This window comes from Mammaliicoccus sp. FSL K6-3158, assembly GCF_038005105.1.
Taxonomy (GTDB): domain Bacteria; phylum Bacillota; class Bacilli; order Staphylococcales; family Staphylococcaceae; genus Mammaliicoccus; species Mammaliicoccus sciuri.
Genome location: NZ_JBBOSL010000001.1, coordinates 173,014 through 230,684, shown reverse-complemented (window position 1 = coordinate 230,684; position 57,671 = coordinate 173,014). Strand labels below are relative to the sequence as shown.

Here is a 57,671-nt window from a genome sequence, read left to right as displayed (position 1 = left end):
GCAAATGTTGGTTTAACAAAAATTATTGAATACTCTACACCAGTATTAATGTTTTTATATCCTTTAGCGATTACAATTATTTTGCTAACGTTATTCAGTTCATTCTTTAATCATTCAAAAATCATTTATCAATTTACGACATATTTTACAATGATCGCTTCATTTGTTGATGGTATTAAAGCAAGTCCTGAATTCATCGCAAATACAGGTTTTGCACATGCAGTTATCACTTTTGGCGAAAAATTCTTACCATTCTTCACGATTGGAATGGGTTGGGTATTACCAGCCTTTGTCGGATTTATCATCGGCTTCATCGTATATCAATTTAAGAAATCATCATACAAAACAACATAATTCAGACAAAAGCAAGTTACCTCGACTATGAGATAACTTGCTTTTTTTATATAGATATTTATTTGTTATAAGGTTGTCTGCCCATTACGAATTTAAAAATTTGAAATTCTCTTAATAAAATACCAATCCCTAGACAACATCCCACAATAAACAATAATGATATTGGAATAAAGATAAAAGTCTGTTCTTCAAATATACTTGTATATTGGAACATATATTCCAATATAATCGGATGTAATAAATAAACGAAAAATGAATATCTACTAATCAATTCAACAGAACTAAACATAAATTCATCAAACTGTGAGCTAAAGTTAATTATAATTAAAAATGCAAAAGTGATATATAATAAAATACGATAATCCATACTACTAACCATCCAATAATCATGTTCTCCTACAAATACAAAGGCTACGTATGCAGCAATTGTTAAAAATACAATTAAAGCGATGTATTTCGTTACGAAATCTTTAATAGCTTGATAATTATGACCTACGTAAGAACCTAAAAAGTAATAAAACAGCCAACCAATTATGAATGTTTCAGGACTAAATGGATAATACTGACTTATAAATTCTCTGACAGGTTCAACATTTTGGTAACTATACAAATAGATTGTATTAATTATGAACGAAATGATAAGACTCCATTTTGAAAAAAGTATTTTAGCATTTATTCGATAGATGATCCAATTTAACAAGAAGAACTGAATAATGATTACAATAAAGTAGCCATACCAATTACCTTGAATAACATTCTCTGTGTATTGCGTTAAGAATGAATCATTTAATTTAAGTGATTCAGAATAACTATAGAAAGCACCCATAATTAAGTAAGGTAATAATATATATTTTAGACGTGTTCTTAAATAGCCTATTTTTAATTTATCATTATAATTTAGTGTCGTTAATAGTTGAGACAATATAATAAATGAAGGTGTCCCGATAATTAAGATCATTCTGATCCAATATAAGAATTGTAATTGCATATCATCAGGTTCATTTGTGTTTGTAAACTCGGTAAAAACATGTGTTAGTACAATTAATAAACATAAAAATGTTCTTAAATATATAAATTCAATATATCTTCCTTTACTCATGATTAAATCCTTCCCATTTCTTAACAAGCTTGTTAAAAGCGTCATCACTTACCATAACTCTTGGAATGTAAAAATTATCGCTATCTGGAACAACTGCTTTTTCTTCCAATGTAAATCCATACTTGATTGATGTATCATTATCAAGTTGTTTAATTAATTTATCGTTTGCTTGACCGTACGGATATGCGATCGCTTGTTCATTTCCATCTAGTTCATCTTTAATATAGTCCGTACTTTTATCGATATCCTGTTTAATATTTCCTTTTTCAGCAAATGATACAAATTTTGATTTATCTTTTTTCATAGTATGCATATCATGTGTATGCGATGCAAAATCCCATAACCCGCTATTCTTCATTTTGAGTAATTCTTTTTTAGGCGACATACGAATATTATGAAAATCAGGGTCACCTACATGATCCGTTATTACAAAACCAGTTCCTTGGACATCGTATTTTTTCATAACTGGAAAGGCATTTTCATAAATACTTTGATCCATATCATCAAAATTTAACCACACACAATTTTTAGGGAACTTACCTTTTTCTTTGTAATGAATGAATTCATCTAAAGATAAAAATTGAGCATTTTTTTCTTTTAACCACTTTATATGAGCTTCAAATTGCTTATCTGTAACACTATAAATTTTTAATTCTTTACTATTCGAGAATGCTGACAATAATTTATCTATCCATGTGTCTTCTCTCACTCGGTGATAGTTTAATGCAAGACATCCATTTTTCTCGCCGCCAAGTGTTTTTTGTTTCTTAGCAAGTACTGATTGATCACTAGAAATGAACATGAATAATATCAAAGCTATCATCATCGACCACTTAAGACTTAACTTAATAATACTCATGTGGTACAGCTCTCTTTCTTCTAACATTGAATCGAAACGTAATCATCAAATATACAGAAATGATGATTGAACCAATCACAAAATAATTAAACATCGAGACAATATCACCTTTCTCAAGATTCAATATCACTCTTACAATTTGTATAAAATGATTGTCTATCGGTAATAACGATCCTACCATTACAAATAGCACCGTTATGCAATATAGCCATAATATAGATGACGCAACAAACACAATTGACTCTCTGAAAATATTTAAATTTGATTCTACTCTTTTATGTTCCCTCTGTCTGGACTTGTCCATGTAGCAAACGCTCCTTTTTTTCGTTTAAGTGCTTTCGGAAATGCAACAACGACGACAATCGCATTGATTAACCAATAGAAAGTTGGGTACCAACTTAAAAATATGACAAATAAATTGTTTTTTCTTTCATATCTACTATCAATCAATAAAGAAATAGTAAATTGAATAATGTTAATAAACGTCAGTAAGAATGCTGATATTAAAAAGATATTTAATTGATAATTATAGAAGTAGTAATCCAAGAAGTTTAATCGCAGTATTGTGTAACATAAGATAACAACTATGCCATATACCCATATTACAGAAAGGATTTGTTCAATAAATAACAACCATAATGAAATATTTCTTACTTCTAACATGTTCTTAAAATCTCTTAAAATCACTTCATGTCCACCTTGGGACCATCTTACCCTTTGTTTCCATAACCCCTTAAATGTTTCAGGAACAAGCATCCAACATAATGCTCTCGGTTCATATTTTATTTTGTATCCCGATAAATGGAACTTCCATGACACTGCAATATCTTCAGTAATCATGTCCGTATCCCAATATTGATTCTTTTCTAATGCTTTTTTATTAAATAACGTAAAAACACCAGATATTGTATTAACAAAGCCATTAATCGTTTGTGCTCTCTTTATACTCCCTATCATGCTAGCGTATTCGATTGTTTGAATTTTCCCTAGTAAAGTAGATTTATTTCTAATACGTGGGTTCCCCGTTACTGCACCGATTGTTGGATCATCAATTAGACTTTCCACCATAAAGTACGGTGCATCATCGTCGATAATCGTATCTGCATCCACACACATCAAATATGGGTATTGAGCATATTGAGCTGCAATATTTAACGCATTTGCTTTACCCCTATTTTCTTCTAAATTAATAAACTTAATTTTGTACGCTTGTTTAAGTCTTAATAATTCTGCCTTAGTTTGATCCGAACTCCCATCATTAACAGCAATAATTTCTTTGATTGGATATGAGAGATCATTTAAATTTTTAATCGTCTCTGCAATGGTGCTTTCCTCGTTGTAACAAGCGATAAGAAACGAAATCCCTTCTTGTGGTTGATAGTTGATATGTTTAGCTTTCAACTTTCTTTCGATAAAAATATAGTAAATCAAAGTTCCGATTATCCAAAAAATTGACATAGCTATTGGATAAATAATAAAAAATAATAATAAAAGCTTCATATTTCCTCCTAACGAACGGTAGTTTGTAAAAATAGTATATCATTTCCAGAGAAAAAGGCAATGCGTAATTTATTGTGTTAAATGTAAACGTTTTTACGAGTGATTTTTTGTGCTATTTCCTGTATAGTTATTCATATGTAGCAAAGGAGGCAAATGAAGTGAATAATACATCTGAGAAACTCATTCATATAAGTATGAGAACCTTTTCTGAAATGGGCTATTATGGAACATCACTAAATAATATTGCCAATGAACTAGGAATAAAAAAGGCAAGTTTATATAACTACTTTAAAAGCAAAGATGAATTGTATGAACAATGTATTGAAAATTGTATGTCAGTAGGACTAAGTATTATTGAAGGAATCGATTCTCAGCCTCTGAATGTATATGATGAGCTTTCTTCTTTTTTCTATAATTATATTTACGATTCAGATTACTTAGTAAAATTTTATGTCCAGTTATCATTTGCACCTTCAAACTTTACATCTAATATTGAACATTATAATCATAAGTTATCTACTGCTCTAACGTATAAATTAGAAAAGATTCATGCACATCATAAACTTAAATTAGATAAGAGTGACTTTGTATTATTAGTTAGGATGTTTATTAATGGGTGGCTTTATCGTAGAGCATACACACAATCAGAGAAAACACAAAATGAAGTTAAAAACGAATTCAATCATCACGCAAATTTGCTATTAAGTAAAATTAAATAAAGTAGAACATTATCGTAGTTTACAATTCAACTGATAAAACATTAAAACTCTAGTGCTTGAATGATAAAGACAAAATAACATCTCATTGCTTACTGAATTATTAAGTAGAATGAGATGTTATTTTTTAAAACTATAATTTTTATTTAAAAATAATTTATCAAAGTGAATATAAAGAATAAAAACTTAAATTAATTACAATTTTTGTTAGAAATAAAATAAATTTGGGTAATATACTTATATATACAAAATAGGAAGAGGTATAAGTATGGTCAAGAATCACGGGAGAGACTATTTTGAAGACATTAGTGATGATTTATTATATGTTTCACAAACAATTAGTCAAAAAATATCATCTAATGAATATAACTTATCTGAAGAGCTCGCTATAATAAAAGAAATCTTGGAAAGGTTGGAATCCAAATTATCAGATTAACTCATGAATACTTTTAATAAAAACCATTTCCACATTTCTTGGAAATGGTTTTTATTTTATATATTAGAACTCACCAGATAAATTAGTCTCAAATGAAAAAGTATTTATATAATCTTTGTAATGCATACTGGTGATATATCATATATACTCAAACATATTTATAATCAAAATAAAAAACTTTTATAAAAGGAGCAATACAAATGAAAATTTTAATTTTAGGTGCTACTGGCAGAGTTGGACAAGAAGTATTAACACACGCACTATCAGACGACCATGACGTAACTGTACTCGTTCGTGATAAAAATAAATTAAGCATCGACCATCAATCTGTGAGACTAATCGAAGGAAATGTATTAAATCCAAATGATATTCAAAAAGCAGCTGAATGTAACGACATTATTGTAAGTGCATTAAGTACAGACGGCTCCACTACATTATCAGAAGCTATGCCATTAATTATTGAAACAATGTCACAACAAGGCAGTAAACGTATCATCACAATAGGTACTGCTGGCATATTACAAAGTCGAACTGACAAGAATTTACTACGCTATCAATCTAACGAATCTAAAAGACGCACAACACGTGCAGCAGAAGAACATCATAAAGTTTATACAATCCTTAAAAATTCAGAGCTAGATTGGACAATCATATGCCCAACCTATTTACCAGATGGCGAAAGAATCGGACAATACAGAGTCGAACGAGACTACTTACCAGAGAATGCCGTGAAAATATCTGTCCCAGACACAGCAGACTTCGTTTACGATCAAATATCGTCCGACGAATTTATTCAATCACGCGTTGGAATAGGATATTGAAATAGAATGTAAAATGCCTCCGAATGTTGCTAGTCATGTTCGTCTTGCAATATTCAGAGCTTCTATGTTGCTAGTCATGCTCGTCTTGCAATATTCGAGTCTTCTATGTTGCTAGTCATGTTCGTCTTGCAATATTCGAGTCTTCTATGTTGCTAGTCATGCTCGTCTTGCAATATTCAGAGCTTCTATGTTGCTAGTCATGCTCGTCTTGCAATATTCAGAGCTTCTATGTTGCTAGTCACACCTTTCTTGCACACCTCTACTATCCATTTTTACACAACTGTAAAATTTTTCTAAAATAATTGATAATAATAATCATTTTCATATTGAATTTACATGGGGATTTTTGTATATTATTCGTATCATCCAAGAAAGGAAGTTTTACATGAATAAAAACTTTATCAACTTCAGAACGGGATTAGTAAAGTTACCTGTTATTATCGCAGGTGTATTTTTCTTATCTCATCCAACTGTCACTCATGCTAGCGAGAATAACAATTTAATAGAGGAAAGTCCGAAAGCTAGTCAAACAAATAAACAAGAGACTGAAAATAAAGATACATCAAGTACACTTTCCAATACGTCAAAAGAAGATTATAGCACTACAAAGGCTTCTACAGATACAAATAATATTGTAACAAATAATGTAAATACATCACCTGAAGAAAATAAAGAAACAATTTCTAATAAATTAAAAACTTCAGATAGTAATACTCAAAATACATCACAAAATGATAACTCTAAAAATACAAATAAACCGAATGTACCAACTGGATCTTTCAGATATTTCTCCCCTTCTGTAGAGGACAACGTAAATTATGATAAGACTCAAGATCCCAATTATGACGAAGAAGGTTATTTAAAAGATACGAGAAGGATGCAAGAAAACTATGAAGTCGACAACAGAACTGCATATATAAGAGTAGAAAACGCGAATTATAAAGGTGAAATTGAAAGTCTTAAAGGCGGAGAAGGGTCAGGAGCATACATAGGTAAGAATTATTTCTTAACTGCAGCTCATGTTATTTATGATAACAATTACCCTAGACAATACTTAACAGGCGGTTATTTAATTCCTGGTAAACATGGAAATTGGGAACCATTTGGAAAATATAAAATTAAAGCATTTTATGTACCGGACAAATATATAGCTTCACCTTTAAGAAAATATGATATCGGCATAATTGAAGTCGATCCTGAACCTATAGTTGATGCAGACGGCCATCCTCCACGTGAAGAATTGGATGAATTAAGACCCTTTAACATTAAAGTATATACAGACGATTTAATCGGTAAAAAAGTACAGACACAAGGTTATCCAATTGATAAAAATGTAAATTCTATTAATCAGTGGACTAATCTTGGTACTATTGTACAAAAGCAAAAACAAGGTAATATAGAATATTCTATGGATAATTCAGCTGGTCAATCAGGAAGTCCAGTCTATTTAGAAGATAATAACGATGAAATTATTGCAGTTCATTCTTATGGAACAAGAGGTAATAAATACGGTACTTTAGGAACCCCAATTACGCAAGAAATCTACGACTGGATTCAATCTATACTAAATAGAGTTCCAGATTCAGGTTCAAATGTTTCAAACGATAACTCAGATAACGATAATAATAATAATAATAATAACGATAATGATGTCACTACTTCTGATAAACTTGATGATAACAATTATACTAGTGACTTAGATAAATCTGATAACGATAATGACGTTAATCATTCTGATGCATCTAGTACAAATAATGATTTTGCTATTAATAAATCACTGATTAATAAAAACAAACTTAAAAATTCAACAATTATAAACATAAACAAAGTTTCTAATAATAAAACAGATGAGCTACCTAAATCAGACAATAATTCTGTTAAACCAACGGAACAACCTAAATCAGACGACAACTCTGTTAAACCAACAGAACAACCTAAATCAGACGATAACTCTGTTAAACCAGCAGAGCAACCTAAGTCAGACGATAACTCTGTTAAACCAACAGAACAACCTAAATCAGACGATAACTCTGTTAAACCGGCTGAGCAACCTAAGTCAGACGATAACTCTGTTAAACCGGCTGAACAACCTAAATCAGACGATAACTCTGTTAAACCGGCTGAACAACCTAAATCAGACGATAACTCTGTTAAACCGGCTGAGCAACCTAAAGCACATAACACATCTAAACTAGAAGCTAAGGCTATTCAAATTAAAAATACTGATAAAGCAGTAAATGATACACAAATAACGACATCACAACCTAGCCATGAAGCTAAAGCAGAAACTCAATCAGATGATAAACAAGAAAACAAACAATTACCAAAAACAGGTAAAAATGAAGCAATAAGTACAACATTATTCGGTACACTATTCGCAATGTTAGGAAGTTTATTGTTCTTCAGAAAGCGTAAAACTGATAAATAATAAGATAACCCCTAAGAGATGTTTCATATGAAACATCTCTTAGGGGTCTTTTTATACTTTCATACTTTTAGAAGGAATGATTGCCCAACACACAAGCAATAATATAAATACAATTGCTGGGACTAGAAATCCAATGTGAAATGCCATTATATGATTGTGGATAGATATTGTTGCGACGACTGTTGCAATCAATGCAGAGCCAAAGCTAGATCCAATATTTTCTACAATATTAATCGTAATACCTGCTTGCGGTAATTGGTCGTCTTTTAAATCTGCATAAGTATTTGTCGTAAACGGTAGCAATATCCCGCCAACACTGATACCTCGTAATAAAAGTAGCATACTTAATATGATGATAGATGTATTGCCGTTTACAAATATAAATGGTATAGAAGCAACAATCGATAATATTAAGCTTACAAATATCACTTTCTTAGCACCATATTGATCTGTTAATTTACCAATCATAGGTCTTGCTAATAACATACCGATACCTTGAGGCATTAATGCAATAGCCGCTTCAATCGTGTTAAACCCTTTAAAATTTTGAAAGAACAGCGGGAAAATAATCATCGGTCCCATAATCGCTAAATTGCCTAAAAATAAACCGGTACTTGAAGCTGCATAGTTACGATTTTTGAATAAATTAGTTGGTAATACGGTTTGATAATCCTGAACTCGATTGTATATCAAATAAATCACGATAAGTAATGCACTCGAAGTTAGGACGAGTACAGTTTCAATATTTGTAAATGAAGCTGTTTCAGTAGCGTGTGTAATACCGTAAATTAACGTAATACTGATTAAAGATAAATTGATTATCCCAAACCAATCTAGTCTCTTACCTTTATTAAAAGGTTCATATGACGGTAATCGTTTAATCATAACTGGTGTAATAATGATCATGACAATGATGTTCAAATAAAATATCCATTGCCAAGATATATAATGAATAATAAACCCACCTACTACCGGACCTAATATAGGACCAAGTATCATGGGAATACTTACAATGGCCATAACTCTACCAATTTTATCTTGGCCGGTTATCTTAACAAGCAGTGTAGCCATAAGCGTTGAAATGATACCTGCACTAAATCCTTGAACGAGTCTAAATAGAATAAACCAAAAGATATTTGAGCTTAATCCTGTTAATACTGAAACAATACCAAATGTAATGACAGCACTAATATATACACGTTTACCATCTAAATGGTCCATTAACCAACCAGAAAACGGTACAGCAACTGTCATAGCAAGAATATATCCCGTAACACCCCATTGAATAAAATTAAGTGATGTATCAAAGTATTTCGTTAAATCATCAATAGCAATATTAATCATTGTTGAATCGAGCATGGGCATAATAGCACCTAAAGCAATGGCCCATGCCGCTATCATTGTGCTTTTAGGAATGTGTTCTAATTGTTGAGAAGACATCAATAAACTCCTTTATATTTTGTTTCCACAGAAACATTATAAGAGAGTTTTGTTTCCTAGTCAACATAAATAACATTAAGGAAAATTTTGTTAGGGACAGAATTCTGAATAATGTACCTTAGAACCATTGTTAGAGACAGAATTTAGAATTATGTCCCTTAGAACCACCGTTAGGGACAGAATTCTGAATAATGTCCCTTAGAACCACCGTTAGAGACAGAATTTAGAATTATGTCCCTTAGAACCATTGTTAGAGACAGAATTTAGAATTGTGTCCCTTAGAACCATTGTTAGAGACAGAATTTAGAATTGTGTCCCTTAGAACCACCGTTAGTGACAGAATTCTGAATAATGTCCGTATGAGATGTCAATATCCTTAAATCCAAAAAAGTTGAGACACGGACATCTCAGCTTTTCTTCCTTCTAATCAAGCTTTTTCCTTCTCAATGACTTGATCTAAGTAGTCACTATATTTATCAAAAAATCGATTCAATATTTCAAATTCTTCTTCTGTTATATCATCAAAAAATGGTTTGTCTCTTAATAAAAATTGATCATGTAATGCTAAATGACTACTATATACTCGGTTTCCTTCTGTTGTTAAATCAAAGTATATTTCTTTTTTATTATCATCTTTTTGATATACCGTAATCGCATTTTTCTTAATGAGTTTTTTCGTTAATTTACTAATGGCACCACGTGTCATAAATAAGTCATCTGATATTTTTTTAACATTTGGATTTTCTATATTATGAATAGCTTCTATACAATGAACTTCTGAGGAAGTATATCCAGATAAAGCTTCTTCCATCTTAGGTTTATTTAGCCAGACAATTCTATTTTGTACATGGCCCATTTTTTGCATTAAAGATTTTACTTTATTCATCGCTAAATCCCCTTATATTCAATCTCATATATGATATTTCCCTTTACACATACTTTTCTTCATAGTAACAGAAATGATAAAAAATCAATAGTTCATTCAATTGTACTTATCATAATCCAACCTTTTCAGACTAACTAAAGTATTAAAATAATAGTTTTATATAATTTATCATAATTATTTATTGTTATTTTCTATCATTGACAAACCTTTCAAACCTCCTATAATTGAGAATGATTATCACTATATAAATTATTTGAAAAGGAAGTTGATCTTTTTGGAAATCGTATATAACGAACAGATACAAGAAATACGTCAATATTTTCAAGATTTTTCTGAAGAAGACATAACAACTTTATACCAGAAAGCATACCGTGAAATCACGCGACGTATTGATCAATTATCAAGTTTTGAAGATATTGGTCAAGATGTCATTTATGATGATGAACGCTTAGTACACGAAATTCAAGATTCTATTCGCAATCTCACTTTGAGCTATATTCAATTTGAACGCGATCATCAACAACATGGTCATAGTTATCAAAATATTTTTGAGTTTGTTGAACAAGAAAATATAACGGATGTCTTTTTTGAACAAAGTGTAACTGAAGGACATCCTTTCCACCCTATGACTAAGACGAAATTAGGTTTCTCTATAGATGATGTTATTAAGTTTTCCCCAGAATTTAGACAAACGGTGAACGTCATTCCTCTATTGTGCAATAAAGATTTTATAGATGAAATCAATATCTATCAATCGCCTGCATTAGAGACTTTTAGAAAGAAAGTTGATACATATTGCAAAGAATATGGCATTAAATTTGAAAACTATGCTTTACTGTTTATTCATGAATGGCAATTGAAGCATTTTCTTTTACCACAGTTTGAAACATGTTTCGAACAACAGTTCATGATTCCATTACACGATTTAGCTGTTGAAAGCAGTCCATTATTATCATTTAGAACTTTAGAAGCGCGAGAATTAAATTGCATCGTTAAGACTGCTGTCAATGCACAAGCGACAAGTGCAGTAAGAAATGTGTCTCCCGCTTCTATCCGTAATGGCATAATTCTAAGCGATGTTGTGGAACGCATTTATCGTTCAAATGGTTATGATAATAGCTATATTCAAAAAGATTTAGCAGGCAGTTATTTAAACATCAATCAATCACACGCTAATAAATGTAGCTTTATGTTAAGAAGCCTTATACCTGAACAGAAAACCAGTCACCAATTAGTATGTGCCAGTCTGATTACTGATAGCTTTGTTACGAGAAAACCTATACTCATTGAATGTATTGAAACAATTATGCAAACACAAGACATGTCATTCGATTCTGCAACTCAATTATTCTTAACAGAATATACACATAATTTATTAGAAGCTACTTATAGATTATTGCTTGAAGAAGGTATTAGTTTAGAAGCACATATGCAAAATAGCACTGTCATCATTAAAGATGGCATGCCTATTTCTATTTATATAAGAGACTTTGGTGGCGTGAGATTATATGAAAGAAATATAGATATTGATGATTCAACAGGCTTGATTACTGACTCATTTGAAGATTTGTTATCAGTATTTTCCCATGCAGTCTTATACAATCACCTGTTCCAACTTATACAAGTGTTGGCTACTTATGGTTATGACAGTACAAAAGGTTATCAAATCATTCGAAATATGATAGCTGATCATCACGTAAATAGTGCGCCTGACATCAATATTTTAGAACAACCAACCTTTAAAATTAAATCACTATTAAAAATGAGAATATACGCTGAAGGTTACGATTACCAATATACAAATATCAATAACCCGTTATATATGGAGGCCAAATAAAATGAGTTGGACTAATGAGGTATATCAACATACAGATAAATACGAACAACACTACATCGAGCAATGTATTCAAGACAGCATTCATACAACATTCAAGAAATTATTAACATGCTTACATGAAGAAGTAACACCTCCTATACATCATGTAGAATCCTTTAAAACAATCACAACTTTATATATTAGCGATTCTATATTTGTAACTTATGATAAAGCGAACCATCGCGTACAAATTACAGATGATACAATAACTCGCTTTGTTCAAGATCCACTTGAATTAATAGACTGGCTTAATCATTTTAGTGACGAACATCACGATTACCACAAATTGCATGTTGAAATTGAAAATCACCTCATCAACCAAGCAATTAGTTTTATTCATTGTTCTTATACATCTAAAAGCGACCATCCATTATTACATAGTGAGCAATATGTAATTACTGGGCATAACATTCACCCATGTGCTAAGACAAAGTTAGGATTGTCTTTCAAAGAAGTTATGCAATATTCACCTGAATATAATCATGCATTCAAATTAAACTGGTTATTCGTTAAAAAAGGGTTTCTATATAATAATTTAGAAGCTTCTGAGGTAAAAACTTTAGCAGACTTTAGTGGTTATTTAGGAGAAATACCTGAAGATTATGATTTGATACCTGTACATCCGTTTCAATTCGAACATGTCATACCAAAAGTTTATACGGAAGAGATCAAATCTCAAAATATTATACCGCTTCAACATACTGGTGGACTCGTAAAGAGTACTTCATCATTTAGAACCGTTTGTCCTTTAGATACGATAACACCTATTATCAAACTACCCGTAAATTCACAAATGACGTCAACAATACGTTCTATTAGTAACAACAGTATTATCAATTCTAAAAATATCGGTGAATATTTCAAATTTATTTATAAGAATGACGACCGTCTTAATGAAATCAGCTTACCCGTATTAGAATATGGCGGAATGACTTACATTCATGACGAAGTAGATAAACAGCGTAATTTATCATTCATATTGAGAGAAAATAATACGCAATATATACCTGCTCATGCATCACTTTATACAGCGACATGTTTGTTTGAGCTGAATGAACATCACCAAAAAATCTACGTCGATATGATTGAAACTGCTCGTGCAACAGCAACACCGATTGTTTGGTTTGACCAATATGTCTCATTACTCGTTGAAACTGTGTTAACACTCATGACGAAATACGGTGTTGGTTTAGAAGCTCACCTACAAAATATGTCATTTGAATTTATAAACGGTATGCCTACACGTTTACATGTACGAGACTTTGGCGGATTAAGAATAGATGCTTCTCGCGTGCCTGAATGGTTAGAACTAAGCAATGCTTTAACAAATGCAACGACTGAAAGTATGTATGAGAAAGTACAAAACACATTATTGAGTAATCATCTCAACACACTTGTGCATCATTTCAGTGAAGATTATGCATATGATTCAAACATGTTATGGCTACATATTAACCGTATATTTAAAGCCGTATTTGAAGATTTATTATCACAAGACATTCAACATACAGAGGCAGATATCAAAGCCTTTTACAAAAAGACTATAAACGAGAAAGCATTATTAACGATGCGCGTATCTAATAAAGATCAAGATATTTATATCCAAAAAGCCAACCCACTTCTCATAAGTGATGAAGTTAAAGTTTAATCCTTATCATCGTTTTGTCAGTTCTCAGTTTATAGCTCGAACAATCGATTGGGTAGATATCATCGCATTAAATTGGATAACGTTACAAATGACTGGAAGCGCTGTTTACATTGCATATATAAATTTTGCACGGTTAATGCCACAGTTAGCATTTGCTTTTATAATCGGCAAAATTATCGATACTGTTAGTTCTACGAAACTCATGTACATCATCCATTGTGCAAATATGTTATTCACAGTATGTGTCGTCTATGCTTTTTGGCAAAAATGGAATATCTACATCATACTTTCTATTATTATGGTACGTTCATTTTTCCAAGCAATTGATACGATACAAAGAAATGCACTTATACAAAGTTTTGTAGAACCAGACAAGCTTCATAAAGCGATCAGTTTAAATGCTTTAATTTTAAATATTGCTAGACTAACTGGACCATTTATAGGTGGGATATTATTAGCTCAACTGAATTCTAATATTGTATTATCCCTACCTATTATTGGGAGTTTAATGGTTATATTATTCAACCAAACTTTGCCAGAGGTCCATCATGAGAAGAAGACACGTTATAAAATATGGTCGTACTTAAGACAACAACCTGTTATTGTCATGCTCATGTTATCCAGTGTCTTATCGATGCTTTTTGGATTTTCCTATACGATTATTCTACCTAGCATTGTAGATGAACAATTTGGCAGCCGTACGATGATTTATTCACTCTTTACTGCCATGATTGCTGCTGGATCTATTATAATTTTAGTCATGTTTATGCGCACTAAAAATATGAATACGATGAAAAGTTTGAAACGATGGGCAATGATATTTACGTTAACCCTCATTCTATTAATGTTTATACATGATACATATTTATATGCAGCTGTCTTATTAATAATGGGCTTGGCATCACAGGCATTTAGAACGACCAATCGAATACTCGTCCAACAGCTTGTTGAAGCGAAATATAGAGGATCTGTATTATCCATTTCAATGATGGATAAAGGTTTCATTCCACTTGGTGGTATATTACTAAGCTTTATCTTTGAACAGTTCAATTTACAAATTGTATATATAACAATGGTTGTTGGACTGCTCATCATGGTCATCTGTGTCATGTTTATGATAAATAAGGAGAATCAATATGGAAAGAATTAAAGAAGTGTTAACAGACAGTAATCACGATTATTATATATATGATTTAACCGAATTAAAGAAGCGCATCAATTGGATTAGCTCTGTCACGAAACATGATATTTTCTATGCAGTGAAAGCCAACTCTAATATAAAAATCTTAGAAACACTCGCACCTTTTGTTTCGGGATTTGAAGTCGCTTCTACTGGAGAAATTGAAAAGGTTCGATCTATTTCAAAAGAAATTCCAATCATTTACGGCGGACCTGTAAAGACGAAACAACATCTAGAATACGCTTTAGATGCACATGTGAAATCTATTCAAGTAGAGAGTCTCTTTGAGTTAGATACGTTGCAATCATTACTTCAAGACAAACAACAATCAATCGAAGTTATGATTCGTATTAATTTAAGTAACATTCAATCAACAGCTAAATTAAAAATGGCGGGTGTCCCAACACAATTTGGTATGCCTTACAATGATTTAGATGAAGCCATTCAAATCTGTCACGATACAGATCAAATATTTTTAACAGGTTTCCACTTTCATGCAATGAGCAATAATTTGGACGAAGATGCTCACGTCACATTCATTGAAAGTGCACTTGAATTTACGCATCAATATCAATCACATTTACCGGAAGAATATGCGATTAATGTAGGTGGTGGTATAGGTATCGACTACGATTGTCAAACATGTTTTGATTTTGATTATTTTGCAACACGTATCCATCATCTACCACGCTTAACTTTTGAACTTGGACGTTTTATTACAGGTCCTATAGGTTATTATGCCGCTAATGTTTACGATATTAAATCCATGCATGATCAAACATTCGTCTTATTAAACGGTGGCACAAATCATTTTAGATTTCCAAAAGCGTGGCAACATCATCAACCATTTGAAATTATTCATTCACATACTAGTTCTAACAGAATGAAGTCCATTACCAATGATACCGTCGTATTAGCTGGGAAACTATGTACACCAAATGATGTATTTGGTCTTCCCTATGATATTGAAAGTATACAAACCGGTGACTGGGTTGTATTTAAATTAGCTGGAAGTTACGGATATGACATTAGCCATTTACAATTTTTATCTCATGAATTGCCGCTTATTCAGTATATTTAAAGATACTTTGTTTAATTTGAAAGCATATTCTAAAAATATATTGACAAAAAAAGGTAATATTTTATAATTGAAAATGAAAATCATTATCATAATTCAACTTAAGAAAGAGGTTAAAGAAATGAGAAAGCTTTTATCAGTTATAGTAGTACTTGTTGTAATGCTAGCAGCTTGTGGTAATAAACAAGAGGCATCTTCAAACAAAGATACACATGAAGTGAAACATGCCATGGGAACGACTAAAGTACCTAACAATCCTAAACGTGTTGTTGTATTAACAAACGAAGGTACAGAAGCACTTGTTTCAATGGGCGTTAAACCTGTTGGTGCTGCTAATTCATATGCTGGCGATCCATGGTATAAACATTTAGAGAAGAAATATAAAGACATTGAACCTGTGGGTGGAGAAAGTGAAATCAACTTAGAAAAAATTGCGAAACTTAAACCAGATTTAATTATCGGTAATAAATTCAGACAAGAAGCACAATACAAGAAACTTTCTGAAATTGCACCTACTGTATTCTCTAAAGAACTACGTGGCGACTGGAAAAACAACTTTAAATTATACGCGAAAGCTGTAAATAAAGAAGATAAAGGGAATGAAGTCTTAAAGAATTACGATAATCACGTTAAAAAAGCAAAAGAAGAGATTGGAGATAAAGCAAACTCAGAAGTATCAATGGTTCGCTTTATGCCAGGTGATGTAAGAATTTATCATAAAGATACATTCTCAGGTGTCATCTTAGACGAACTTGGTATTAAACGCCCTAAAGGTCAAGATAAGAACGACTTTGCAGAAAAAGGTGTTACAAAAGAACGTATTAAAGCAATGGATGGAGATTACATCTTCTACTTTACTTTCCAAGAAGATGATAAGAAAGTTTCAGCATTAGAAAAAGAATGGGTAAACGATCCAGCCTTTAAAGAATTAAATGCATCTAAAAAAGGTCATGTTTATAAAGTAGATGATGCTGTTTGGAACACTTCAGGTGGTGTATTATCTGCCAATATGATGATTGATGATTTAAAGGATAAATTGAATGAAAAATAAATATCTTTGGTTATTTCTCCTATTTTCAGGTATTTTTGTCGTGCTATTCATTTTAAGCATGATGCTTGGCTATAAACATTTTACCTTTTCAGATATATGGCAACATTATATCCATGGAGAAACAATTAAAGATCAACGTGTACTGACACAATTAAGACTACCTCGCGCAATTTTGGGCGGGGTTGTCGGTGTTTTAATGGGTATTAGTGGTGTGATGATCCAAACCATTACACGAAACCCCTTCGCAAGTCCTGGCATTATGGGTGTTAATAGTGGTGCTAGTTTAATGGTTGTGATTACGACTGTTGCGTTTGGTATGAACGGTGTATTTCAACAAACCATTATGGCTTTTATTGGTACCGTCATCATTGCAACTTTAATTATATTAGCCACTACATTACCATTTAAGCCATTCAATGCGATGGAATTAACTTTATTCGGAGCAAGTATTAGTGCTTTTTGTATGGCCATCACACAAGGTCTACTCATCTATAACGAATCAGCTATAGAAGAATTAATATATTGGCTAAATGGTTCAGTAGCGAATAAACATATCACTATTTTAATGTACATATGGCCATTTATTATCGTTGGTTTAATCATATCTATTTATATGGCCAAGCCGCTTAATCTTTATATGCTAAGTGATGATGCATTAAAAGGACTCGGTGCTAAAATATTATCCATTAAAGTATTCACGATGATTGCTGTTGTCCTGTTAAGTGGATCTGCCGTTGCATTAGCTGGTCCAATTGCCTTTATAGGACTGATTACACCTCATGTTGCGAAATTGTTATGTAAATCTCATAACCATTTTATTGTCATACCTTTATCAGGTGTTCTAGGTGGTTGTCTTCTATTATTAAGCGACATTTTAAGCAGATATTTATTAATGCCGAGAGAATTGCCAGTCGGTATTACAACAGCTCTTATTGGTGCACCAATATTCATTTATTTAATTCTTAATCGTAAGGAGTTAACAGAATGAAGAAATTTATCATACTTATCATCATGCTCATGTTAACGACTTTACTCACACTCATGTTAGGTGATAGCTTTATCGCACCTCAAAATGTATTAAGTGGCCTATTTAAACTTGGAGATCCTTATACAAACTTAGTCATTAATACTTTAAGACTGCCGAGAGTCTTATTAGCAATTGTAACGGGTGCAGCACTTGGCATTGCAGGATGTGTCTTACAATTTATTACGAAGAATCCATTAGCTTCTCCTGATGTTATAGGTATATCTCAAGGTGCTAATGTTGGCTCGTTAGTATTTCTCATTGTCTTAACAACAAGTACCGAAGCTTTATTATTACCAATTGCTTATCAGCCAATCTTTTCAATGCTTGGTGCGATAATTGTTACGGCATTATTATATTTTTTAGCAATGCGAAAAAGTTACAAACGAGATCGTCTCATACTAATTGGTATAAGCTTTAATATACTTTGCCAAGCAATTGTAATGTTCCTAATATTAACTTCAAATAAACGCAGTGCTCAAGCTCAAATTTGGATTACAGGTTCCGTTCATCAAGCAGAATATCAACAAGTCATGATTGTAGGAAGCATCTTATTTATCATCATGGTCATCCTGACATATTATGCACGTTCATTTGATATTCATTACTTAGGTAGAAATTTATCATTAGCATTAGGCAATCCTTATCAACATATATCTATCATTGCATTAATATCTATGAGTATCCTAATTGGTATATCCATGAGTTATGTAGGCGGTATACAGTTTGTCGGATTAATCGCACCACACATCGCACTGAAACTCGGTGCACATCAATTTAGAAATCGAATATTTTATAGTGCCATAATCGGCGCCATCATACTATTATTAAGTGATTTAATCGGTAGAACACTCTTCTTACCAAAAGAAATCCCAGCAGGAATCTTTACCGCACTCATCGGTTCACCATTCTTTATGTATTTATTAATCAAGAGTAGGAAATGATATGTTTAGTAGTATTAGCGTATTGTACGAAATCGTTAAACACTATCAAAGTAGATAACGATAGAATATTGAAAAAGCAGGGTCATCAAGAAATGGCCCTGCTTTTTGTCGTATTTAGGATGGAGAAATCAATTGAATATTGGGGTTGTATGAGGGTAAGCCACGACTTCGACTATCTCTTGGCTTTATTCAGGACTTAAGCCATGACTTTCGTGATCTCTTGGCTTTATTCAGGTCTTAAGCCATGACTTTCGTGATCTCTTGGCTTTATTCAGTACTTAAGCCACGACTTGGACTATCTCTTGGCTTTATTCAGTACTTAAGCCACGACTTGGACTATCTCTTGGCTTTATTCATCACTTAAGCCACGACTTCGACTATCTCTTGGCTTTATTCAGGACTTAAGCCATGACTTTCGTGATCTCTTGGCTTTATTCAGGTCTTAAGCCATGACTTTCGTGATCTCTTGGCTTTATTCAGTACTTAAGCCACGACTTCGACTATCTCTTGGCTTTATTCAGTACTTAAGCCACGACTTGGACTATCTCTTGGCTTTATTCATCACTTAAGCCACGACTTCGACTATCTCTTGGCTTTATTCATCACTTAAGCCATGACTTCAGCGATCTCTTGGCTTTATTCAGGTCTTAAGCCACGACTTCAGCGATCTCTTGGCTTTATTCAGTACTTAAGCCATGACTTCAGCGATCTCTTGGCTTTATTCATCACTTAAGCCACGACTTCGACTATCTCTTGGCTTTATTCAGACGTTAAGCCATGACTTCAGCGATCTCTTGGCTTTATTCAGGTCTTAAGCCACGACTTCAGCGATCTCTTGGCTTTATTCAGACGTTAAGCCATGACTTCAGCGATCTCTTGGCTTTACTCAGGACTTAAGCCATGACTTCGACTATCTCTTGGCTTTATTCAGTACTTAAGCCACGACTACCGCTTTCTCTTGGCTTTACTAAACCCTCAACTCAAACAATACTCATCTTTCCATGATATCTTTCGCTATATGGATTTGTTTATTTCTTTCTTCAGTCACTAACTTTAAATCATTGTTAGATATGATATTCATCACTTTAATAGCATAATCTGATGATACAATTGCATGTCCTCTCATATGTCCTGTTGCGATTGCTTGTGCGTATACACGTGCTGCAAATTTACTTTGTTCTGTTAGTGACCTTTGTGATAATTTATTCGCTAAAAATCCAGCTTGTCTAAGTTCATAAGCACTCATTTGCCCTTCTTTTCTAAGTTGTAATTTATGTTCTGTTTCTGAAATAATTGTCTGTTTGTCTTCATCATTGCCTATATCTATATCATCAATAAATCTCTTCGCATTTTTAATCGCCCACTCGACAAGTTCTTTCTGTATCAGTTCTTCTAATAATGTCTCTAAAGTTATTCGTTTCTCAATATCATCTTGAATTTTCACTTTATATTTAGAAGGTATTTCAACTTTATGAGCTTTCTTAAGCTCCCTTTCATGTTCATTCCACGCATATTCCTCTAAATCCATAACATGTCCTCATTAGTATGACGATTGCCTAAGCTATCAAAACATTTTTTCGTTAAATTATCTAAATATTTGGAATTTTCGTTCTTCGTAATGATATAATCACCTGAAGGGGTGATGTAATATGACAACAAAAGAGCAAAAGTCTAATAGATTTTTAGACGGAATTGAAACAATCGGTAACAAATTGCCACATCCATTTTTTATATTTTTATACTTAGCTATTTTCGTTATGGTATTATCATTTATTTTTAGTTTGTTTGATGCAACGGTTAAACCTCCTGGTGCGGATAAAGCACTCGATGTAAAAAATTTATTTTCAAATGAAGGTATTGAATACATTTTCACTAACCTTATCACGAACTTCACTGGATTTGCACCTTTAGGTCTCGTTATATCCATGATGATTGGTGTTGGCTTGGCAGAAAAAGTTGGCTTTTTAGAATACATTATTCAAAAAACCATTGTCAATGCGCCACCAGCTTTAATTACATATGCAGTCGTGTTTATTGGGATTATGGGTAATATTGCTTCTGATGCTGCAACGATATTAATTCCTCCATTAGCAGCTATGGTATTCTATAAATTAGGGAGACATCCGGTAGCTGGTTTAGCTGCAGGGTTCGCTGCGGCTGGTGCAGGATTTACAGCTAACTTATTAGTTGTAGGTACAGATGCATTACTTGCTGGTATCAGTACGGAATCTGCAAAGATAATTGATCCTGATATGGTCGTATCTCCAGTAGCAAACTGGTATTTTAATATTATTTCTACAGTATTATTAACCATTGTAGGTGCACAAGTGACGACTAAAATTATAGAACCTCGTTTAGGTGATTATAAAGGTCATATTGAAGATTTAGATGAACATGAAGACTCACCTACTGCCAAAAAAGCTTTCATTTACGCTTTAATTGCAGCTGCAATTTATATACTTATATTTGTTGTTGGTTTATTAATACCAAATAGTCCTTTATTAGGTGAAAAAGGCGACATACTTGAATCTCCATTTTTAGCTGGCATTGTTCCCGTTATACTTGGTTTCTTCCTTGTTGTCGGCACAACGTTTGGTATTGTTGATCAAAAGATTAAAAGCACACACGATGTAGGTAAATTTATGACACAAGCTGTTAATGACATGTCAGGCTATATTGTGCTCATATTTGCTGCATCACAATTTATCAGTTTCTTCCAATGGTCTAATATGGCTACTTGGATTGCTGTAAATGGCGCTGACTTCTTGAAAAGTATTCATTTAACAGGACTACCATTAATCTTGTTATATATCTTATTTACAGCATGTCTCAACTTATTAATCACTTCAGGTTCAGCTAAATGGGCGCTAGAAGCACCCGTGTTTGTACCGATGTTTATGCAACTTGGTATTCATCCAGGTTTTACTCAAGCAGCTTATCGTGTAGCTGATTCATCATTTAATATAGTTACACCTTTGAATCCATATTTTGTCGTCATTATAGCTTTCTTAAATAAGTACGATAAAAAGGCTGGTATAGGTACGCTTATTTCATTAATGATACCTTATACGGTTGCATTTATTATTACTTGGATTATTTTATTAACGATTTTCTATTTAACAGGATTACCTTTAGGTCCTGGCGTAACAAGACATTTGTAAGGAGTGATATTCATGAATTTTGACGAAGATTTTAAACAAAAGTTAATCAATCTTAGACGTAATTTACATGCTTTTCCTGAAGTAGGATTTTTAGAAATTCGAACTGCAAATATCGTTAAGAACTATCTAGATTCTTTTGGATATGACATTCAAAGTGGTCAAGAAGTGATGAATAAAGATTATTTAATGGGGTATCCTACTGAAGTTGAATTTAATTCACATATTGAAAAATTAGATCAACTCGACGAAGAACTGCCACATTTCAGAGATGGATATACAGGAATCGTTGCAACATTAGATACTCAAGTTCCTGGTCCAACATTTGCACTTAGATTTGATATGGACGCTTTACCAATTACAGAAAATAAGGATAGCGATCATTATCCTCAAGCCAATGGATTCCTTTCTACAAACAAAGGCTTTATGCATGCATGTGGACATGATGTTCATACAACTATCGGTATTGGCCTTGCAGAACTTTTAAAAGAACATGAATCTGAACTAAAAGGGAAACTTAAGCTCATTTTCCAACCTGCAGAAGAAGGTGTTCGAGGTGCTAGATCTATGGTAGAACAAGGTGTCGTAGATGATGTCGACTACTTTGTTGGCGCACATATCGGATTAAATGCTCAATCTAATGAAATTATCACATCCGTAAAAGGATTCTTAGCTTCTACTAAATTAGATGTTCAAATAAACGGTGTTTCAAGTCATGCAGGAGCACAACCTCAAGATGGTCGCAATGCCCTACTCGCTGCAGCAACATTCGTTCAACAAGTATATGCAATAGAACGTCATGAAAAAGGTGCATCTCGTGTAAATGTCGGTACACTTCAAGCAGGTAGTGGCAGAAATGTTATTGCAGATGAAGCATTTCTACAATTGGAAGTAAGAGGAGAAAATAACGACGTGAATCAATTTATGATGAAACGTGTAGAAGAAATTAAGGCTGGCGTAGAAGCAATGTTTGGTGTCACAATTACAATGACAAAAGTCGGTGAAGCCATTAGTATTAAGCCATCCGAAGATATGGAACAAACAGTTTATCAATTATTAAAAGAGAAGTTGCCATCATTAAATATTATTCAAGAAGAATCCACACCTAGTGGAAGTGAAGATGCTACTTATTTTATAGACAGAGTGATGAGCCGTAAAAAAGATGCAATCTATATGAATATCGGAAGCAATCATGATTATAACCATCACCATCCAAAATTTGATGTCGTAGAAAATGATATATTTAATGGTATTAACGTATTATACGAAATCGTAAAACACTATCAAAGTAAATAACAATAGAATATTGAAAAAGCATGACCATTAAAAATTGGCCATGCTTTTTTGTCGTATGTAGGATGGAGAGATTAATTGAATGTTGGGTTTGTATGAGGGGAAGGTATAACTTCAACTATCTCTTGGCTTTACTCAGGACTTAAGCCATGACTTTGACTATCTCTTGGCTTTATTCAGGACTTAAGCCATGACTTCGACTATCTCTTGGCTTTATTCAGGACTTAAGCCATGACTTCGACTTTCTCTTGGCTTTACTCAGGACTTAAGCCATGACTTTGACTATCTCTTGGCTTTACTCAGGACTTAAGCCATGACTTTGACTATCTCTTGGCTTTATTCAATACTTAAGCCATGACTTGGACCATCTCTTGGCTTTACTCATTACTTAAGCCATGACTTCGACTATCTCTTCCCCCTATTCACCTTTCCACTGACACTAATCTCATCCTCCAATTATTACCTAGGTAATACGCCTTTTGGTATTGGATTTGTATATTCATTTTTACTACGGAATTGTTTAAATTCTTGTTGTACTTGTGATCTTAAATATGGGTTATCTAATAGTTCTATTGCTGTATGTGCCATTGTCATAGCAGCGTTACTTGTGCCTTGTACTGCTAAGTTTGATAATCCTTGGCTTGTCATTTGCCATGTATGTAATGGTGTTCCGATAGCTGAGGTCGCACATGACACTTGGCCAGTTGGTACTACCCAACTTACATCAGATACATCGGTAGAGCCTGATAATATATGATCTGTCTCTTTATAAGGACTGACTTTATCGTAAATATATTTATCTTCTAATACCCCTTCATCATCTAAAAATCCAAACCCTACTAAACTTGTTAATTTATTTTTTCGTTCATTGTCTGTTAATGAATTAAAAATTTCTTTTGCAAATTGTTCATCATCACGACTCGCTTGATACTCATAAATTTCATTTAATGAGTGATGTAATTGAGCGCCTAATTGTGTATTCGGAATATAATTTGAGCATCCTTTAACAAAGTCGATTTCTACTTCAGTTTCAGTCATTAAAGCAGCACCTTGTGCAATTTTCTTAATACGCTCATAGACATCCTGAACTGTATCAATTGTCTTGGCACGAATCAAATATTGTACTGTTGCTGAGTCTTGTACAACACTTGGAGATGAACTACCTACATCGTGTAATGCATAATGGTATCTCACATCTTCTGTAACATGCTCTCTCAAATAATTGGCACCAACATTCATTAACTCGACAGCATCTAAGGCACTTCTACCAAGATGAGGGCTATTAGCAGCATGTGATGAAATACCTTTATAATGAAAATTCACTAAGTAATTGGCGAGTGATGACAAATTCATCACGCTGTTAGAAGGTGACGGATGCCAACATAATGCAAAATCAACATCATCAAAAGCACCATCTCTAACCATGAATGTCTTACCAGAACCAATTTCTTCACCAGGACAACCATAGTATCTTACTGTACCTTCTAAATGATGCTCTTCAATATAATCTTTAACCATAGCTGCCGCCATTAGTGAACCCGTACCTAATAAGTTATGACCACATCCATGACCAACCTCATTCCCTTCGTCATTTTTCGAAGATGAGTTTGGTGTTTGATATAAACCTGGTAACGCATCATATTCTCCTAAAATTGCAATGACTGGCTTACCTGATCCATAAGAAGCAACAAAAGCCGTCTCAATTTCTGCTACATTACCTTCAACTTTAAAACCCAACTCTTCACATTGCTTCATGAGATATTCTGCAGATTGAAATTCTTTAAACTTTAATTCTGGATGATAAAATAAATATTCACTAATTGCCTTGAACTGGTCTAGATGACTATCTCTATAATCTTTCAAAAACTTTACTCTACTCATAAAACCATCCCCCTTTAAATATAAATTTTACCATAAAGGTGTAATATATTCATTTAGAGGCATTTCCTATTACATATAAAAATACCAGCTACATCATCATAGCTGGCATTATATTATCTTTGTATTTGATTGGCATTTTCAATGGCTGTTACTTTACCATTCTTTGTCGTTATTAATATTGAGAAGGAATTGTTTGGATTATCATCATAAACTAACCCATCGCTATTTTCTATAGTCGGTGTTCCGTGAACGGATTTAAATGCTTCTACTGTTACATTTGTCGGCGTTACGTATATATGTTCTGCTTTATCTTTACTATTATATCTTACGGCTACATTGCCATATTTTTCAGCATGAGATTGCCCAACTTCTATTCGTCCATCTGACTTCCCGAATTTCTTTTCAATGGCATCTCGCGACAACCCAATACCTACTCCATAAAATCCCCTTCTTACATCAGAATTCATAAAATCTTGGCTAAATTGAGTCGTTTGGACATCGATGCTTGGAGGATCGCCTTCTGGTTCCTCAGAATCATCACTTGATTCTTTGTCATTACTTTCTTCACTACTCGGTTCTTTATCAGCTGTTTGTTGATTACTAGAAAATTCAATACGATTATCACCAGCAATAAATTGATACGCGATGAAACCAAATACACCAACGATTAAAAGTAGTAAAACTAATATCATTCCCGAAAATATCTGTTTCAAATTCCTTCCTCCGAACTATAATTTTCATAAAAAAGTTTATAAATGTATTGTAATTCATATCAAAATGACTTTCTATAGTAACCTAAAATAAAAAAAGAATAGATTCCTCTATTCTTTTTAAACTATTTCTAAATATATCTTACACCAAAATTTCTGTTTTATTTTCTACGCATTGTTGGACTGATGCTGCTACTTGATCGACGACTCTTTTTTCTAATGAATTTGGAATGACATAATTTGCATTGAGTTCGTCTTTATGAATCGTTGCTGCTATGGCTTTTGCTGCAGCTATTTTCATTTCAGTTGTGATATGTTGTGTCTTGGCATCTAATACGCCTCTAAATATACCAGGGAATGCTAACAGATTATTAATTTGATTTGGATAGTCTGAACGACCTGTTCCAACGATTGCTGCACCCGCTTCATACGCTTCTTCTGGATAAATTTCTGGTGTTGGATTCGCTAATGCAAAGATAATTGGATCGTTGTTCATAGATTGAACATGTTCTTTTGATAATGCTTTTGGACCTGATACGCCAATAAATACATCTGCATCCTTAATGACATCTTCTAGAGTACCTTGTACATTATCAAAATTTGTATATTCTGCAATATCTCTTTGTGCATCATTCAACCATTCTTCTGATTTATTTAAGATCCCTTCTAGACTAACGAGGGTGATATTTTGACAACCTGCTTCTAACAATAATTTCGCAATCGCAATGCCTGCTGACCCTGCGCCATTTATAATGATTTTGGCATCTTTGTCTGATTTATCTACAACTTTAAGTGCATTAATCAACGCAGCAAGTACGACGATTGCTGTTCCATGTTGATCATCATGAAATACAGGTATATCTAATTCTTCTATTAAACGCTTCTCTATTTCAAAGCAACGAGGTGCTGAAATATCTTCTAAATTGATACCTGAAAAATTAGGTTGTAACGCTTTAATAATTGATATGATTTCTTCAGTATCTTTCGTGTCTAATGAAATTGGAAAAGCATCAACATTCGCAAGTTTTTTAAAGAGAATACTCTTACCTTCCATAACAGGAATGGCTGCTTTCGGACCGATATCACCTAAACCAAGTACGGCTGTTCCGTCTGTAATAACTGCAATCATGTTACCTCTAGCAGTTAAAGTATTTACTTTTGTTTCATCTTCAGCAATTGCTCTACATACTGCAGAAACACCTGGTGTATAGACAACACTTAAATCTTCTTCTGAAGTCACATCTACTTTGCTCGTGATTTCAATTTTACCTGCGCGTTCTTGATGTAAATTTATAGATTCTCCGTATTCATTACTTTCAGTCATTTTTATTTACTCCTTATTTATTTATATTTAGCTTAATAATTTTAATAAAAGTGATGCTAAGATTACGGTAGATACACCACCGATTCTAGTAGCCACTTGTGCAAACGGCATTAATGCCATACGTTTAGATGCTGATAATATCGCAACATCTCCTGTTCCACCTAATCCACTATGACAACCTGTTACGATTGCTGCATCAACGGGATACATCTTCATTAATTTTCCTACGAAATATCCTGATAACATCATGATGAATACAACTGAAGCACATACGATAACGTAGGCTGGTGTCACAATTTTCACAACATCTTCTAATGGAATATAAAGCATACCGAGACCGACCATTAACGGCCAAGTTAAACTTGTTGAAATAAATTTGTATAAATTATGCGCACCGTCTTCCATTTTGTGTGGCATCACTTTAAGACACTTAATTAATGTTGCAAATAAAATCATAATAACCGGTCCTGGGACACCAATGAATTTCTGACCAAGTGTACCAACAATAAAGAATGTACAAGCAATGAGTAACCCTGCACCCATTAATGAGAAATCAATGACTTTCTCTTTTTCTTCAGGAACTTCATTACCATCTTCAGATTTTACTAACTTCCCATTTCCTGAAAGATGCTTTTTCTTTTCTCCTAAACGCATCATAAGTCCTGCACTGACAACTGCGAAGATATTCCCAATAACAGCTGCTGGGATCATTTGAGATACGAATGATTCTGCTGATCCACCTAAAATAGATGAATATGCAATAGATAATGGAAGTATCCCTTCACCAATACCACCACCTATAATTGGAACAACGATATAGAAGAAAGTATGTTGTAAATCATATCCAAACAATAATCCAACTAACATGCCTGCTACGACAGCTAAGACTGTCCCCACTACTAAAGGTACAAACATACGTGTGAAACCTTGAATTAATACTTTACTATTCATGCCTAAAATACTGCCGACTACTAAACAAGAAATATAGAAATACAAGAAATTAGACGTCTTCATCAAATTCGTAACGGCTTCCATTGAAGATGTATTAATCACATTTAAAAATACTAAAATAGAAGGTACAAGCAATGCCAATATAGCTGGTCCACCTATTTCTTTTAATATAGGAATTCTCTGCCCTAAATCACCGAGCAACATTCCTAAAATCATAATGACAGCAAATCCACCAATCATATCTGCTGGTAACGTATTATATATAGATGCTGTTAATATAATTGCAGCTAAGACAATGTATAACGGTAATGGCAATACACCAATTTTAGCTTTCATTAATTTTTCCCATAAGCTTTTTATATTATTTTGGATAGGTAACTCTTTCTCGGTAACCGCTTCCAAATTGGTCTTCGTATTCATTTTTATCCCCCTTAATTGATATAAATTCATTTTATGAAAACGCAACCAAAAATTATAGCTTATGAAATTTTAATTATCTTTTTGTAATTAAAAAAACCAAACGAACCGAATCGTTTGGTTTTTTATTGAGATATATCATGACATATATCCTTGTAAATGTTTTAAGTTGTCTTTGTTTAACTTATAGAAGTAGATCGGTCGGCCAATACCATATGTTAAAGACTCTTCCAGTACTTCAATATCTGTTAAGAATTTTAAATACTTTCTTACAGATACTCTTGAAATATTAACTGCTTTAGAAATATCATCTGTTGAAAATGCATGATCTTCAAAGTCATTCATCTTCTCAATGATGCTTTGTAACGTTTCTTTTGTGACACCTTTTGGTAATTTCAGTTCTGAATCATCTGTAACAACTTGTTTATTCAAGAACTCTGCATCAATATCTGCTTGTTTAATTTGATGATTACCTTTAAAGAAAGTCTGTCCTTGTTTGTATTTAAGTAAAGACTTCTTAAATCTTTCAAATTCAAATGGTTTAATTAAATAATCTACCGCGCCATATCTGAAGGCTGTCTGAATATCTTCAGCATCTGTAGCAGCTGTTATCAGTATCGCATCTACTTGATAACCTTGCTCTCTTACATATTTCAAAAAAGTTAAGCCATTTTCTTCTGGCATGTATATATCTAACAATAATAAATCGATCGTCTTTGACTGAATGACTTCCATTGCTTCTGTTACATTCTGTGCAAAATCAACTAATGCTTCAGAATCTATTTTTTCTATAAATTGACGATTGATTTGCGCAACCATTGGATCATCTTCAACTATAAGTATATTTAACATTTATCTTCGTCCTTTTTCGGATAGTTTATAACAACTGAGAACTGTACATTTCCTGCTTCATGCGCATTAATTGATATTTGACCATCAAGCTTTTCAACACTTTGTTGAACAAGGTGCAAACCATATCCTCTATTCTCTCCTTTAGAAGAAAAGCCTTTTTCAAATATATGTTCATCTAGTTCATGATTGAGTCCTACACCTGAATCTATTACATCTATCATTAACTGATCCTGTTTATAGTTTAAGTGTACGTCAATTGTTTTCTTTTTAAGTGATGATGATACTAATGAGTCTATACTATTATCAATTAAATTACCGATAATTGTAATTACTTCATGTGTAACATGTGAATCTTTCGGTTCTGGTATCGTAGCATGATTAACTATAGAAAGCTTGATTTGTTGTTCGCGTGCCAGACTAAGCTTACCAATTAAGAAACCGGCTAACGCTGCATCTTTAACCTTCGATGTGATATCTCCACTTTCTTGACTACCAAGTTCAACAATTTCGCGTATATACTGTTTTAAATCGTCGTAATGTTCCATCTGCAACATACCAGAAATTACATGCAATCTATTACTAAATTCATGCGATTGAGCTCTTAACGTATCTGCATACGTCCGAACACCTACTAACTGCTCCGATAATTTATGCACTTCCGTCTTATCCCTAAACGTTGATATCGCACCTACTATGTCATGATTCACAATTAACGGTACTCTATTAACCAATATCTTCACACCGTTAATATCTTGTTCTTTATCAAGTTCAGGCTTTCCAAGCTCAACAATCTTAGGTAATTGCGTCGAAGCCATATAATCATTAATTGGCATACCTATAGGATCTCCTTTTAGACCTGCTTTCTTAAAAATATCCATTGCAGACTTATTAACCAAATTAATTTTGCCATCTTTATCAACTGCCACAATCCCTTCATGAACAGACTGTAACATCGTATTCCGTTCACCTAGAATTTTCGCGATATGTGAAGGTTCAAGTCCTAACAAAATACGCTTAATATAAATCGATAATAAATACGCGCCAATAGCACCTACAATTAAACCAATCACAGATCCAATCATAATTTTCTTATTACCATCTGCTAAAGCTTCATACACCGTCTGCATTGGCACACCAACCGATACCGCACCCACTTGTTTACCATCAGCATAAATAGGCGTGAAAGCACGCATCGTTAAACCAAGCGTCCCTTTTGCAATAGACGAACCAGCCTTACCATGTAAGACATCCCCTTCATCGCCACCTTTAAAATGCTTACCAATCAATTTCTCATTCGGGTGAGACTTTCTAATTCCATTCATATCCATCACAACAATAAAACTCACGTCCGTTGTTTTTTGAATCTTAGACGTATAATCTTGAATCTTACGATCATCACTACCCTCAGCCAAAGACTTCTGCACAACCTCAGAACCAGCAATCGCCTTACCAATAACCTCTGCCTTCTCCTTTGTCGTACTATGAATCGTATCCTTAATCGTATTACTGATTAATAAACACGTAATTAATAAAGAAAATAACACCACAATACAAACCACAATAATCACAAGCGTACTCAACTTTAATCTTTGCTTCTTCAAAACATAACCGCCTTTAGTAAACATTACAAATGTCATTAATTATTAAGAATATATCATATTCTTAGTTTTCATATAATAAATCACTGGAAATTATCTAAAGTTGAATTTTTATGGATCGTAATTTTACATTTTATTAACCTTGAGAACAATTTTTGATAAAATATAGACAAATATCATAATTTTTGGAGGTAATATTTTGAAAAAACAAATCGAAGTTGTAGGTGCAATTATCTTTAATGATGATAAGGTACTTTGTGCACAAAGAAATGAAAATATGAGTTTACCTCTTATGTGGGAATTCCCTGGCGGTAAAATAGAAAAAGATGAATCTGAAATAGAAGCTTTAAAACGAGAGATCAGTGAAGAAATGTTATGTGATCTTGAAGTTGGTGATAAAGTTACTTCTACTTCTTATGAATATGACTTTGGAATTGTTAACCTTCATACATATAAATGTAAATTGAAAGAGAAAATGCCTACACTTACTGAACATAAAAGTATTCAATGGCTTGATGTTAAAGATCTTGAAACTTTAGAATGGGCACCGGCCGATATACCTGCTGTCAAAATCATTGTAGATGAGGTATAAATATGAACAATTTATTAGAAGACTTTAATCAGTCGCTACACAAAGGGTTTATAGATCGTACAATTTCACATAAAGGTAATTTCATGCCGAAATTATTGGTTAATAATAATGAAGAAAATGTACTTTCAACTATTATTAATGAACTGCATAAATGTAAGACATTCACGATTTCAGTCGCCTTTATCACAGAAGGTGGATTAGCATGTTTAAAATCTCATCTATATGATTTAGGCAAAAAAGGTGTTCGAGGTAAAATTATTACTTCGAATTATTTAGGGTTCAACACGCCTAAAATGTATAAAGAATTATTAAAGCTTAAAAATGTAGATGTAAAATTAACTGGTGTTAGTGGATTTCACGCTAAAGGTTATGTATTTGACCATGAACATTATTCATCCATGATTGTCGGAAGCTCTAATTTAACTTCTAATGCTTTAAAAGTAAACTACGAACATAATATCTTACTTTCTACGCAAAAGAACGGCGATCTTGTTTATAATGTTAAGGCTCAATTTGATGAACTATGGCATAATAGTACGCCTCTTTCTGATGAATGGATTCAAGATTATGAGAAGACATATAATGCGCGTAATTTAAAAGAAGCATATCGTATTACTGAGCAACAAAATGAAATCCAAAGAAATATTGATGAAGCAGTTAGAATCGAACCTAACATTATGCAAAAAGAAGCTTTACACTCATTAGCTGAACTCAGAAAAGAGCATAAAGATAAAGCACTGATTATTTCAGCTACTGGTACAGGGAAAACAATTCTCTCTGCATTAGATGTGAGAAGTTACAACCCTAATCAATTTCTATTTATTGTTCATAATGAAGGTATTTTAAAAAGAGCTATTCAAGAATTTAAAAAAGTACTGCCATTAGCACAAGATGAGGACTTTGGCTTATTAACAGGGAAACAAAAGAATACTAACGCTAAATATTTATTTGCAACGATTCAAACATTATCAAAAGAAGATGTTTTTAGGCAGTTTGATGAAAAATACTTTGATTATATCGTTTACGATGAAGCGCATCGCTCTGCTGCCTCATCATATCAAAAGGTATTCAATTACTTTACACCTGATTTTGTACTTGGGATGACCGCAACACCTGAAAGAACCGATAATTTAAATATATTTGAAATGTTCGATTACAACATTGCTTATGAAATTAGATTACAAAAAGCGCTGGAAAGTGAAATACTCTGTCCCTTCCATTATTTTGGTGTCACAGACTATGTGCTTAATGGTCAATCTACAGATGATTACAGTAGTTTAGCGGATTTAACTTCTGATGAAAGAGTTAAACATATTCTAGAAAAGACACAATACTATGGTTATTCTGGTGATACGCTTAAAGGACTTATTTTCGTAAGTAGAAAAGATGAAGCATGGGAGCTCGCTAATAAATTAACTGCTCTTAACGTACCTTCACTTGCATTGACTGGTGAAGACAACATGGATAAACGACAAGAAGCAATCGAACAACTAAAATCAGGAGAAATCAATTACATTATTACCGTTAACTTATTTAACGAAGGTATTGATATCGCACCTGTAAATCAGATTGTCATGTTAAGAGAGACAGAATCAAGTATTATCTTTATTCAACAGCTTGGTAGAGGCTTGAGAAAAGCGGAAAACAAAGAATATTTAACGGTTATTGATTTCATAGGTAACTATAAGAAAAACTACCTCATTCCAGTCGCATTATCTGGTGACCAATCACAAAATAAAGATAATTATAGAAGATTTATAGCAGATAATACTGCATTAACAGGTGTTTCTACTATCAACTTTGAAGAAGTAGCTAAGAAACAAATATATGATTCACTGAAACAAGTCAACTTGAGTTCAGCAACTCACATTAAACAGGCTTTTAATGAAGTTGAACAAAGAATTGGTCGAACGCCATTATTAATGGATTTCATTAGACAGAATTCTATAGATCCTAGCGTGATATATTCTAGTGACAGTACTTATAATAACTATCATGAATTCCTAGTCAGATTCAAGAAAATTGAAGACACACTAACTAAAAATGAAAGTCTCAACTTAACGTTCTTGTCTCGAGAAATCGCACCAGGCTTAAAAAATGTTGATTATACAATTTTAGAAGCCATTATTAGAAGACCTCATAAAATATATGAGCTACTACCAATTGCACAACAAATTGATTCAAACGTTACAAACGATGACATTCAGACAACCTTGAAAATTTTAGACCATCGTTTCTTTAGCGTTACAATAAACAAAACATATGGTAACCCTATTATCAACATAATCGATGATGAAGTTAGACTGACCGATACATTTTCAGCAGCATTAGAAAAAACAGAGTTCAAAACATACGTTGATGACATTATTGAATTAGCTAAATACAATAACATGGTACATCACGATAACCAAAACGGTCTACTACTATATAACAAATATACAAGAAAAGACTTCGTTAAATTACTAAACTGGAAATCTGATGAGTCCGGAACAATTAACGGCTATAAATTCGGAAATAATACTTTACCAATTTTCATTACATATCATAAACAAGATGATATCAGTGATAATACAAAGTACGAAGACGAATTCCTAAGCCCTGATGAACTCAAATGGTTTACAAGAAGTAATCGTACATTAAAATCAAAAGAAGTCCAAAAAATCTTAGCACATCAAGAAAATAATATAGACATGTATATCTTTGTAAAGAAAGAAGACGTGGCAGACGGAAAAGAATTTTATTACCTGGGAAAAGCCCACTACATTAAAGATTCAGCAGAACAAACAATCATGCCAAACGCTAAACAACAAAATATCGTCACAATGACATTATCTATGGAATCACCTGTAAAAGACGAAATATATAGATATATCATAGAGGCGTAGGGAAGAGTCTAGGACATCATTGTTCTAGACTTTTCAATTCTCTACAAATATTTCTCCAACACTATTTCATCTCGAATTGGAATCCCGTTTTCTGCAAGTAGTGGGATAGATGGTTTTTGATTTCTTGCTTTTTCTACTGCATTTGGTATGACTTTTTTGATGCTATATCCTCTTTTTTGATAGAACTTCAAAGCATTTAAGTTATCATTTGTCGTTATGACTGAAATTTTTGTTATATCCTTTTCCTCAGATATTTCTTCTAACTTTTTCAACAATTGACTTCCTATTCCTACATTCTCTCTAAAACTATCCAATGAAATAATTTCTATTTGATCATTTCTTATTATATATGTAATCACACCGATTATTTCCGCTTCATCGAACGCAACAAATCCAGGTAAATCTGATAATTGATAAGTTCCTGAAGAGACAACCATTTCATCATCTCCCCAGTTATCAATAAACAAATCGATGAGTACTTGTTTATTGATGTCATTAGTATGAACCACTTTCATTATTAATCACCCGCTTCTTGTACTTTAAACAAATTATATTAAATACTCTTTAATTTGCGCTATGAGCATTAAATTATTACAAAAAAATAACCATTCCCAACTATTAATCAAGTTTACGGCATAATTGATATTATCTTTATATTAATATAAGCAAGTTCGAAAGATAGTGGCTAATCTCTATTTCAAGGGTGATGCCTATGATGTTGGTTTTTGCTCCTTGAAAGTAGTAGAATGACTGATTATGAAATTCTAATGGTTGTCATATCAATCATTGGTTTAATATTAATTAGCAACATTCAAAAAAGTAACCATCTCTAACTTTGGACAGTTAAATGGTTACTTTTTTTATCAACTAACTAGCCACCGTCTTTCGAACGGGCTCATTGGGCAACGTGTTAGTGTACGTCGCCATTTTATAGTTAAATTATACAATAATCCGTAATATTATGTCTATAACAACTAAAATTATGTTACAAATACTGGTAATTTGGTATAATATAACAGAGTAAGTTGGATTGATGGTGGCTAATCTCAGTATAGAGTGAGGTGGTGCTTATGAAAGTATCTACAAAATCTTTAGAAAGGAGACGCCTTTTGTGATTCCAATTGTCGATGCAATTAAGCTGATGATAGATTTCGGTACTTTTATCGTAGTCTTAATTGGCTTAGTCATTACAATTGTGAAATTAAGCAAAAAAAAGTAACCATCTCTAACTTTGACCAGTTAAATGGTTACTTTTTTTAATCAACTATGGTCACCGTCTTTCGAACGGGCTCATCGGGCAACGTGTTAGCGCACGTTGTCCTTTTTCATTTACATAATATCATAATTTGGTATATTTTGTCTATTTTCTATGTTCTTTTAGTTATTAACACCTAACGCTCTTTAAATCGCATAATTGCTAACAATAGGTACGATTGGCGTCAATAGAGGTATTCTGTTTATCATTATTCAACATTAGTAGCATTCATTTTAATTACTGTTATTTTAACATATGATGCCATTATCTTCTTTCGGCAGGTCTTGCAATATTCAGACCTTCAACATTGCTTGTCGCACCTCACTTGCAATATTCAGACCTTCAACATTGCTTGTCACTCCCCACTTGCAATATTCACACCTCCAACATTGCTTGTCACTCCCAACTTGCAATATTCAGACCTTCAACACCCCCCTTCTCTCCATACATTCTTGTTAGACCTTCCTTATATTTCTATTGTATAATTATGGTATTAATTTTCACTCGGAGGTAATTTTCATCTGTGTCTAAAATGTATTTTTATGTAAAAGTTAAACGCTTGGATGAACGTGTTCTGAACTATCAATTGCCTAATGATTTACAGGAAGCGATGCGTATATATCGAAAAGAAAATCCGAAGACTTGGACTAAGATGTTCAAACATGCTTTAATCAACATTCCTTTAGAACCATATAGCGCAAAGAATAATTATCGACCATTAATTGGTGTCGGCTTAATTAAAAATGTATTCTATCTCAATAAACCAAAATCACTGCGAACAAGGGGTCAGTTTCTTACATTTGATAATTGGACAAAGAAAGGTTGGAAACACTTTTGGAGAAGCTCTGCTTTTTTAAGACACGATCATAAATTGAAGTCTAAGATTAATATCATGTATCAATACTACCAATGGAAAAAATGGCATAAAAAATAAGCTAACTATATTCGCAGTATAGTTAGCTTACACCTATTAAGGTTCGTTTGGTATTCACAATCCACCTGTGAGCCTTTACTTTTTAACCATCAGTCCTCTAACCGGAGCCTGATGGTTATTTATATTGCTCCTAAATTTTAATACATTTTTCTGAACTTATACAAGTAAAGTTACACTATATATATTACCACACTATCTCTCATCATTTTATCGACTGTTCTAAGCTATTCGGTAAAACATTTCCTTGCTGTTCTATATTTAATTCTTCTTTGAGTTGTTTATTGTATTGCTGCTTTAGGGTTGATTCGTATTTATGTGACCATTGTTTTAGACTGACGTAATACAGAACGCCCACTACTATAACAAGTGCTACGACCATTGGCCAGAACAACGGTGAAACGATATTCTCCTGTGAGGCTAATCCTATTGGCGAGAATAATATGAATGTGAATATCATTGACCCAAATAAGACTACTGTCACTGGAATGGTGTATTTCCATGGTGTCATATCCACTTTAGGATTTGGTTTGAATTGATATGGTGTACTTAATGGCTTGATTGCTCCAATAACAATCATTAAAAGGACTTCAACGACAAACAATAATCCTTGTATGTAAATAAAATTTATCGTCATCTCATAATGGAAAAACATTGGCAAGCCCCATATGAGTAAATAGTAAACAATGACATGTGATATGATCACAATTTTAGGTCCGATAGCTGGAATTCTTTTAGAAAATATCCCTACCAGTACAATTGCGATGATAGGTATATTGAAAAATCCTGTAAACTGACGAATGATTGTCCATAAGCCTTGTGGTGCATTCATTAACATTGGTGAAATAAAGAATGTGATAAGCGCCAAGATTACGCCAAACCATTGACTCACTCTGATCATTTGTCTATCAGTCGCTTCTTTATTGATGAGTACTTTATAAATATCATAAACAAACAATGTTGATGCACTATTGAGCAACGCATTAAAGCTTGAGAATACGGCACCTAATAGTACAGCTAGAAAGAAACCATTTAAAAATGTTGGAAAGACGTCTTTTGTTAAAGTTGGATAAGCTAAATCCATATTCTTTAATCCTGAACCGTATAAATGATATGCGATAACGCCTGGTATCATCATTAAGAATGGTACAAGAATTTTAAGAAATCCTGTAAATAACGCACCTTTTTGACCTTCTGCTAAACTTTTCGCACCGAGTGTTCTTTGAATCACATATTGATTCGTACCCCAGTAGAATAAATTAGCAAAAATCATACCTGTAAAAATCGAACCAAAGGGCACATCATCTTGTTGTGAACCGATTGAATTAAGCTTTTCTGGATGTTCTGTAGCGATCGTCTTCATGCCCGCTAACATACTGCCATCGCCAAGTGCAATAAATCCAAGTATCGGTACTAGTACCCCGACAATCAACAATCCGATACCATTTAATGTATCTGAAATGGCAATTGCTTTTAATCCACCAAGAACTGCATACAGCATTCCGATAATACCAATCACCCAAACGATAATCCAGATGGATTGTTCATACGTAATGTCAAACATATTCGGTATATCAAAAATTTGTATCACAGCTAAAGAGCCTGAATACAGTACTGAAGGAATGGTAATGAAACCATAACCCACCATAAATAACACGACAATTAATAATCTCGTTTGATGGTCGAAACGTGTATTTATAAATTCAGGAAGCGTCGTAAAGGCGCCTCCTAAATATTTGGGTAATAGAATAGTCGCTAATACAATGACTGAAAATCCAGCTGTTACTTCCCATCCCATACTTGATAAGTTATTCTGATAACCTTGTCCGTTTAATCCTATTAATTGCTCGGCAGATAAATTAGTAAGAATTAAGGCACCTGCGATAAATCCGCCGGTTAACCCTCTGCCACCTAAGAAAAATCCGCCAGAACTATTTACTGTATTTTTCGTCTTATAGTAAGAATACCAAGCGACAATACCGATAAAGAATGCACATGAAACAAGTGTAAAAGCTACATACATATTGATGACCACCTCTTCAGAAGAATAACAGCTTTAACTGTTTTAATCGTTCTTAATTATGTTGCTTAGCATAACTTAATCCAATTTTTTCTCGTAATGTTCCTTCGCTATAATCTTCTTGCACTAACCCTCTATCTTGTAATATTGGAACCACTTTATCTACAAATAATTGGAATTGTGTAGGATTGAGTGGTGCCATAATATTAAAGCCATCTGCGGCACCTTTCGTAAACCATTCCTCCATTCTATCTGCAACATCTTCAGGAGTCCCAACGATAATATGATGCCCTCTTGCACCAGCTACATGTTTCATAACATCTTCAAGTGTAGAATGATGTTTCTTAGCTGTTTCTTTAATCAAATCAACACGACTTTGAATATTGTTTCCTTGATCGATTTCAATATCCTCAAACGGTGTATTTAATTCATATCCACTTAAATCTGTATCCCCTAAATAAGAAGATAATAATTCTAATCCCATTTCTTTAGGAATCAAATCTTGTAATTCGTTATAATTTTTTTCTGCCGCTTCTCTCGTTTCACCAATAAACGGAAATATTCCTGGCATAATCACAACGTCTTGGTGATTGCCTCTTTTTTCTTTAACTTTACTTTTTAAATTTTCAGCAAAGCGAACTGCTGCATCCACATCATTTTGAGCGGTAAACACGACTTCTGCATACTTAGCAGCAAAATCAATACCTTTCTTAGAAGAACCTGCTTGCACAAGTAAAGGGTGACCTTGAGGCGGTTGTTCAATATTTAACGGACCTTTCACGCTATAAAATCGTCCTTTATAATCAATCGTCTTAGGTTGATAATTAGGCAATAATCTACCCTCATCATGTAACTTTTCAGGATTCACATCTTCCCATGAATGCCATAACTGTTTAGAAACTTCTACAAATTCATCCGCTTGCTCATACCTTAAATCATGATCCACATTATTTGTTCCATTAAAATTTGATGCAGTCGCATTAATTCCAGAAGTAACAATGTTCCAACCAGCTCTACCATTACTATAATGATCTAAAGAAGCAAAGATTCTTGCTAAATTGAACGGTTCAGAATATGTCGTTGAACCCGTTACAATAAGACCCAAATGCTTCGTTTCTCTAGCTACAATAGACATAAGTGATAAAGGTTCGAAAAATGAAAACATATCAGGATGTGTCTTCTTATCAACATATAAACTGTCTGATACAAACAAGAAATCAAACTTAGCCTTTTCCAAAATCTTCGCCAGTTCAATTGTCTTCTCTAAATTCATACCACCCTTTTTAATAGACTCAGGATGTCTACTACTCGCAACATGATGTCCAAAACCTGTTAAAAAATATCCTAATTTCATTCTTTTCATCTTTGTCCCCTCCAATAATTTATTATTCCGATTGGATTAATAAGAAATATCTTACCATTGTCTATTTATAGAGTCAATTTACAATTTTCAAAAAATTATTTTTAAAAATAAAAAGACCTACCAACATCAATTATTGGTAGGTCTAGATAAATTCAATTTATATAAAAAGTCGAAAAGTTATTTTTTCTTCTTTTTCTCTTCCATAATAGCAAGAATAATAAAGCCAACAATGAATACAGGGATGAATGCAGCAATAAACATCATTTGAAACACCTCTTATCTTAATATTCTTTATATCATACTTATCATACCAAGAAATAAGATAAGGTCATAGTAAAGGAGTATGCTTTATAGGCGTATATTACTCAAACAGCGCTTCAAATGCTTGTGCTTGTAATGAACTTGCATGCTTCAATTGACTTTCTCGTTTAACATCAGCTAATGTAGGTTCCGCTTCTATCTCTTTTAGTGCATGGATTAATTGATCTTTATGTTCTAAAGAGAATTGATTTTCTTTAGCAATATAATCCGCATTATGCACTGTCTCTTTATATCCTAAAATCAATAACTGGTGCTCAAATGCTACTTTAATAGCATCCAGAATTTCATTACCTTTGTTAATATCTAAATAAATGTCGCATGTTTCATATAAAGTATGAATTTTCTCTTTAGTTGCTACAGGATGTAGCGTGACATTATGATATTTATTAAGTTGTAGTAACTTTTGAGACATCTCAGTAATAGCAACAATATGAAATTGATATTGCGGATGAGCTTTAACGATATCTTCAATATGTGGAATCTGATCAGAGTTCGTTAATGTAAGCACATTGCGCGCTTCTTTATGATTATTTTTAAACTCGTATACATAACCTGCTTTCGCAATTCTACTTTGATGTTCAGATTCTATAAGTTCACGTACTTTATCATATTCCTCATTATTTGGTATTAAAATTTTACTACCTCTCATCTTATCAGCTAACATAAGCTTCATATTTCCCGGTAAATCATCTTTCATTTGTTCTTGCCAATACAAATAGTCGTGTCCTTCTACTTTTAAGTCATGAAGGACTGCGAATGGTATAGATAGAGAATTAATTAAAAAGCTTTCTAACGGCATTTCGCTCATCTTTAAATAGAATATGACAAACTGAACTTTTGATTGAAAGATATATTCTTTATCGTTCCATTTCAACATAATATCATTCGTTACGAAATTCTCACTTATAATTTCTTCATTTCGATCATTAAACCATCGTTTAATAATGCGTCTTTGATTATCATCAACCATTAATTGCGCATACTTTAAACCTTTATCATTATAATAATCAATGACTTGTGTTCTACCTTGTTTGTTCAACCATTCAATTCGCTCAACTATTCTAAAACCGTAGTTCTTCTTATATATAATTCTACCTTTTACTTCGCCCATATTTTTAATTTCTGCTGAATTATTATTACCTTCAATTTCCCAAAATCTTGGTAATGGCACTTGGTTAAAGAATAATGGTTTTGAAGCATGATTATCATTATTAGCGAAAAATTGATAAGGTGTTATGACATTTGAAGGTAAGAATCCATCTTCTTCAATTACAATTGTTTGTACATTCATCTTTGCGTTCTCAAATGTTTTATAAAGTCGTTGTGTTCTTATATCAAAAGATTCAAATAGATTAATCATGTAGCACCTCTTCAATTAAGTGAAACCACTTTTGTTTAATATTGTCAGTCTTGAAATGTTCAGCAAGTTCATAAGATTTCTCATGAAATGATGAAGTATCATTTTTGAAAAATTGAATAACCGCTTCGGCTAAATTGTCGACGATTTCTTGTTCTGATTGGTGACTTTTATCGATAGGAATTAAATATCCATTTTCATTATGACCAATAAATGTTGTGTTTCCATAATCGACATCAAATCCTATCATACCTAAACCAGAGCCGATAGCTTCCATCAACGTTAAACCGAAACCTTCACTTGTTGAACCTGCGAAAAACAATTCATAATTAGCATATACATCTTGTAACTTCACATGTCCTAAAAGCTTGATATAGTGATTCGCTTCATTTTCTTCGATTAATTTTTGAAGCATGTTTCTTTCAGCGCCTTCTCCGTATATATCAAATATCAAATCAGGAATAGATTGTTTTGCTTTGACGACAGCTTTCACTAACCAATCTATATGTTTTTCACTAGCTAATCTTGATGCTGTTATGACTGAATAAGGTTTTCTATTATCTGGCTTAATCACATCATGAATACTACCAACAGGCACTGTATATATCTTTGGTAGATTTCCGTAATATTGATTAAATTGATGACTCAGAACTGCTTTTTGTCGATCTGTTGCTGCAATATAAAAATCCACTTCATTTACATGAGAAAATACATATTCATAATAATTATTCCATAGTATATAGTCATCATTCGTGAAATTCGAACTATAATGTTCTGCATGAATGACCACGCCTAACTTAGAATCGCCTTTATTTTGAATAACAGGTTGTCCCATACCTTTGGATCGGTCAACAATCACAATATCCTTTGATGTTAAATGCAAGCATTTCATAAAATAAGCAACAAATTCTTGTTTAGAATATAAAATTCGATCCTTAAACATGTATAAATGACCGTTATTATTTAAATACTCATTATAAGCAATAGAACCATCTTCATTATAAAATTGTCTCATATAAACTTTCGCTCTATTCTCATGTGGCGCATAATATTCCGAGAATGTTCTTGTATAAGTATAGAAGTCTTTTCTAATTAATTTTCCACGAGAAACAAACTCAGCTCTATCCACATAAGGCTTGCCTTGTTCCTTCAAATAACAAACAACATACGTTTGATTCACTTCACTAAATAATTTAATCGTTTTTTTCTGTTCTTCTCGACGCGTTATTTTCATATCAAGCGTATCAATTAAATCTTCCACTGTATAAGAAGTAGGTGCAATTTTAATATCCGTAAAATATTGGTATAACCAAATAATTTCATCGTCATAATATCCCATGTGACTTGTTAAAGTTTGAATATTCTCATGTGTTAATAAATCTAAAAACACAAATTTCAAACTTTCCTTTTGGTCACGAAGCATCTTAGCTCTATAAAATTGGGCATATTCGATACCACTGCTCGCCCAACCAATACTATAATTAATATTATATATTGTCATAAAAAGTCCCTTCTTTACAAATTAGCATTATTATAAAATATACAAAATAACCAACATTTCCCAATTCTCTTTTTAAATTATTATATAGTATTTATATTAAATAAAACAAGCTAAGAGAGAAATCCCTTAGCCTGTAATTTAAAATTACTGATTATCATGGTTATTTTTACGGCGACTTCTAAGTAACAAAGCACCACCGAAAGCTGCAAGCAAGCCACTCATTAAACCAGAATTTTGCTTACTTTCACCTGTATCAGGTAACTTTTCATCATCAGAAGATTGATTATCATTATGATCCATGATTTCACTAGAATCTAAAACCTCTTCAATATTATTATTTAATGTATTTATTTCATAATTATCATCTTGAACTATATTGTTCATATTTGTACCAACTGTATTTGTCGGCTCATCTGAAATCATAGCGTCACTTTCAATTATTGAGTCACTCATGCTTTCTGAAGTGCTTTCACTTGTTGAATCACTTGTACTCTCTGAAGTACTATCGCTCGTTGATTCACTTGTGCTTTCTGAACTACTTTCGCTCGTTGACTCGCTCATGCTCTCTGATGTGCTGTCACTTGTTGAATCACTCGTGCTTTCTGAACTACTTTCGCTTGTTGATTCACTTGTGCTTTCTGATGTGCTGTCACTTGTTGACTCACTCGTGCTTAGAGACTCACTTGTACTCAATGATTCACTCGTACTTAACGATTCACTTGCGCTTAATGATTCGCTCGTGCTCAATGACTCACTAGTACTCAATGATTCACTTGTACTTAACGATTCACTTTCACTTAATGACTCACTTTCACTTAATGACTCACTCGTGCTTAGTGATTCGCTCGTACTTAATGACTCACTTGTGCTCAATGATTCACTTGTACTTAATGATTCACTCGTGCTTAATGATTCACTTGTACTTAATGACTCACTCGTACTTAATGATTCGCTTGTACTCAATGACTCACTAGTACTCAATGATTCACTTGTACTTAATGATTCACTCGTGCTTAACGATTCGCTTTCACTTAATGACTCACTCGTGCTTAGTGATTCGCTCGTACTTAATGACTCACTTGTGCTCAATGATTCACTTGTACTTAATGATTCACTCGTGCTTAATGATTCGCTTTCGCTTAATGACTCACTCGTGCTTAATGATTCACTTGTACTTAATGATTCACTTTCACTTAATGACTCACTCGTACTTAATGATTCGCTTGTACTCAATGACTCACTAGTACTCAATGATTCACTTGTACTTAATGATTCACTCGTGCTTAACGATTCGCTTTCACTTAATGACTCACTCGTGCTTAATGATTCACTTGTACTTAATGATTCGCTTGTACTCAACGATTCACTTGTACTTAATGATTCACTCGTACTTAATGATTCACTTGTACTTAATGATTCGCTTGTACTCAATGATTCGCTCGTGCTCAATGACTCACTCGTGCTTAATGATTCACTCGTACTTAACGACTCACTTGTGCTTAATGATTCGCTTTCACTTAATGATTCGCTTGTACTCAACGATTCACTTGTGCTTAATGATTCACTCGTACTTAATGATTCACTTGTACTTAATGATTCGCTTGTACTCAATGATTCGCTCGTGCTCAATGACTCACTCGTGCTTAATGATTCACTCGTACTTAACGACTCACTTGTGCTTAATGATTCGCTTTCACTTAATGATTCGCTTGTGCTCAATGATTCGCTCGTGCTCAATGACTCACTCGTACTTAATGATTCACTCGTACTTAGTGATTCGCTTGTACTTAACGACTCACTTGTGCTTAATGATTCGCTTGTACTCAATGATTCGCTCGTGCTCAATGACTCACTCGTGCTTAATGACTCACTCGTGCTTAATGATTCACTCGTACTTAACGACTCACTTGTGCTTAATGATTCACTTGTACTTAATGATTCGCTTGTACTTAATGATTCGCTCGTACTTAATGATTCACTCGTACTTAATGACTCACTCGTGCTTAACGATTCACTTTCACTTAATGACTCACTCGTGCTTAATGATTCACTTGTGCTCAATGACTCACTCGTGCTTAACGATTCACTCGTGCTCAATGATTCACTCGTGCTCAATGATTCACTCGTGCTTAACGATTCACTTGTACTTAATGATTCACTTTCGCTTAATGATTGGCTTGTACTCAATGATTCACTCGTGCTCAATGATTCACTTGTGCTTAATGATTCACTTGTGCTCAATGACTCACTCGTGCTTAACGATTCACTCGTGCTCAATGATTCACTCGTGCTCAATGATTCACTCGTGCTTAACGATTCACTTGTACTTAATGATTCACTTTCGCTTAATGATTGGCTTGTACTCAATGATTCACTCGTACTTAACGATTCACTCGTGCTCAATGATTCACTTGTGCTTAATGATTCGCTCGTGCTCAATGACTCACTTTCACTTAATGATTCACTTGTGCTTAATGATTCGCTCGTGCTCAATGACTCACTCGTGCTCAATGATTCACTCGTGCTTAACGATTCACTTGTGCTTAATGATTCACTTTCGCTTAACGATTCACTCGTGCTTAACGATTCGCTTTCACTTAATGACTCGCTGGTGCTTAATGATTCACTTGTACTTAATGATTCGCTTTCGCTTAATGACTCACTCGTGCTTAATGATTCACTTGTGCTTAACGATTCACTTGTACTTAACGATTCACTTTCACTTAATGATTCGCTCGTACTTAACGACTCGCTTGTGCTTAATGATTCGCTTGTGCTTAGTGATTCGCTCGCACTTAATGATTCGCTGGTACTTAACGACTCACTTGTGCTTAATGATTCGCTTGTACTTAACGACTCACTTTCACTTAATGATTCACTTGTACTTAAGGACTCACTTGCGCTTAATGATTCACTCGTACTTAATGACTCACTCGTGCTTAATGATTCACTTGTACTTAATGACTCACTCGTGCTTAATGATTCACTTGTACTTAATGACTCACTCGTGCTTAATGAATCGCTTTCGCTTAATGACTCACTCGTGCTTAATGATTCACTTGTACTCAATGATTCACTCGTGCTTAACGATTCACTTGTACTCAATGATTCGCTTGTATTATCTTCATATATATATATTATAGTATTATCTTGCCTAGTAAATATACCACTTGGTTGCCCATTTACCTGTTTATATTTATAAGAACCAATTTGATCTGGATGAGAGGTTGTATAATTTTCTCCAACTTTACCTATTGTTTTACTTGATGGTTGCAACTCATTTCCATTTTCATCTACATACTTCACAATAATTTGACCAGTTGCCTTTTTATAAATATAAGTGACTAATTGTTTTTCACGTTCATATTTACCAGTTGAATTACCGTCAACCTTATAAAAGTCAAAATCACCAATTGTATTTGGATGAGTACTAGCATAATTAGTACCAACCTTATCTTCAGATAAAATAGGCTGTTGTATCTCATTACCGTCTTCATCTACATATTTGACAACCAATTGACCCTTGGCTTTAACAAAATAGTAAACAATATTTTGTCCTTTCGTTGTATAAGTAACGGTATCAGTTTGGAAATTAAAATTACTGGAATCAGAAGCTTGTACATTTACGAAATCGTATCCTTTATTGTACAAATTAGTTTTATTATTATCAATTTTACTTGTTTCTTTAATATTACCTTGGTATTCTTGTCCCGGAATAATTTCTAGTCCTGTATCTTTGTCTACATATTTAACATTTGAAATGCCTTTAGCAACATAATCAAATTGATTAATTTGAAACTCTTGTTTGTTAGTATAATAACCCGTTGAACCTGAGAAAGATAGTGTATAACTCTCATTTGGATCTATATATAAACCCATATTTTTAGAAAAAATGTGAGTACCTAAACTATCTGTATAAGTTATTTTCATAATTTGGCTATCACCGTCATATTCAATTGTAATATCATTAAAATTATTATTTATTGGACCCCCAATAAATTGTATTGAATTTTCATCAGTAACAGCCGCATTTTGTGAATTAGTATATACAAAAGCCCCCATGGTTTTATTTTTATTATTAGAAAATGATACAGGATCTTTTACAAATGTTGTTTCTCCCGATTCGTTGTACCATGTATCTAACTTGAATCCAAATGCTTTAGACAGTCCACCGATACCAAGTCCTCCACCATATGAACCAATATCGTTAATTGAGTTTGGATGAAATGCTATACCAATTCCATCGGCACCACCTTGTGTCGCATTCTTATTGCCCAAATTAATTTTCCCTTTAAGAGTAAAACTTTGAGACATATCTATCTTACTATTCAATGAAAAGCTTCCTTTTTTACTTCTAGCATCAGTAGTTAAAGTGATTTTTCCCGTATTTTTATCATATGTCGCGTCCCCGTTTAACTTGAAATAATCTGTAAAATTATCTTTTGTAACTGTTGATTTATTAGTACCCGATGTTATTGCAGCAGATGTACTAGCAACTTTCATACTTTGCGTATTCGCTTTAACACTTGCAACCTTTTTATTAGTCTTAGTTTCTTTCACTTCAGGTTGAGTTGTCTTGCTTACTTGAGTGTTTGTTTCTGACTTTTCTGGTTGTGTTGCTTCAGAACCTTCTTGTTCTTTACTTACGGTTGTTTCTGGTTGTTTTTGTTTAGTTTCTTGTACTTCTTGTTTATTACTTACTTGAGATGAATTTTGTTGTTCATTTACCTGTTTAGTATCTGTAACTGTTTTGTTTGATTCAGTTCCCTTTGGTTCTGACACTTCAATTTCTTCATTAGGTGCCTCTTGTTGTTCTTGTTCTTTTGGTGCTTCCTGTTTTTGATTTACATCTGTCGTTTCTATTTCTTTAGTAGCATCCGTTTCAACTTGTTGCGATTCTTCTACTACCGGTTCTTGCACTTCAGATTTTTGTGTTTCTGATACTTCTTTTGTTTCTGCTTGTTCTGTATCTTGCGTTGTCTGTTCATTTCCCTGTTTTGTTCTCGTTGCTTCTTCTTGGCTACTTTCTTGTTGCTCTGTTCCTTTAATTGTCATTTGACTTTCGTTTGTAAGTTTAGCTGCTTCTACTTCTCCATTGCTAGAGATTAAAAATATCGCCCCGATTGCAACTGAACCAATTCCTACTTTGAACTTTCTAATAGAAAATTTAAGATCCCGTTTTATTTTTTTCATCTTTCTCTTCCCTTCACTTTTAAAAAATATTCTGTTGTTAGTTATTATTTACTCAAGTTTACATATTATACTATTTATACCTAACTAATGGTAGTTATTTTTAAAAAAATTTTAAACTTTTTTTTAAAATGTTATTATTACTAGTTTTGCCAAACTTATTTTCATTTATCTTTTATTGATATATTTATCCTTTTTACAAATTTAAATTTTGTTAATGACAATTATTATGTTTTTCTATAACGTTTCCAAATGACTTACCATAATGAATAGGTATTATTAAACTTTTTTTGGTATAGTATAGTGATTTTAAAAGGAGGATTATTGATGAAGATTTTTGATGCGCATTTTCATATTATTGACTTTAATTATGAAGTAAAAGAGAATAACGGCTATATGCCGCCGAGTTATCTAACTAAGGATTATCAAGAAGAAACACAAGATATGAATATAGCTGGTGGTGCAATTGTATCCGGTTCTTTTCAAGGGTTTGATCAACAATATTTACTTAAAGTACTGAGTGATTTAGGTTCTGATTTCTGTGGTGTGACCCAATTACCTTATAGTGTTTCAGATGAAGAAATTGTTTCTTTAAATGACAAAGGCGTTCGTGCTTTAAGATTTAATGTTAAACGTGGTGGTTCAGAGAACTTAGCACATTTAAGTGATTTTGCGAAACGTGTATATGACTTAGTAGGATGGCACAGTGAACTGTATATTGATTCTATGAATTTACCAGACATTGAAGAAACTATATTATCTTTACCGGCTGTATCCATTGATCACCTCGGTCTGTCTAAGGAAGGTCTTCCATACCTTTTAAGATTAGTCGACAAAGGCGTTCATGTGAAAGCAACTGGTTTCAGTAGAGTTGACTTAAATGTACAAGATGCATTGAAAGAAATTTATCAAGCAAATCCAGGTGCACTTATGTTTGGTACAGATTTACCATCAACACGTGCACCTAAACGCTTTACTTCTGAAGACATTCAACTCGTTCAAGATACTTTTGATGAAACTGCAGCTAATAAAATATTTTATCAAAATGCGAAAGAATGGTATCGGTAGTAGTATGATGTTGATAGTAATAATTCGGAGTAAATGGAATGTTAAATTTAAGAAGGATGTGAGTTTATTATTCCTTTAACTCACATCTTGACCAATCTCTTGGCTTTATTCGGGACTTAATCCATGACTTGGGCTATCTCTTGGCTTTACTCATCACTTAAGACAAGACTTGGACTTTCTCTTGGCTTTACTCATCACTTAAGACAAGACTTGGACTTTCTCTTGGCTTTACTCATCACTTAAGACAAGACTTGGACTTTCTCTTGGCTTTACTCATCACTTAAGACAAGACTTGGACTTTCTCTTAGCTTTATTCGTGAGTAAAGCCACGACTTTCATCCAACCTTTCACACCACATATCTACATCTCCCCAATGTGTTTAATTTCAAAGTACAAGATTTCAGCTATATAATAGTAATTGAGATAAAAACTATATAGAAATGGAGTTTTGGTTATGAGTATATTTACTGATCAAGAGAAAGTAGACATTTTAGGAGATATAGTAAGTATTCAATCTGTTAATGATAATGAAATTGAAGTATGTGAGTACTTACAGAAATTATTAGCAGACCATAACATCGAGTCCGAAATCATTAAAATTAGTGAAACGCGTGCAAATCTAGTTGCTGAAATTGGTGAAGATGGTCCTATTTTAGGTGTTTCTGGGCATATGGATGTCGTTTCTGCTGGTGATGAAAGTAAATGGACATATGATCCATTTAAACTAACTGAAGTAGATGGTCAGTTATTTGGACGTGGCTCTGCTGATATGAAGTCTGGTTTAGCTGCGCTTATTATTAGTATGATAGACATACATGATCAAGGTTTATTAAAGCATGGTAGAATCCGTCTGCTTGCAACGGCTGGTGAAGAAATCGCTGGTGAAGGTGCTAAAGCATTTCACGACAAAGGCTATATGGATGATGTTGAAGCACTCGTTATTGCGGAACCCTCCCAAGATAGAATTATATATGCACATAAAGGCTCAATGGATATTCGCATCACTTCTCGAGGAAAAGCATCTCATAGCTCAATGCCACATCTTGGATTTAATGCCATTTCACCGCTTGTAAAATTTATATATAAAGCAGATGAAGGCTTTACGAAATTCAATCAAACAAATAAACTACTTGGCAAACCAATCATGAATGCAACTATCTTCAATGGTGGTAACCAAGTTAACTCTATCCCTGAACATGCAGAGTCGGAATTCAATATTCGTACGATTCCAGAACATGATAATGATCAGTTCATTTCATATTTTAATGAAATTTTAAAACAAATAGAAACCGATAAGACAGATATTGAAATTGATGCGTACATGTCTAGACCACCCGTTTACACAACTGGCCAAAATTCATTAATCGAGTTAGCTGTGAAAATGGGCGAAAAACATTTAAACACTACACTTCCAACTGAAGCATCACCAGGTGTTACAGATGCATCTGATTTATTAGTTTCTAAAGATGAGAACTTCTCATTTATTATGTATGGCCCTGGTACAGTAGACCAAGCGCACCAAGTAGATGAACATGTATCTAAAGATGCCTACCTTAAATTTATTGATTTATATACAGAATTCTTCCCTAAATACTTAGAAAAGTAATTCATTATAACCGGAGTGATTAACGTGAATACACAAATTCAACAACTTAAAAACATCATCGATTCATCTCATAATATTACTTTTTTTACGGGAGCTGGTATTTCAGTTGCTAGTGGTATACCTGACTTCCGTTCACTCGGTGGATTATATGATCAAATCTCAGAAAATGGCTATTCTCCAGAATATTTATTAAGTACTGATTATTTACAAAGCGATCCAGAAGGATTTATGAACTTTTGCTTCCAATATTTACTCTTCACCGATAAACAACCTAATATCGTACATCAATGGATAGCCCAACTTGAAAAAGACCATCGTTCACTCGGTGTCATCACACAGAATATCGATGGTCTTCATAGTAATGCCGGCAGTCTAAATACAGATGAATTGCACGGCACTTTAAATCGATTTTATTGTACAAAATGCCAACAAACATATACTAAATCTTATGTTATCGATAACCATTTACACCATTGCGAATCATGTGGTCATACCATTAGACCAGACATCGTATTATATGGTGAAATGCTCGATCAAGACACAATATTTAACGCATTAAACAAAATAAGAGAAGCAGACACATTCGTAGTACTCGGGTCATCCTTACTCGTGCAACCCGCAGCAGGACTCATCTCAAACTTCGAAGGACAAAACCTCGTCATTATAAACAAAGACGAAACACCTTATGATGCTTCAGCAAACATCGTTATACATGATGACATGGTAGATGTTGTACAAGAGTTGTTGAGGTGAGTTAGACCAAATCACAACGAGTTCCCTCTTTTATTCTTGATAACAAAATACACTCATGTTATTATTTAAGTATTAAAAAACACTCAGCAACTTTGGAAGGTCGGCTGAGTGTAAAAAATTAAGGCGTATAGTCTATTCTATATTTCACCATGATCTAATAAGGCACGGTGAACATATAGGCAATCAATAAGCACATTAATTTTTATGTTCTAATTATAGCATGGTGTCATGACTCTCAACACCTAAAAAAGACTACTTATCCCTCTATTTTCCGGGAAATAAGTAGTCTTTTTTTATGTTATTTTCTTACCAGTTTCTGCTAATATTCTCCACAATAATAGAATAATTGCAGCGATGATTGTGATTGTTATGATTAGGATTAATGAATATGCATGATCAAATGCATTTGTGCCTAATTCTAGTAATTTACTTTTTAATAGTCCATTTGAATTTTCTGCTACAATCATCGTTTCTTCAAAACTGCCTTTTGCTTTTGCTGGTATTTCTGCTATCGACATTGAGCGTTCCATTAAATAAGTATAAGTAAATGAGAATACACCACCAAGTGCGGCTATTCCTATTGACCCTCCGAGTTCATATGACACTTCTTCTACTGAAGCTGCCATACCTGCTTTATCGTCATCAACGTTTGTCATGATTGCATTTGATGCTACAGTCATTGCACCGCCTAACCCTAATCCTGCGATGCTAAGAAATAGTATTTGAATCCATAAATCATTGTGTAGAAATGCTGTGAATCCTACAATACCAATTAATGAAATGGTTAAATTATAGATGAGAATTTTGATGGTATCAAATCGTGTTAAGATACTACCCTGTACAATTGCCCCTATAAAAGCTGCTGCTGCCATAGACATTAAGACTAATCCTGCTTTTAATGGAGTCAGATTTAAAATTAATTGTAACCGTTGAGATAAAATCATTTCAAAGCCAATTAATATGGATGCTGAAGTAAATGCAGCTATCACACCTGATAAAAAGTATTTATTTTTAAATATGTCTAAACTAATTAAAGGATTTGATAGTCGTTTTTGTCGACTAATAAATAATTTCAACGACCATAATCCAATCACTAATGTCAGTATAATCAGTACAATTGAAGGATTTTCTTTTGTGACTTCTTTAATAGCATAGACAGTCCCTATAAGTCCTATCATAATCAGAATTGAACTTGTGATATCCCATTTTTTATCTTTATTGCCTTTAATATTAGGAATTTGTATATAAGCAATGATAATAACAATTATCGTAATAGGCACATTAATTAAAAATACTGAACCCCACCAAAATTTAGTTAATAATAAACCACCTATTAAAGGTCCTAATCCAGCACCTGCTGATGCAATAGAAGACCATATGCCTAGCGCAAGTGCCCTATCTTTTTTGTCATCAAAGACTTGTTTAATAATAGCAAGTGTTGACGGCATCATTGTTGCTGCACCAATAGCCAATATAACTCTAGCCATAATTAAAGTACCAGATGTTGGAGAAAAAGCTGCGACAACTGATGCTAAAGTAAAGATTACTAAACCAGATAAAAACATATTCTTATGCCCTACTTTATCGCCCAACGTACCTAAACCAGGTAAAAGCCCTGCTACAACTAAAGGATACGCATTTACAATCCATAATTTTTGAAAAGCACTCGCTTCCAATTCATACGTTATCGTAGGTAAAGCAGTATATAATACAGTCATATCAATAACGATCAAAAATAACGCACTAGAAACCAAAATTAACGAAAACCATTTATTAAATTTCATGATAAATCCTCCTTACTCAAATAATGGTAAGGTGTATAGTTACTATATAGTCAAACATAAACTTTTAATCGAATATATAAGGCTTTACGAGTGAATTATTGGTACAAAAACACTTAAAATTAGCGATATCTAAATTCATAGACCGTTCCAATGTTTTTTTGTAATATTCTGACAAAAAACGGAGGAATAATCAGCATTTTTGACGAATAATTATATAAAAATCTAAGATATAATGTATAATGACAAAATTTATAGAAAAAGAGGTTAGCAATGTGGATACTTTAAAAGTGAACAAACGATTAATTATGACACCTGGACCTGTAAGTGTAGATCCACGTGTTTCTCAAGCAATGTCGAATTCTATACTCGGTCAATTCGATTATGAATTTGTAAATATCATGAATGAAACAATGTCATTAATTCGTCAGTCATTCTTAACAGAAAATAAATGGGCTTTCCCAATTGATGGCACAAGCCGTGCTGGCTTAGAAGCCGTTATATCAAATATCGTGAAACCTGGTGATGAAGTACTCGTACCTGTAATTGGTCGATTTGGTTATTTATTTACTGAACTCGTAACACGTGCAGGAGGTATCGTCCACAATATACATAAACCAATGGGCGAAGTCTTTGATCAAGCAGAAATTATTGAAGCTTTAGATGAATATAAACCTAAAGTACTTGCGATTGTACATGGTGAAACATCAACTGGAAGATTGCAACCTATCGATCAATTAGGACGTGCTTGTAAAGAGAGAGGTATCTTTTCAGTAGTAGATGCGGTCGCAACTTATCAAGGTATGGTTATTCCTGTAGATGAATGGGAACTAGACGCAGTCGTTGGTGGTGCTCAAAAATGTCTATCTATTCCTTCAGGTATTACACCGATTACGTTTAACGAGCGTTTCAGCGAAGAAATTAATAAGCGCAAACGTGTAGAATTAGGCATTCGCTCTAATGAATCTACCGAAAAAGAACATTTCATTAGCAGTAACTATTTAGATTTAACACAATTACAAGACTACTGGAGCCCTAAACGCCTCAATCATCACACAGAATCTACAACATCTGTTTATGCATTATATACTGGATTAAAATTAGCACTATCAGAAGGCATTGAAGCACGTGCTAAAAGACATAGTTATCACCAAGAAGCTTTAAAAGTAGCTCTAAAAGCACTAGGCTTAGAAATTTACGGTGACGAATCTAACGAAATGAAAATGGTCATCTGCGTTAAAATTCCAGAAGGCATCGATGATAATGCCTTTAGAAACGGTTTATTACAAAACTACGGCGTAGAAATTGCCGGATCATTCGGAGACTTACAAGGACAAATATGGAGAATTGGTATTATGGGTTATGGTGTGCAAAAACAAAACATCTTAACATTCTTATCAATATTCGCAACATATTTAGTATCACACGACAGCCAGCAACACCTTAATGTAGCAGAGTCTATCAAGACATTATTAGACTATTATGAACAAAATGAAATCTAGCATTTCTTGAATGATAAGTTAGCTACAATCCAAAAAAGTCTGAGACAGTAACTTTGTCTCAGACTTTTTTGTAACTGTTAAATCGTTTCATCTTCTACAACTCTATTTTTAGATGCTGGGTATCCTACTATAAAGAACAGAATAGACATAACGATTAAGGCAATGATGCCTGATATCCAACTGTCTGTCGCATCGTGTAAATAACCAATAAAGAATGGTCCGATGGCAGCTATTAAATATCCGATAGATTGCCCGAATCCTGATAATGCGATACTTCCGTCACTTGTACGTGCACGTATAGAGAAGAATGTCATACATAAGCTAAAGCATGCACCCATACCTAAACCTGCGATAATAATACCGATTACGAGTAATACTAATGATTGCGTAAAGAATAAACCAAATCCAACTAAGAATAGTATTGTGATGATCACAACTAATATACGTTGGTCTTTTAATTTAGACGCAATAATCGGGAATGTAAATGTCATTGGCACTTGTGAAAATTGGTTAAGCATGAGTAAATAACCTGCAGTTGATGGGTCTAGACCTCTATCTACTAATATAGAAGGCACCCAAGCAACAACTGTATAGAATACCATTGATTGGAATCCCATTGTTAAAGCTACTAACCATGCTAATTTAGACTTTGTAATGTTTAATTTTGTATGTTGATTTTGTGCTTCTGATAGTTTATCTTGGCGTTCGAGTTTAGCGCCTTTACTTGCCTTTGGAATCCATAAAATCAATGCGATAATTCCTAATACAATCCAAAAAGCAAGAGACAGTCTGAATCCTAATGGAGATTGAGACATAGGGAAGCTTAGTCCCCCACCTAATCCTGCAGTAAAGTTCATTGTCCCACTATAAATACCTGTTGCTAATCCAATTTGTAATGGAAAATACCATTTCACATAACTCGGTAATACAACATTACCAAATGCGATCGCAATACCTAGTAAAACTGTACCAATAATAAATAAATTAAAACCACCTGCAACACGTATGTACAAAGCAACAATTACTAATATCGTTGATAATACGATTGTATTAGACATCGTCAAACGTTTAGTTACTTTAGATACTAATGGCGAAACGACTGCAAATATAATGAGTGGTATTGTTGTTAAAAAACCAGCAAGGCTGTTATTAATTTGCATAACATCTTTAATTTCATCAACTACTGGACCTACTGATGTTAGTGGTGCACGTAGCGTAGATGCGATAAATACAATCGCAATTATGATGCCCCAATTTTTTTGAATTCTATGTGTATTATAGGGTTCAATCATCTTATACCACCTTATTCCTAAAAATTTTTCTTATAAAACCATCAACGCAACATTAGTATAGTTCATTCATATTGAAGTGTATATAATATGATAGTCTGGAACAACACTTTGTCCCAGACTTTTTTTATAGTATATCAGAGATATGATTGAGTGCAATGCTGCTATGTTGAGCGACTTGATCGTTAGCCATAGGGGGATGGGTTTTTCTTCGGTCTATAAAGTTTAGTATGTCGACTAACGATCTTGTTTCGTTTTCTTGGACGTTAGAATTTCTAACAACCTTGTTTAGCACAAAACCAAATGCTTCATATTAACAAGAAACTGGTTTTACTGAAGGATCTAATAAAATACGTGTACCTGCTTTTCCTTCTAATGCATCAATTGCATCATCTAACGAACAAATAATAGCTTCTTTACCTGATTCTGCAAATTGAATAGCCGCTTCTATCTTAGGTAACATACTTCCTGCTGGAAATTGATCTTCTGCTACATATTGTTTCGCTTCTTCCACTGAAATTGTTTTAAGCTTTTCTTCGTTTTCTTTACCGAAGTTCACACACACATTTGGTACGTCTGTTAACATCATAAATGTATCTGCTTCAACTTGTTGCGCTAATTTCAAACCTGAACGGTCTTTATCGATAACAGCTTCTACACCTTTAATATCACCGTGTTCATCACGGTAAACAGGTATACCTCCGCCACCTGAAGAAATCACAATCGCTTGATT

The 57,671-nt window shown here is 33.3% G+C and carries 44 protein-coding genes (2 of these 44 only partly in view); 22 read left to right on the top strand and 22 right to left on the bottom strand.

The window, feature by feature from the left end; translation table 11 throughout:
• A protein-coding gene (brnQ, locus tag MHH94_RS01030; protein ID WP_058591925.1) for a branched-chain amino acid transport system II carrier protein crosses the window boundary here: on the top strand, positions 1-354 show its end. It extends 1,005 nt beyond the left edge of the window; the window shows 354 of its 1,359 coding nt (coding positions 1,006-1,359); its start codon lies off the left edge, out of view; its stop codon occupies positions 352-354.
• Positions 355-412: 58 nt separating this feature from the next.
• Here the strand turns inward: brnQ and MHH94_RS01025 are convergent, their stop codons facing one another.
• The 4 genes from MHH94_RS01025 to pgaC are packed head-to-tail and all read right to left on the bottom strand — an operon-like array spanning position 413 to position 3,812.
• Positions 413-1,453 (bottom strand): acyltransferase family protein, encoded by a 1,041-nt coding sequence (locus tag MHH94_RS01025; RefSeq protein ID WP_340839307.1) that lies wholly within the window; start codon positions 1,451-1,453, stop codon positions 413-415.
• Positions 1,446-2,312, bottom strand: coding sequence for an intercellular adhesin biosynthesis polysaccharide N-deacetylase (gene icaB / locus MHH94_RS01020; RefSeq protein WP_340839306.1), 867 nt, complete (start codon positions 2,310-2,312; stop codon positions 1,446-1,448). Before icaB ends, MHH94_RS01025 begins: the two co-directional genes overlap by 8 nt.
• A complete protein-coding gene (gene icaD / locus MHH94_RS01015; RefSeq protein ID WP_078355322.1) occupies positions 2,299-2,616 on the bottom strand; it encodes an intracellular adhesion protein IcaD in 318 nt (105 codons plus the stop codon). Before icaD ends, icaB begins: the two co-directional genes overlap by 14 nt.
• Positions 2,580-3,812: a poly-beta-1,6-N-acetyl-D-glucosamine synthase gene (pgaC, locus tag MHH94_RS01010; protein WP_340839305.1), complete on the bottom strand. Its 1,233-nt coding sequence runs from the start codon at positions 3,810-3,812 to the stop codon at positions 2,580-2,582. The genes icaD and pgaC overlap by 37 nt, the downstream gene beginning before the upstream one ends.
• 158 nt (positions 3,813-3,970) lie before the next feature.
• Between pgaC and MHH94_RS01005 the strand changes: the two genes are divergently transcribed.
• The 4 genes from MHH94_RS01005 to MHH94_RS00990 all read left to right on the top strand — a co-directional run bounded on the left by MHH94_RS01005 (position 3,971) and on the right by MHH94_RS00990 (position 8,213).
• On the top strand, positions 3,971-4,531 hold the full coding sequence (locus MHH94_RS01005) for a TetR/AcrR family transcriptional regulator (RefSeq protein ID WP_058591930.1): 561 nt from the start codon (positions 3,971-3,973) through the stop codon (positions 4,529-4,531).
• 265 nt (positions 4,532-4,796) lie between these two features.
• Positions 4,797-4,964, top strand: a complete 168-nt coding sequence (locus MHH94_RS01000; protein ID WP_158259694.1) for a hypothetical protein — start codon at positions 4,797-4,799, stop codon at positions 4,962-4,964.
• Between the two features lie 200 nt (positions 4,965-5,164).
• A complete protein-coding gene (locus MHH94_RS00995; protein WP_106417922.1) occupies positions 5,165-5,785 on the top strand; it encodes an NAD(P)-dependent oxidoreductase in 621 nt (206 codons plus the stop codon).
• Positions 5,786-6,170: 385 nt separating this feature from the next.
• Positions 6,171-8,213: a trypsin-like serine protease gene (locus MHH94_RS00990; protein WP_340839304.1), complete on the top strand. Its 2,043-nt coding sequence runs from the start codon at positions 6,171-6,173 to the stop codon at positions 8,211-8,213.
• A 51-nt stretch (positions 8,214-8,264) separates the two neighbouring features.
• Here the strand turns inward: MHH94_RS00990 and MHH94_RS00985 are convergent, their stop codons facing one another.
• Both MHH94_RS00985 and MHH94_RS00980 read right to left on the bottom strand, forming a co-directional pair.
• Positions 8,265-9,653 carry a DHA2 family efflux MFS transporter permease subunit gene (locus MHH94_RS00985; protein WP_340839303.1) on the bottom strand — a complete coding sequence of 463 codons (1,389 nt, stop codon included), beginning with the start codon at positions 9,651-9,653 and terminating at the stop codon, positions 8,265-8,267.
• Between the two features lie 427 nt (positions 9,654-10,080).
• Entirely contained in the window at positions 10,081-10,539 is a 459-nt protein-coding gene (locus MHH94_RS00980) for a MarR family transcriptional regulator (protein ID WP_078355326.1), read from the bottom strand.
• 274 nt (positions 10,540-10,813) lie between these two features.
• Here MHH94_RS00980 and MHH94_RS00975 point away from each other — a divergent pair, with 274 nt between their 5' ends.
• The 7 genes from MHH94_RS00975 (at position 10,814) to MHH94_RS00945 (ending at position 19,340) form a co-directional block, all read left to right on the top strand.
• A complete protein-coding gene (locus MHH94_RS00975; RefSeq protein ID WP_107609086.1) occupies positions 10,814-12,376 on the top strand; it encodes an IucA/IucC family protein in 1,563 nt (520 codons plus the stop codon).
• Between the two features lies 1 nt (position 12,377).
• The gene (locus tag MHH94_RS00970) at positions 12,378-14,063 is read left to right on the top strand and encodes an IucA/IucC family protein (RefSeq protein ID WP_058591936.1); all 1,686 of its coding nucleotides are present in this window, start codon (positions 12,378-12,380) and stop codon (positions 14,061-14,063) included.
• The gene (locus MHH94_RS00965) at positions 14,047-15,213 is read left to right on the top strand and encodes an MFS transporter (protein ID WP_232181787.1); all 1,167 of its coding nucleotides are present in this window, start codon (positions 14,047-14,049) and stop codon (positions 15,211-15,213) included. The genes MHH94_RS00970 and MHH94_RS00965 overlap by 17 nt, the downstream gene beginning before the upstream one ends.
• Entirely contained in the window at positions 15,200-16,324 is a 1,125-nt protein-coding gene (locus MHH94_RS00960) for an alanine racemase (protein WP_048540440.1), read from the top strand. Before MHH94_RS00965 ends, MHH94_RS00960 begins: the two co-directional genes overlap by 14 nt.
• Before the next feature lie 118 nt (positions 16,325-16,442).
• Entirely contained in the window at positions 16,443-17,372 is a 930-nt protein-coding gene (locus tag MHH94_RS00955; RefSeq protein ID WP_058591938.1) for an ABC transporter substrate-binding protein, read from the top strand.
• Positions 17,362-18,360, top strand: a complete 999-nt coding sequence (locus tag MHH94_RS00950) for a FecCD family ABC transporter permease (RefSeq protein WP_078355328.1) — start codon at positions 17,362-17,364, stop codon at positions 18,358-18,360. Before MHH94_RS00955 ends, MHH94_RS00950 begins: the two co-directional genes overlap by 11 nt.
• Complete coding sequence (locus tag MHH94_RS00945; RefSeq protein ID WP_106417692.1) at positions 18,357-19,340, top strand: FecCD family ABC transporter permease; 984 nt, start codon at positions 18,357-18,359, stop codon at positions 19,338-19,340. The genes MHH94_RS00950 and MHH94_RS00945 overlap by 4 nt, the downstream gene beginning before the upstream one ends.
• A 991-nt stretch (positions 19,341-20,331) precedes the next feature.
• On the opposite strand, the gene MHH94_RS00940 is transcribed toward MHH94_RS00945, so the two are convergent.
• A complete protein-coding gene (locus tag MHH94_RS00940; RefSeq protein ID WP_107609084.1) occupies positions 20,332-20,868 on the bottom strand; it encodes a putative immunity protein in 537 nt (178 codons plus the stop codon).
• Positions 20,869-20,989: 121 nt separating this feature from the next.
• On the opposite strand from MHH94_RS00940, the gene MHH94_RS00935 reads away from it, so the two are divergent.
• Together MHH94_RS00935 and MHH94_RS00930 are read left to right on the top strand one after the other, a co-directional pair.
• Complete coding sequence (locus MHH94_RS00935) at positions 20,990-22,501, top strand: AbgT family transporter (protein WP_058591940.1); 1,512 nt, start codon at positions 20,990-20,992, stop codon at positions 22,499-22,501.
• Between the two features lie 12 nt (positions 22,502-22,513).
• Positions 22,514-23,794, top strand: coding sequence for an amidohydrolase (locus MHH94_RS00930; protein ID WP_078355333.1), 1,281 nt, complete (start codon positions 22,514-22,516; stop codon positions 23,792-23,794).
• 456 nt (positions 23,795-24,250) lie between these two features.
• On the opposite strand, the gene MHH94_RS00925 is transcribed toward MHH94_RS00930, so the two are convergent.
• The 6 genes from MHH94_RS00925 to dcuS all read right to left on the bottom strand — a co-directional run bounded on the left by MHH94_RS00925 (position 24,251) and on the right by dcuS (position 31,527).
• Complete coding sequence (locus MHH94_RS00925; RefSeq protein WP_088592709.1) at positions 24,251-25,672, bottom strand: amidohydrolase; 1,422 nt, start codon at positions 25,670-25,672, stop codon at positions 24,251-24,253.
• A gap of 113 nt (positions 25,673-25,785) precedes the next feature.
• Complete coding sequence (locus MHH94_RS00920) at positions 25,786-26,385, bottom strand: hypothetical protein (RefSeq protein ID WP_058612751.1); 600 nt, start codon at positions 26,383-26,385, stop codon at positions 25,786-25,788.
• A gap of 139 nt (positions 26,386-26,524) precedes the next feature.
• Complete coding sequence (locus MHH94_RS00915) at positions 26,525-27,706, bottom strand: NAD(P)-dependent malic enzyme (RefSeq protein ID WP_088592708.1); 1,182 nt, start codon at positions 27,704-27,706, stop codon at positions 26,525-26,527.
• A gap of 27 nt (positions 27,707-27,733) precedes the next feature.
• Positions 27,734-29,077, bottom strand: a complete 1,344-nt coding sequence (locus MHH94_RS00910; RefSeq protein WP_058591945.1) for a 2-hydroxycarboxylate transporter family protein — start codon at positions 29,075-29,077, stop codon at positions 27,734-27,736.
• A 135-nt stretch (positions 29,078-29,212) separates the two neighbouring features.
• Positions 29,213-29,926 (bottom strand): response regulator, encoded by a 714-nt coding sequence (locus MHH94_RS00905; RefSeq protein WP_340839302.1) that lies wholly within the window; start codon positions 29,924-29,926, stop codon positions 29,213-29,215.
• On the bottom strand, positions 29,920-31,527 hold the full coding sequence (gene dcuS / locus MHH94_RS00900; RefSeq protein WP_340839301.1) for a DcuS/MalK family sensor histidine kinase: 1,608 nt from the start codon (positions 31,525-31,527) through the stop codon (positions 29,920-29,922). The genes MHH94_RS00905 and dcuS overlap by 7 nt, the downstream gene beginning before the upstream one ends.
• A 196-nt stretch (positions 31,528-31,723) precedes the next feature.
• Between dcuS and MHH94_RS00895 the strand changes: the two genes are divergently transcribed.
• Positions 31,724-32,116, top strand: coding sequence for a (deoxy)nucleoside triphosphate pyrophosphohydrolase (locus MHH94_RS00895; RefSeq protein WP_058591948.1), 393 nt, complete (start codon positions 31,724-31,726; stop codon positions 32,114-32,116).
• A 2-nt stretch (positions 32,117-32,118) separates the two neighbouring features.
• Positions 32,119-35,001: a DEAD/DEAH box helicase gene (locus MHH94_RS00890; RefSeq protein WP_340839300.1), complete on the top strand. Its 2,883-nt coding sequence runs from the start codon at positions 32,119-32,121 to the stop codon at positions 34,999-35,001.
• A 41-nt stretch (positions 35,002-35,042) separates the two neighbouring features.
• On the opposite strand, the gene MHH94_RS00885 is transcribed toward MHH94_RS00890, so the two are convergent.
• The gene (locus MHH94_RS00885; RefSeq protein WP_119469352.1) at positions 35,043-35,516 is read right to left on the bottom strand and encodes a GNAT family N-acetyltransferase; all 474 of its coding nucleotides are present in this window, start codon (positions 35,514-35,516) and stop codon (positions 35,043-35,045) included.
• 596 nt (positions 35,517-36,112) lie between these two features.
• Here MHH94_RS00885 and MHH94_RS00880 point away from each other — a divergent pair.
• Positions 36,113-36,220: a putative holin-like toxin gene (locus tag MHH94_RS00880; protein ID WP_445668857.1), complete on the top strand. Its 108-nt coding sequence runs from the start codon at positions 36,113-36,115 to the stop codon at positions 36,218-36,220.
• 568 nt (positions 36,221-36,788) lie between these two features.
• On the top strand, positions 36,789-37,190 hold the full coding sequence (locus tag MHH94_RS00875) for a DUF7679 family protein (RefSeq protein WP_436878776.1): 402 nt from the start codon (positions 36,789-36,791) through the stop codon (positions 37,188-37,190).
• A gap of 202 nt (positions 37,191-37,392) precedes the next feature.
• Here MHH94_RS00875 and MHH94_RS00870 read toward each other — a convergent pair whose 3' ends face one another.
• The 5 genes from MHH94_RS00870 to MHH94_RS00850 form a co-directional block, all read right to left on the bottom strand.
• Positions 37,393-39,210 carry a solute:sodium symporter family transporter gene (locus tag MHH94_RS00870; protein ID WP_084756173.1) on the bottom strand — a complete coding sequence of 606 codons (1,818 nt, stop codon included), beginning with the start codon at positions 39,208-39,210 and terminating at the stop codon, positions 37,393-37,395.
• Positions 39,211-39,262: 52 nt separating this feature from the next.
• Positions 39,263-40,570 (bottom strand): LLM class flavin-dependent oxidoreductase, encoded by a 1,308-nt coding sequence (locus tag MHH94_RS00865; RefSeq protein ID WP_340839299.1) that lies wholly within the window; start codon positions 40,568-40,570, stop codon positions 39,263-39,265.
• 361 nt (positions 40,571-40,931) lie between these two features.
• On the bottom strand, positions 40,932-42,251 hold the full coding sequence (gene gtfB / locus MHH94_RS00860; RefSeq protein ID WP_153654139.1) for an accessory Sec system glycosylation chaperone GtfB: 1,320 nt from the start codon (positions 42,249-42,251) through the stop codon (positions 40,932-40,934).
• Positions 42,244-43,749: an accessory Sec system glycosyltransferase GtfA gene (gene gtfA, locus MHH94_RS00855; RefSeq protein WP_078355345.1), complete on the bottom strand. Its 1,506-nt coding sequence runs from the start codon at positions 43,747-43,749 to the stop codon at positions 42,244-42,246. The genes gtfB and gtfA overlap by 8 nt, the downstream gene beginning before the upstream one ends.
• 144 nt (positions 43,750-43,893) lie before the next feature.
• Positions 43,894-48,942 carry a lectin-like domain-containing protein gene (locus MHH94_RS00850; RefSeq protein WP_340839298.1) on the bottom strand — a complete coding sequence of 1,683 codons (5,049 nt, stop codon included), beginning with the start codon at positions 48,940-48,942 and terminating at the stop codon, positions 43,894-43,896.
• A 324-nt stretch (positions 48,943-49,266) separates the two neighbouring features.
• Between MHH94_RS00850 and MHH94_RS00845 the strand changes: the two genes are divergently transcribed.
• The 3 genes from MHH94_RS00845 (at position 49,267) to MHH94_RS00835 (ending at position 52,366) form a co-directional block, all read left to right on the top strand.
• Positions 49,267-50,007, top strand: coding sequence for an amidohydrolase family protein (locus tag MHH94_RS00845; RefSeq protein ID WP_106417272.1), 741 nt, complete (start codon positions 49,267-49,269; stop codon positions 50,005-50,007).
• A gap of 454 nt (positions 50,008-50,461) precedes the next feature.
• A complete protein-coding gene (locus tag MHH94_RS00840; RefSeq protein ID WP_106417273.1) occupies positions 50,462-51,613 on the top strand; it encodes an ArgE/DapE family deacylase in 1,152 nt (383 codons plus the stop codon).
• Positions 51,614-51,637: 24 nt separating this feature from the next.
• Positions 51,638-52,366 carry an NAD-dependent protein deacylase gene (locus MHH94_RS00835; RefSeq protein ID WP_084756198.1) on the top strand — a complete coding sequence of 243 codons (729 nt, stop codon included), beginning with the start codon at positions 51,638-51,640 and terminating at the stop codon, positions 52,364-52,366.
• 293 nt (positions 52,367-52,659) lie between these two features.
• On the opposite strand, the gene MHH94_RS00830 is transcribed toward MHH94_RS00835, so the two are convergent.
• A complete protein-coding gene (locus tag MHH94_RS00830) occupies positions 52,660-54,150 on the bottom strand; it encodes an MFS transporter (RefSeq protein WP_058590910.1) in 1,491 nt (496 codons plus the stop codon).
• Between the two features lie 272 nt (positions 54,151-54,422).
• Between MHH94_RS00830 and MHH94_RS00825 the strand changes: the two genes are divergently transcribed.
• Complete coding sequence (locus MHH94_RS00825) at positions 54,423-55,649, top strand: pyridoxal-phosphate-dependent aminotransferase family protein (protein ID WP_232156971.1); 1,227 nt, start codon at positions 54,423-54,425, stop codon at positions 55,647-55,649.
• Positions 55,650-55,726: 77 nt separating this feature from the next.
• Here the strand turns inward: MHH94_RS00825 and MHH94_RS00820 are convergent, their stop codons facing one another.
• Positions 55,727-56,941 (bottom strand): CynX/NimT family MFS transporter, encoded by a 1,215-nt coding sequence (locus tag MHH94_RS00820; protein WP_048540412.1) that lies wholly within the window; start codon positions 56,939-56,941, stop codon positions 55,727-55,729.
• A gap of 310 nt (positions 56,942-57,251) precedes the next feature.
• Positions 57,252-57,671, bottom strand: the 3' portion of a protein-coding gene (gene arcC / locus MHH94_RS00815; protein ID WP_049320216.1) for a carbamate kinase. It continues 543 nt past the right edge of the window; 420 of the gene's 963 nt are visible here — the last part of the coding sequence; its start codon lies beyond the right edge, outside the window; it ends in the stop codon at positions 57,252-57,254.

Excerpts from the sequence above, each read along its gene's own strand:
- MHH94_RS00885 (WP_119469352.1), bottom strand. The coding sequence starts at position 35,516 with ATGAAAGTGGTTCATACTAATGACATCAATAAACAAGTACTCATCGAT.
- MHH94_RS00820 (WP_048540412.1), bottom strand. The coding sequence starts at position 56,941 with ATGATTGAACCCTATAATACACATAGAATTCAAAAAAATTGGGGCATC.
- MHH94_RS00955 (WP_058591938.1), top strand. The coding sequence starts at position 16,443 with ATGAGAAAGCTTTTATCAGTTATAGTAGTACTTGTTGTAATGCTAGCA.
- MHH94_RS00930 (WP_078355333.1), top strand. The coding sequence starts at position 22,514 with ATGAATTTTGACGAAGATTTTAAACAAAAGTTAATCAATCTTAGACGT.
- MHH94_RS01000 (WP_158259694.1), top strand. The coding sequence starts at position 4,797 with ATGGTCAAGAATCACGGGAGAGACTATTTTGAAGACATTAGTGATGAT.
- MHH94_RS00935 (WP_058591940.1), top strand. The coding sequence starts at position 20,990 with ATGACAACAAAAGAGCAAAAGTCTAATAGATTTTTAGACGGAATTGAA.
- MHH94_RS00870 (WP_084756173.1), bottom strand. The coding sequence starts at position 39,210 with ATGTATGTAGCTTTTACACTTGTTTCATGTGCATTCTTTATCGGTATT.
- icaD (WP_078355322.1), bottom strand. The coding sequence starts at position 2,616 with ATGGACAAGTCCAGACAGAGGGAACATAAAAGAGTAGAATCAAATTTA.
- MHH94_RS00865 (WP_340839299.1), bottom strand. The coding sequence starts at position 40,570 with ATGAAAAGAATGAAATTAGGATATTTTTTAACAGGTTTTGGACATCAT.
- MHH94_RS00925 (WP_088592709.1), bottom strand. The coding sequence starts at position 25,672 with ATGAGTAGAGTAAAGTTTTTGAAAGATTATAGAGATAGTCATCTAGAC.
- MHH94_RS00950 (WP_078355328.1), top strand. The coding sequence starts at position 17,362 with ATGAAAAATAAATATCTTTGGTTATTTCTCCTATTTTCAGGTATTTTT.
- icaB (WP_340839306.1), bottom strand. The coding sequence starts at position 2,312 with ATGAGTATTATTAAGTTAAGTCTTAAGTGGTCGATGATGATAGCTTTG.
- MHH94_RS00945 (WP_106417692.1), top strand. The coding sequence starts at position 18,357 with ATGAAGAAATTTATCATACTTATCATCATGCTCATGTTAACGACTTTA.
- MHH94_RS00915 (WP_088592708.1), bottom strand. The coding sequence starts at position 27,706 with ATGACTGAAAGTAATGAATACGGAGAATCTATAAATTTACATCAAGAA.
- MHH94_RS00830 (WP_058590910.1), bottom strand. The coding sequence starts at position 54,150 with ATGAAATTTAATAAATGGTTTTCGTTAATTTTGGTTTCTAGTGCGTTA.
- MHH94_RS00840 (WP_106417273.1), top strand. The coding sequence starts at position 50,462 with ATGAGTATATTTACTGATCAAGAGAAAGTAGACATTTTAGGAGATATA.
- MHH94_RS00890 (WP_340839300.1), top strand. The coding sequence starts at position 32,119 with ATGAACAATTTATTAGAAGACTTTAATCAGTCGCTACACAAAGGGTTT.
- MHH94_RS00850 (WP_340839298.1), bottom strand. The coding sequence starts at position 48,942 with ATGAAAAAAATAAAACGGGATCTTAAATTTTCTATTAGAAAGTTCAAA.
- MHH94_RS00985 (WP_340839303.1), bottom strand. The coding sequence starts at position 9,653 with ATGTCTTCTCAACAATTAGAACACATTCCTAAAAGCACAATGATAGCG.
- MHH94_RS00940 (WP_107609084.1), bottom strand. The coding sequence starts at position 20,868 with ATGGATTTAGAGGAATATGCGTGGAATGAACATGAAAGGGAGCTTAAG.
- gtfA (WP_078355345.1), bottom strand. The coding sequence starts at position 43,749 with ATGACAATATATAATATTAATTATAGTATTGGTTGGGCGAGCAGTGGT.
- MHH94_RS00995 (WP_106417922.1), top strand. The coding sequence starts at position 5,165 with ATGAAAATTTTAATTTTAGGTGCTACTGGCAGAGTTGGACAAGAAGTA.
- MHH94_RS00960 (WP_048540440.1), top strand. The coding sequence starts at position 15,200 with ATGGAAAGAATTAAAGAAGTGTTAACAGACAGTAATCACGATTATTAT.
- MHH94_RS00910 (WP_058591945.1), bottom strand. The coding sequence starts at position 29,077 with ATGAATACGAAGACCAATTTGGAAGCGGTTACCGAGAAAGAGTTACCT.
- MHH94_RS00990 (WP_340839304.1), top strand. The coding sequence starts at position 6,171 with ATGAATAAAAACTTTATCAACTTCAGAACGGGATTAGTAAAGTTACCT.
- MHH94_RS00845 (WP_106417272.1), top strand. The coding sequence starts at position 49,267 with ATGAAGATTTTTGATGCGCATTTTCATATTATTGACTTTAATTATGAA.
- MHH94_RS00980 (WP_078355326.1), bottom strand. The coding sequence starts at position 10,539 with ATGAATAAAGTAAAATCTTTAATGCAAAAAATGGGCCATGTACAAAAT.
- MHH94_RS01025 (WP_340839307.1), bottom strand. The coding sequence starts at position 1,453 with ATGAGTAAAGGAAGATATATTGAATTTATATATTTAAGAACATTTTTA.
- pgaC (WP_340839305.1), bottom strand. The coding sequence starts at position 3,812 with ATGAAGCTTTTATTATTATTTTTTATTATTTATCCAATAGCTATGTCA.
- MHH94_RS00965 (WP_232181787.1), top strand. The coding sequence starts at position 14,047 with ATGAAGTTAAAGTTTAATCCTTATCATCGTTTTGTCAGTTCTCAGTTT.
- MHH94_RS00875 (WP_436878776.1), top strand. The coding sequence starts at position 36,789 with ATGTATTTTTATGTAAAAGTTAAACGCTTGGATGAACGTGTTCTGAAC.
- gtfB (WP_153654139.1), bottom strand. The coding sequence starts at position 42,251 with ATGATTAATCTATTTGAATCTTTTGATATAAGAACACAACGACTTTAT.
- MHH94_RS00970 (WP_058591936.1), top strand. The coding sequence starts at position 12,378 with ATGAGTTGGACTAATGAGGTATATCAACATACAGATAAATACGAACAA.
- MHH94_RS00905 (WP_340839302.1), bottom strand. The coding sequence starts at position 29,926 with ATGTTAAATATACTTATAGTTGAAGATGATCCAATGGTTGCGCAAATC.